Origin of the sequence: Labrys sp. WJW, from assembly GCF_001676615.1 — a bacterium.
Taxonomy (GTDB): domain Bacteria; phylum Pseudomonadota; class Alphaproteobacteria; order Rhizobiales; family Labraceae; genus Labrys; species Labrys sedimenti.
The window spans coordinates 1-54,745 of the sequence record NZ_LYXZ01000021.1 but is presented as its reverse complement, the minus strand read 5'-3'; the positions used below and the strand labels follow the sequence as shown (position 1 = coordinate 54,745).

The window sequence follows — 54,745 nt, the reverse complement described above, 5'->3', positions numbered from 1 at the left end:
GATCGGCGGGCAGTTCCGGACTGCGCCGGCCATCGAGATAGCCGGGCGCCCCGACGATGGCAAAGCGCAGCGGGCCGCCGAGCGGCACGGCGATCATGTCCTGCTGCAGGCTTTCGCCGAACCGTATGCCGGCGTCGAAACCCGACGCCACAATATCGGTGAAGGCATCCTGGGCCAGGATTTCCACGCTCACCGCGGGATATCGGCGCATGAAGCGCAGGGCCAGCGGCAGCAGCACATGCTGCACGGCCGTGCGTGGCGCGCTGAAGCGCAGCCTCCCGGCGATGTCCGCCTGCGAAGCGCTCGCCTGTTCGAGCGCCTCCTCGATCGATGCGAGCGCCGGCTGCAATTGCCCCAGCAAGCGTTCCCCGGCGGCGGTAGGCGCAACGCTTCGTGTCGTGCGGGCCAGCAGCCGCACGCCGAGGCTTTCTTCGAGGCCCGTGATCGCCTGACTGACGGCCGACACCGACATGCCGAGCTTGCGAGCCGCAGCACGAAAGCTGCGCTGCTCTGCGATAGCCGAGATAATGACGAGGCTGGGTAGATCGGTTCGTTTCATTGTTCAGTTATACGAAACAACTCATTTTCGAAAGCATGGATTATCGAACAACTCAATGAAGCGCATGGTGGCCGGCATTACGGAGGACCACACCATGAAGACACGCCAACTCGGCACCGCGCTCACCGTTTCCGCCATCGGCCTTGGCTGCATGGGCATGAGCTTTGCCTATGGCGGCCAGGCCGAGGCGGATGCCATCCGCACGCTGCATCGCGCCGTCGATCTCGGCATCACCCTCTTCGACACGGCCGAAGTCTATGGGCCCTTCACCAATGAAGAGCTCGTCGGCAAGGCGTTGAAGGAGCTCAGGAGCAAGGTGGTCATCGCCACCAAGTTCGGTTTCCGCATCGCGCCGGAAGGCCAGGACAGGGATCGCATCATCGGCGTCGACAGCCGTCCCGAACATGTGCGTGCCGTCGCCGAAGCCTCGCTTCGCCGTCTCGGCGTCGAGACCATCGACCTGTTCTACCAGCATCGTGTCGATCCCGCCGTGCCCATCGAGGACACGGTCGGGGCCATGGCGGAGCTGGTGAGAGAGGGCAAGGTCAAGGCCCTCGGCCTGTCGGAAGCCGGCGCGACGACCATCCGACGCGCCCATGCCGTCCATCCGATTGCCGCGGTCCAGACGGAATATTCACTGTGGAGCCGCGATGTCGAGGCGGATGTGCTGCCGGTCTGCCGGGAACTCGGCATCGGCTTCGTGCCCTACAGTCCGCTGGGCCGCGGCCTGCTCACCGGCACGATCCGGGATCACAGCACGCTCGCCGCCGACGACTGGCGCAAATCCCTGCCCCGTTTCCAGGAAAGCAACATGGCGGCGAACCAGCGCCTGCTGGCGAAATTTGCCAGCATTGCCGAGGACAAGGGGGTAACGCCTGCCCAGCTCGCACTGGCCTGGGTGCTGCACCGGGGCGACCATATCGTGCCTATTCCCGGGGCCCGGCGATTGTCCCATCTGGAAGACAATGCGGCGGCGGCCGCAATCGCCCTCAGCGCGGCCGATCTTGCTGCCATCGACGAAGCCATGCCGCCGGCTAGCGTCAGCGGCGAGCGCTACATGCCGGAAGCCATGGCGCTGGTCGATGCTACGTGAACGGGCGGGAAGCGAAGGGCATATCGGCCCGCTGGGCCGGGCTGGACCGGTGCTTCAGCATCGGCCCAGGATCCGGGATACGCGCAGGCTCGCCCCTTCCACGCTGCCGCGAACGATCATGCATGTGCGCCGCTGCCAAGCGCGCCGGATCACGGCCGCGTCGGCAGGCCGGGCCTGAAGCCTGGGCAACGGCCCGCGATAGAGCGGATGCGGCGTGTCCGAGGCGTCGACCGGCCTGATTGCCATCTCGCCCCAGGGGCATGGGGCACGAATGCACATGATCTGAAGCGGAGCCAGGCGCAGCGCCTGCAATCGGGCCTGTGCGTCGGCGCCGTCCGGCACACAGGCGCCGGCGAACACCAGGGCCGCGACCATGCCCAAGGCCCGGTATCCAGAAGCCTCCATTACTCGCCTCCCTATGGAAATTGCCTCTCCATCCATTCCAGCATGACGTCGAGGCCTGGGCTGTTGCCATGGCGACAGCTCAGGCCCCTTTCGAGCCTGTGGCGCCAAAATACAAAAAGGCAGGCCACCGGGCCTGCCCTTTCCATATCTCCCGACGCCCCCGAAGGATCAGGCCGCAGCCGACTGGCTTTCCGGGCGCACCGCCCGATTGAAGTCCTCGATCAGCGTGCGAGTGATGGCACCCGGCGTATAGCGATGCTCGAGGATTTCGGCGACAGGCGTGATCTCCGCCGCCGTACCCGTCAGGAAGCACTCGCTGAAGCTGCCGAGTTCTTCCGGCATGATGCGCCGTTCGATCACGTCCAGACCACGGGCCTTGGCGAGATCGATCGCCGTGCGGCGGGTGATACCGTCGAGGAAGCAGTCGGCAATCGGCGTGTGGATCTTGCCGTCCTGGATGAAGAAGACATTGGCGCCGGTGCATTCGGCCACGCGGCCCTGCCAGTCATACATCAGCGCATCGGCATAACCGCGACGCTCGGCGCGATGCTTGGAGATGGTGCAGATCATGTAGAGGCCCGCGGCCTTCGACAGGGAGGGTGCCGTCTTCGGATCGGGCCGGCGATATTCGGCCACGTCGAGGCGGATGCCCTTCATCTTGGTGGCCATGTCGAACATGCTCGGCCATTCCCATACCGCGATCGCGGTGTGGATGGTGGCATGCTGGGCGGCCACCGCCATCATTTCCGAGCCGCGCCAGGCGACCGGCCTGACATAGGCATCCTTCAGGCCGTTCTTGTCGAGCACGGCCTGCTTGGCGGCATCGAGTTCCTCGACCGAATAGGGAATGGCGAAATCGAGAATCTCGGCAGAACGCTTGAAGCGTGCGGAATGCTCGGAGGACTTGAAGATCTTGCCGCCATAGGAGCGCTCGCCCTCGAAGACGGCACCGCCATAATGCAGCCCATGCGACAGAACATGAAGCTTGGCATCGCCCCAGGCCAGCATCTGGCCGTCCAGCCAGATAAAGCCATCGCGTTGATCGAAGGGCAACATCGACATGACACATCCTCCAGCGCTTCGCGCTTCCTCGAGCAAAACGCGTCTTGGCGAAAACGCTTGTTTGCTCTCACTCTTCCGTTCGACGCGTCATTGCGGTTCCTGGCGATTCCGCCAAGCCGCAAAACGCTTTGGAGCAACGCGCGTTCATACCTGAGCGCTCTTGCTCCCACTCCTGTTTCGAGGCCCTGCGCCCGCCAGTGGCTCCGGCAGATCGCAAAACACTCTGGTAACCGCAATGTTATAGCCATTGGCGGGCAGTTGCGGAAACTGTTCCGTTCGCCGCGAGCGTCTTTTTCCGCTCGGGACGTGGCTGGATAATGGCAACCGTCGCTTTTGCGTCGGGGGGCAAATCCCCTTATGTTTCGTGCCGGAAACGGCACCGCGCTTGGCGCGTTGAGATATCCACCCGTTCCTGAGCAAAGCGCGTTTAGACGGAAACGCTATTTTGCTCTAACTCTTTGGTTCGATGCGTCTTTGCGATTCTTGGCAATTCTGCCAAATCGCAAAACGCTCCGGCGGAACATCCTTTCGCGCTGAGCCCGGTTTGCGTAACGATCTGACGAAAATATGTCAATATGGCTGACGTAAATTTCTCGTTCTCCCCTGCCTCCACGCCACGCCCGGAAAACGAGCAGGGCGAGCCCCCGCTTTATGAGCTGATCGAACTCTTCTTCTTCGCCTATCGCGACTTCGTTGCCGACCCCGACCATGCCCTCGAAGCCTATGGTTTCGGGCGGGCCCATCATCGCGTGCTGCACTTCGTCGACCGCAATCCCGATCTTACTGTCGCCGAATTGCTGGATATTCTGAAAATCACCAAGCAGTCGCTGGCCCGGGTATTGAAGGACCTGGTCGATCAGGGCTTCATCCTGCAGCGCGAAGGCAGGGAAGATCGTCGGCAGCGTTTGCTGACCACCACGGTGAAAGGCAAGCAACTGGCCGTCGAACTGGCAACGACGCAATCCCAGCGCATCGCGCGAGCGCTCGCCGAAGCCGGCCTGACCGGTCCCGAGCTGGCACAACGCTTCCTGTTCGCCATGGTCGATCCGGACGGGCGGGCAGAAGTCGCCCGGCTCATCCGCGACAACATCACCAAAAGCGACAAGACCCGGGGTGAAAAACGATGAACAAGGTTGCCGTCCTTCCCGACGACGCCCCCCATATCCTGCTGGTCGACGACGACAACCGCATCCGCACCCTGCTCTCGCGCTATCTCGGCGAGCACGGCTACCGTGTGACCACGGCCGAACATGCGGCCAGCGCCCGCCAGCGCATCGAGGCGATCACCTTCGACCTGATGATCGTCGATGTGATGATGCCGGGCGAGAACGGTTTCGACCTGACCCGCTGGATCCGGACCGGCTCGAGCGTGCCGATCCTGATGCTCACCGCGCGCGGCGATCCGGACGATCGCATCAAGGGCCTGGAGATCGGCGCCGACGACTATTTGCCCAAGCCGTTCGAGCCGCGCGAATTGCTGCTGCGCCTCAACAACATCCTGAAGCGGGCGGTTGCTCCGACACCGGCAGAACCGGTGCGCGACATCGTCACCTTTGGCGACTTCGCCTTCCACGTCTCGCGCGGAGAACTCCAACAAGGCGGCGAGACGGTTCGCATCACCGAGCGCGAGCGCGACATGCTGCGCCTGCTGGTCGAAATCCCGCGCGAGACGGTCGACCGGCTGGCGCTTGCCGGTTCGGCCGCCGACATCGCCAATGAGCGCACCGTCGACGTGCAGGTGAACCGCCTGCGCCGCAAGATCGAAAAGGATCCGGGCAATCCGGTCTATCTGCAGACGGTGCGCGGCACGGGATATCGCCTGATGGTCGACATGTGATGGAGCCGCGTCCACCGGCCCTCCAATCCGCCGGGGCGCTGCTCCGCAAAGGCCTGTCGCGGGCTTCCGAGGCCGCCCGCATTGCGTTGCCCAGGATGCGCGAACTCGCGGCGGGCCCCGGCCGCGTGCTGTCGGCGCTGGGCGACCGCATGCCCAAGGGCCTTTATGCCCGCTCGCTGCTGATCATCATCACGCCGATGGTGCTGCTGCAGGCCATCGTCACCTACATGTTCATGGAGAAATACTGGCAGGGCGTGACTTCGCGGCTGTCGGCCGCCACCACCAAAGACATCGCGGCGATCGTCGAGCTCTACCAGCAAATGCCGCATGACAAGGGCACGACGGACCTGCTCCAGCTGGTGGCCCAGAAACAGCTCGCGCTCGGCATCGAGTTCCGCCCCCTCGAGGACCTGCCGCCGCGCGGCGCCCGACCCTTCTTCGACATTCTCGACCAGGCGCTTTCGGACGAGATCCGCATGCGCATCGGCCTGCCTTTCTGGATCGATACGGTCGGCCGCTCGGATTTCGTCGAGATCCGGGTCAAGCTCGACGATGCCGTGCTGCGCGTCTTCGCCCGCCGCAGCCAGACCTTCGCCTCCAACTCCTACATCTACCTGCTCTGGATGCTCGGCTCCTCGCTGATCCTGATCACGGTGGCGATCCTGTTCCTGCGCAACCAGATCCGGCCGATCCAGCAGCTCGCCAATGCGGCGCAGGATTTCGGCAAGGGGCGCGACGTCCAGAACTTCCGCCCGCGCGGCGCGCGCGAAGTGCGCCAGGCCGCCAGCGCCTTCATCGAGATGCGCCGACGCGTCGAGCGTGCCTTCGAGCAGCGCACCGCCATGCTGAACGGCGTCTCTCACGATATGCGCACCATCCTGACACGCTTCAAACTGTCCCTGGCGCTGCTCGACGAAAGCAGCCCCGAATATGAGGACCTGCAGAAGGACGTCGACGAGATGAGCCGCATGCTGGAGGCCTATCTCGCCTTCGCGCGCGGCGATGCGGCGGAGCAGGCCGAAGCCACCGACATCGCCGCCCTGCTGGAGGAGTTGCGTGCCAATGCCATACGCCAGGGCCAGGATGCCCGGGTCAGTTTCCAGGGCGATCCCATCGTGGTGGTGCGCCCGGACGCCTTCCGGCGCTGCCTGACAAACCTGGTATCGAACGCCCAGCGTTTCGCCCGGACCATCGTCATCACCGGGGTGCGGGAGCAACGCTATCTCGTCGTCACCGTCGACGACGACGGGCCCGGCGTGCCCGAAGAAAGCCGCGAGGACGTGTTCAAGCCTTTCTTCCGGCTGGACGAGGCTCGCAACCAGGATCATGGCGGCACCGGCCTCGGCCTCGCCATCGCCCGCGACATCGCCCGCTTCCACGGCGGCGACATCACCCTTGCCACCAGCCCGCTGGGCGGACTGCGGGCGAATGTACGCATCCCGGTCTGATGCGATCTCGACCTGCCAGGACCATGCCCCATGCCCGATGACATCCTAGCCGATCCCGTCGATATCGTGCTGATCACCGGTCCGGCTGGAATCGGAAAATCGACGCTGACCTGGGAGGTTGGGGCGCTATTGGCCGCGGCCGGCATCGCCCATGCCATCGTCGAGACGGACGAACTCGACAGGGTGTATCCGCTCCCCAGCCGGACAGAGCTCGACGGCCTGCGGCCGGGCACGCTTGATGTCAGCACCCTCAATCTGGCGGCCATCTGGGCGACCTATCGGGCCCTCGGCCACCGCCGCCTGATCATGTCGGGCGTGATGGTGCATCTCGATTCCGACCGGCGCTGGATTCTGGCTGCCATTCCGGAGGCACGCATCACCGTGGTGCGCCTCGAGGCCGGTGAGAGCACATTGCTCGAACGCCTTCGCCAGCGTGAAATCGGCGCCGGCCTCGAAGCGCAGTTCCAGCGCACCCTCGTCCAGGCGCAGCGGATGGCCGGCGAAGGCGAGAACGGGGCAATCAGGCTGACGACTGACGGGCGTTCGCCCCAGCTGCTTGCCCGCCTCCTGCTGGACGAGCTCGGCTGGGTGCCGTGATGCCGGATGCCGTGATGAGGAAAAGAGCATCCGGCTCCGTGCAGCCCCTCACCCTTACCCTCACCCGGGTCGGGAGAGGGTAAGGGTGAGGGATCCAGCGGTCATTCAACCTGCCTCTTGCACACCTCCCTCTTCACGACGCGCCAGCTTCAGAGCCGCCTCGATGCCGTTCTCCAAGATCGCGTCGGATTGGGCGGGGTCTGGGACGACGCGCGCGAGCTGCAGCGTTCCCGCCAGCAGGGCCATGATGGCGATGGCGGTGCTGCGGCGCGTTTCGGCATCGCCTTCGGGCAGGTTATCCGCAATCACGCCGATGCTGCCGAAGAGCTCTTCGGTAAAGGCGGTCCGTGTCATCTCGGATTGGCGCGCAATCTCGCCGGAGAGCGCAGCGATGGCGCAGCCCTTTTCCGGCGTATCCCGGTGGATGGGGCGCAGATAATAGCGGATCAGCCCTTCGATCGGGTCGTCGGCGCGCTCGGCGGAGCGGCGCAGCTTGCCGCGTCGCTGCGTCAGCGTATGAGCGACGGCTTCGCGAACCAGGGCGTCCTTCGAGGCGAAATGGCTGTAGAAACCGCCATGGGTCAGGCCCGCTTCGGCCATCAACGGCGCGATGCCGGTGCCGTCTATGCCGTCCCGCAGCAGGCGCAATGCGGCAGTTTCGAGAATGTGCCGGTGCGTCGCATCCTTGTGGCCCTTGTCATAGCGCATGGCCGCCTCGTCTCCCGTCAAGAAAGCACCGCCAGAAAATCCACGGCCTGACCGATCACGCCGGCATCGCTAAGGATACGGCCATGACCAAGTCCGTCCAGCTCGATCAATCGTGATCCGCGCCAATATCTGGCGATTTCGCGCGCTTCGCCAATGGCGACGACGCGATCATCCCTGGAATGAAGGAGAAGAGCCGGTTGCGTCAACCGTTCGGCGAAACTGGGCAGGTCCATGATCGGCAATTCGGTACCCAGGCGAATGAGTTCATCGGCCATATGGGCGAGATCCCGGGCGTCGACCACCCCCGACGCCATCGCCGCCGCCCGCATCTGGCGGCCATAATTGGCAGGCGAGGCGATGAGGACGACACGCTCCGCATCCAGCCCTCCGGCCAGTGCGACGGTCAGAACCGGCCCGCCGACGGAATGGCCGATCACACCATGCAGGTGCCCGCAGGCCTCGCCGACGGCGGTTACCGCCCTGGCCATCTGCGGGATAGTCGCCGAGATGCCCTCGGAAGCGCCATGGGCCGGCAAATCGACGGCGATCACGCCAAGGCCACGTGCGAGCAGCGGCTCTACGAAAGCAAGCATGTCGACATGGGTTGCTTCCCAGCCATGCACCAGGAGCACCGGTTCGCCATGGCCCCAGCGCCAGCCGGCGATCGAGCCGCCATCATGCGCTACGGAGAAGGGGATCGCACCTTCGGGAACTAGCGCAGCGCGCGGGGGAAGCCGCCGGGGCGTGATCATCTGCAAAGCCAGTTTGCGTGGGTCGACGCATTCCGAAAGATCCATGGCCACTCTCCTCTTTAAATTATGATCATAATATAATATGTCATCCATCATGCAATAGTGTCCCGCAATGCCAGTGAGGATCGAGCCATGTCCAGCAGCGACCCCGTCGTCATCGTCTCCGCCGTACGCACCCCATTGGGACGTTTCCAGGGTGACCTCTCGAGCCTGCCCTCTCCTGCGCTCGGCGCCCATGTCGTGAAAGAGGCCCTGACTCGCGCGAACCTTGCCGGCGATCGCGTGGACGAGGTCCTGCTGGGCTGCGTGCTCCCGGCCGGCCTTGGCCAGGCCCCGGCCCGTCAGGCCGCCCGTCATGCGGGACTGCCCGACGCCACGGGAGCGACGACCGTCAACAAGGTCTGCGGTTCCGGCATGAAGGCGACCATGCTCGGCCACGATCTCCTTCGCGCCGGCTCTGCCGACATCGTGGTGACGGGTGGCATGGAATCGATGTCGAACGCGCCCTATCTGCTGGCCAAGGCACGCAGCGGCTACCGCATGGGCCATGACCGCCTTCTCGACCACATGATGCTCGACGGCCTGGAGGATGCCTATGAAGGCGGCCGCCCGATGGGCGATTTCGGCGAAGCGACGGCTGAGGCCTATCAGTTCAGCCGCGACGACCAGGATGCCTATGCCGTGGAAACCCTGACCCGTGCCCGCAAGGCGGTCGAAAACGGTGCTTTCGCCGCCGAGATCGTGCCGGTGGAGGTGCCGGGCAAGGGCGGGACCCGGCTGGTTGCCGACGACGAGAACCCGCTCAAGGTCTCACCCGACAAGATACCGCAGCTCAGGCCGGCCTTCCGCAAGGGCGGCACCATCACCGCCGCCAGTTCCTCGGCCAATGCCGACGGCGCGGCCGCGCTCGTCCTGACCCGCCGCTCCATTGCCAAGCGCGACGGGCTACCCGTGCTTGCCGAGATCAAGGGACATGCGACGCACAGCCAGGACCCGGCCTGGTTCACCACGGCGCCGATCCCGGCCATGCGAAAGCTGCTCGAACGCACGGGCTGGCGCGTAGGAGATGTCGACCTGTTCGAAATCAACGAGGCCTTCGCCGCAGTCGCGATGGCGGCGCGCCATGACCTCGACATCCCGGCCGACCGCCTCAACATCCATGGCGGGGCCTGCGCTCTCGGCCATCCCATCGGCGCGACCGGCGCGCGCATCATCGTCACCCTGCTGCATGCCCTGGCACGCAACGACCTCAAGCGCGGCATTGCCTCGCTCTGCATCGGCGGCGGCGAAGCGACGGCGATCGCGGTCGAGAGGATCGCGTAGGGACAGGCATAGTGGAACCCCATCCTTACGCGGAGAGGTCACCGCCGCCTCTGCTCTCAGAACCACCCTCTTCAAGGTGTTGATGTGTGAAATCCGGGTCGAGCGGTCCCCCCCTCATCCGCCTGACGGCACCTTCTCCCGCAAGGGGAGAAGGGAATCATTTTCGGGAGGCTCAATGCTGCTCGATCGCCTTCTCCCCTTGCGGGAGAAGGTGCCATAGCGTGGTCCGTTCAAGACCACGCGTTCAGGTAAAGAACCTTGGGGGCGGATGAGGGGTCGCGTTGCCCCATCCCAGTCTTTTTCGGGTTCGTTCCAAACATCTTGAAAGGGGCGCCTCAGAACAATCGCGAGCCGTTCGGAGCTTGGCGTTCCGGCGTCGCCAGCACGACGGCGCCATCGGCGCCGGGGAAGCCCAGCGTCAGCACTTGCGACATGAACTTGCCGATCTGGCGCGGCGGAAAATTGACCACCGCCATCACCTGGCGGCCGACCAACTCATCGGCCCTGTAGAGCGCGGTGAGCTGGGCGGAGGAGGCCTTGACGCCGATCTCGTCACCGAAGTCGATCCGCATGCGATAGGCCGGTTTGCGCGCCCCTTCCAGGGGTACCGCCTCCAGCACCGTGCCGATGCGAATATCGACCTTGATGAAATCATCGAAGCCGATCTCCGCTGCCGGCTGCCCGTTACTGGTACTCACACTGCCTCCGCATCATCGCGATCATCCCTGCCCCGCCGGCGCGACTCGGCGAAATCGTGAAAACGCTCGCGCAGCCTCTCGCGCATGCGGGCACGGCGCTCATGAGAGCGTTCGGCGATGCGGCGGAACGGTGCGAAGATCTGGCAAAGATCGTCGGCCCGTTCCATCCAGCGCTCGCCCGAACGAAGCTGCCTGTCGACCTCCTTCATCGTCGTGGCCAGGCCTTCGTCCTCGTCCTTCAGCCAGACCTTGACGATGCGGGCCCAGGCCAGCGCCAGCCCCTGCGCCTGCACGGCCCCCATCGGGCCATCGGCGTCGATATCGGCCGCCGTCAGCATCCACTGCATCGAATTGGTGACAACGCGGTTCCAGGCCGCCATGGCGAGCGGATCGAGCGCGAAAGCCCTGGAAATATTGGCGATGGCAACCTTGTGCGGCGAGAGAACATCGATGCGGCGCATCAGAATGTCGAACAGCCTCTCGCGCGCCGGCTCGCCAGCCATGCCCTCGTCGATGCCATCGAGCACCTTCTGGTCGACCTGGCGGGAATAGGCGGCGAGGATGGCTCCCTTGGAGGGGTAGAGGCCGCGCAATTGCGACAGGGACAGTCCCGCCTTGTCGGCAATGTCGGCCAAGCCGATCTCACCCCAGGGATTGTCGGCGCAAAGCGCCAGCAAGGCCTCTATCGCGGCCTGACGCGGATCGACGGCATTATCGGCTTTCGGCTTGGCAACCATGGCTCGAACCTCGTTTTTCGGTGTGCCCCGTCCGATAAAGATAGGCCGATTGCAGTCCGGATCAATGCGGCGCATTGGCAGGCAAGGCCACGCCGGTCCTCAGGAAGCGAGTTCGCCCGCGCGGCGGCGCGCCGCCTCGACCGCCCGCTTCATCAACGGCGTCAAGCCATTTTCGGCCATCAGCACGTCCAGCGCTGCAGCAGTGGTACCGCCCGGACTGGTGACGTTCTGGCGCAGCGTGGCCGCCGGCAGTTCGGATTGGTGCAGCAACTCGCCCGCTCCCGCCACGGTGGCGCGCGCCAGCCGCATGGCGAGATCGGCGGGAAGTCCCGCCGCGGCTCCGGCCTCGGCCATGGCTTCGACGAGATGGAAGACATAGGCCGGCCCCGAGCCGGAAACCGCCGTCACCGCATCGATGAGGCTTTCATCCGCGACCCACTCCACGGCGCCGGTCGCCCGCAACAGGGCGTCGGCCGCCCGTTCCTGATCGGCGGTCACGAAGGCATTCGGCACGGCGGCCGTGATACCGCGGCCGACGGCAGCCGGCGTGTTCGGCATGGCGCGCACGATGGCGGTGTCGGCCGGCAGCAATGCCGCGATACTGGCAATGGTCTTGCCCGCCATGATGGAGACGGCCAGCGTATCCGATCCGAACAGGGGCGCGACGGAGGCCATGGCGACATCCATCATTTGCGGCTTGATTGCCAGCAGAACCACCGCCGGCGTGCCGAAGGAGGCCAGCATCGGGTTGACCGCGACACCTTTCGCGGCGAGGTCGCTGGCAATCTCCGGCGGCAAATGCGGATCGATCACGCCCACTTCGGCGGGATCGAGGCCGAGCTTCAACCAGCCTTCCAACATGGCCCCGCCCATCTTGCCGGCGCCCAGCAGCAACAGCTTGCCGCCAATGTCCAATGTTTCAGCCATGTGAAGAACTCCTGCGAAAGGGGAATGTCGACCGACCGGCTGGAGTGTCAGCCTCCGGCTGACATCTTGAAAACCCGGCGCTTGCCGGCGGGCAGAATGTCCGCCGGAGGCTGACACTCCGTGTTTCCTTCGCTCCGTCAGACAAGCGCAATTGTCGTGTCAGGCTTCGCCCACGGTTTCGAACAGCACAGCCTCGAGCGCTTCCTTGGGCGTCTTGCCGGCCCAGATCACGAACTGGAAGGCCTGGAAGTAGCGCTCGCAGGTCTCCACCGCGATCTCGATCAGGGCCTCGCATTGGCGCGGCGTGGCTTCGGCACCGCCGGCCAGGAACAGGGCATGGCGATACATGATGACCTGGTCGGCATTCCAGACGTCGAAATGACCGATCCAGAGCTGTTCGTTGACGAGCGCGATCGTCTGCAGGAGATCGGCGTGGCGGCGCTTGGGAATCTTGGCGTCGAAGGAGCAGGCCAGGTGCAGCGACTCGATATCGTCCATCCAGGTGAAGGATACCGCGTAGTCGCAGCCATGCCCCTTCACCACGATGGAGATCTCGTCTTCGCCGAGCCTGTCGAAGGCCCAGTCATGAAGACTCGCCAGATGTTCGACGAGATCAACCGGATGACCGGCCCGCTCGCTCTGGAGCTCGATTACCGACATTGCAACTCCCGGCGCCTCCGAGGAGGCGCATTGGCGCTGCGAATACCGATCGATACGCAGCCTGTGAGGGGAGAGTTCAGGCATTCAGGCTGAATCGGCAAGGATTCGTTCCCGCCGTCCACAAGGAGGCCTCTCATTCCTCGCCGGTCTTATTGTCGCATGACCAGGCCGGTTTGCACTCAACGCGCAGCAAGCTTGGCTTCGAGCTCGGCGATACGAGCCGCCAGGCGTTCGTTTTCGTCACGCGCCTTGATCGCCATCTCGCGCACGGCGTCGAATTCGTCGCGGCGGACATAATCGAGATCGCGCATGATGCGCTCGGCCTGGCTGCGCACGACGCTGTCGACTTCCCGTCGCACGCCCTGGGCGACGCCGGCGGCGTCGGTCATCAATTTGGCGAACTCGTCATAGATACGGCCGGATTGCTGTGGCATCACGAAACTCCTTTGCGGCGTCGATAGCACGGGCCGGACTTCGATAGAAGCTTCCGCCTTGACGCTGCCCTCACCAGTCACCAAAAGGCACCCATGCCTGAACAATATTTCATCGTTCCCGCTTTCGACCCGGTGCTGATCCATCTCGGCCCGCTTGCCATCCGCTGGTATGCGCTGGCCTATATTTTCGGCCTGCTCGGCGGCTGGTGGTATGGGCGTCACCTGATCGGCAATGCCAAGCTCTGGCCGGTTCAGCCGGGCACCAAGCTGCAATTCGACGACCTCCTGATCTGGGTCACGCTCGGCGTGGTGATCGGCGGGCGGCTCGGCATGCTGCTTTACGAACCCGACTATTATCTCGCCAATCCGATCGAGATCTTCAAGGTCTGGGAAGGCGGCATGGCCTTCCATGGTGGTTTCCTGGGGGCTGCGCTCGCGGTGATCCTGTTCGCCTGGCTCAACAAGATCCCGATCCTGTCCTATCTCGACATTGCCGCCTGCGTCGCACCGATCGGCCTGTTCCTCGGCCGCATCGCCAATTTCATCAATGACGAATTATGGGGGCGTCCGGCCTGGGGCTCGTCCTGGGGCATGATCTCGCCATCGAGTCCGTTCTCGGTGTTTCCGCAGGGGCCGACGCCGCGCTATCCGAGCCAGTTGATCGAGGCTGCCCTGGAGGGCTTCGCGCTGTTCGTGCTGTTTGCCATCATGACGCGCTTCGGTGCCTTGAAACGGCCGGGCTTGATCGCCGGCCTGTTCGGCATCGGCTATGCCGGCGCGCGCTCCTTCAGCGAACTCTATCGCGAGCCGGACGGCTGGTGGATCCAGGACGTGCTGACCATTGGACAAGCCTATTCGCTGCCCATGGTCGTGGCTGGCCTTGGCCTGGTGGTGTACGCCCTGGCGCGCCGCCCCGAGGCGCCCAAGGCTTCCGACGCATCGAAATCGGCATGAGCGAGACCCCCCTCGCCCGCGAGATCAAGGATCTCATCCGCCAGGAGGGGCCGATCGACGTGGCGCGCTACATGACGCTCGCGCTCGGCCACCCCCGTCACGGCTATTACATCACGCGCGACCCGCTCGGCACCGCCGGGGATTTCACCACCGCTCCGGAAATCAGCCAGATGTTCGGCGAGATCATCGGCCTGTGGGCGGCCCATCGCTGGATGATCCTGGGTTCGCCTGGCCGGATCAACCTGGTCGAGCTGGGCCCCGGACGCGGCACGTTGATGGCGGACGCCCTGCGGGCGATCGGCAAGGTCGTGCCTGATCTCGCCGACGCCATCGCGCTCCATCTGGTGGAGACGAGCCCGGTCTTGCGCAAGGCCCAGGCCGCTACCTTGGCCGACAGCCTCGGGGGACGCCGCCCGACCTGGCATGACGACATCGCCGACCTGCCCGACGGGCCGTCGATCATCATCGCCAACGAGTTCTTCGATGCCCTGCCCGTGCACCAGCTGGTGCATCAGGGCGGGCGCTGGCACGAACGATTGGTCGGCCTGGTCGATGACGAACTCGCCTTCGGCCTCGCCCCGGAGCCCGTACCGGCCAATCAGGCGCCTCCCCTTTCCGATGGCGCGCTCGACGGCACGATCGTCGAATATCCGGAAGCCGGTTCAAGGGTGATGGCGACCCTCTCTGCGCGCCTTGGCCGCTTCGGCGGCGCCGCCCTGATCATCGACTACGGCCATCTCGAATTCGGCGTCGGCGACACGCTGCAGGCCATGGCTGGCCATGCCTTCGTCGAACCGCTGGCCCGGCCCGGCGAGGCCGACCTCACCACCCATGTTTGTTTCGAGACGCTGGCACGCATTGCCGCCGGCAAGCGCCTGTCGATCGACATTCTCACCACGCAGGCACAGTTTCTCAACGAACTCGGCATTCGCCCGATGGCCGCCAATCTCAGCCGCCACGCCACGCCCGAACAGGCCGAGGCGATCGCCAAGGCGCTCGAACGGCTCACCGACGACGCCCCGCGCGCCATGGGTTCGCTGTTCAAGGTGCTGGCCGTCTCGGCGCCAGGGATCGAGCGAGGCTGAGCAAAGCACCGCCATTGTCATGCCCGGGCTCGTCCCGGGCATCCAGGATACCGCCACGTGTCCCGGATCACCGGGACCAGCCCGATGATCACAAGAAATCGAGGTTCTCTCGGTTTTCGGTCAGCTCTTCAGGAATCTCAGACCCTGCAGCGGCAGCTCTTGCGATGCTTCTTCACCTTGTGGTGATGACGATGCACCTTGTGGCGCGGGCGGTAAGCCCGCTCGGTCTGGATGATCACCGGCGCCGCGACCGGGCGGATATGCAGGCTGCCGATGCCGGCCGATGCGTTGAGGCCGGTCTGCCCCTGCACCGAGATCGGCTGCAGCGTCACGCCGCCATTGCCGCCGCCGAGCAGGACATTGGCCCCGACACCCACCGCAGCGCTGGCCTCGGCCGACACGCCGGCATAGTTGCCGCCCAGGGGCGCGTGACGGTTGGAAGGCTCGAAGACCGCCCAGACCATGCGGCCGCCGAAGGTAAAGCCGACATCCACGCCGACCTTGGTGATGGTGCCGTCATAGAGTTCGCTGTAGCCGTTGAAGTTGGAGAACCGGCAGGATACCGGCTTGCGCGAACCCAGCACCACGCCGATGCCGCCGCCGATGTCGCAGGTGAGCGTTCCCGTCCTGACGGCGGCCTCGGCCGAACCGGCCACCGCGGGCGCCAGCAAGGCGGCCAAAGCGAAGGCAGGCAGGATTTTCGTGATCTTCATGGGGCACCTATTCAACAAATCTTCTCCGGCCATGGCCGGATACCGGGGCACTTTGAACCAACGGCTTGAAAACGCAACGGTTCCCGCCGCGAAATCGCCGGTATCACAACCCTGACTGGTTCGGGTTCCCTTTAGGGCGCCCGTTTGACATCCCTCCACTTCCTCCCGATCCTGCCGCCATGACCGATTCGCCCGCCATCGCACTCCAGCACGCCGCCCTCGACCTGCCCGGCATCCGCCACGGCTTCTTCACGCGCCAGGGAGGCGTGTCGAACGGCATCTATGCCTCGCTCAACGGCGGTTCGGGCTCCGATGACGATCAAGAGCGTGTCCGCGAGAACCGGGGCCGCATGGCTGACAGCCTCGGCGTGCCGCGTGATCGCTTCATCACCTGCTACCAGGTGCACTCCCCCAACGTCGTCACCGTCACCGCGCCCTGGGCCCGCGAACATGCCCCCAAGGTCGACGCCATGGTGACGCGCGAACGCAATCTCGCTTTGGCCGTCGCCACCGCCGATTGCGGCCCCGTCCTGTTCGCCGACGCCAAGGCCGGCGTGATCGGCGCGGCCCATGCCGGCTGGAAGGGCGCCTTCACCGGCGTGCTCGAAACCACGCTCGACGCCATGGTGGGCCTCGGTGCCATCAGGAGCGACATCGTCGCGGTACTCGGCCCGATGATCTCGCGCGCGGCCTATGAGGTCGGGCCGGAGTTCAAGGCCCGCTTCCTGGAGGTCGACGTGGCCAATGAGCGTTTCTTCGGTCCGAGCCCTAATGCCGGTCATGCCATGTTCGATCTGCCGGCCTATATCACCATGCGCCTCACGGCGGCCGGCGTCGGCCGTTTCGAGAACATGGCGCTGTGCACCTATCAGGATGAGGATCGCTTCTTCTCCTATCGGCGGGTGACCCATCGCAAGGAGCCCGATTATGGCCGCCTGCTGCATGCGATCGCGCTGGTGGATCACTAGAGCAAAGCGCGTTCAGGCGTGAACGCTTGTTTGCTCTAACTCTTTGATTCGACGCGTCTTTGCGATTCTTGGTGAAACGACCAAATCGCAAAACGCTTTGGGAACAAGGTTCGAGGCAGGACCTGCCATGCTGCATTTTTCGACGGATGAATTCGCCACTCGCCTGAAACGCCTGCAGGCGGAGATGGCCACGCAAAAGCTCGATGCCATGCTGCTCTTCGCCCAGGAGAGCATGTACTGGCTGACCGGCTACGACACTTTCGGCTTCTGCTTCTTCCAATCGCTGCTGGTGCGCGCCGACGGCACGATGGCGCTGCTCACGCGTACGGCCGACCTGCGCCAGGCCCAGCATACCTCCATCCTCGCCGATATCCGCATCTGGACCGATCGCAAGGATGCCACGCCAGCCCAGCAACTGCTCGACATGGTCCGCGATCTCGGCGTGACAGGCGGGCGCATTGGCGTCGAGTTCGATTCCTACGGCCTCACCCATGCCAATGGCCGCAAGCTCGAGGCAGCTTTTGCCGGCGATTTCGAACTGGTCGACGCTTCCGATGTCGTCGCCCATCTCAGGGCCGTCAAGTCGGCCGCAGAGATCGCCTATGTGCGCGAAGCCGCACGCCTCTCCGACGCGGCCGATGCAGCCGGCATCGCCGCCGTGTTTCCCGGCGCCGACGAGGGCGACATCCTCGCCGCCCAGCACAATGCCATCTTCTCGGCCGGCGGCGACTATCCCGCCAACGAGTTCATCATCGGCTCGGGGCGCGACGCCCTGCTCTGCCGCTATAAGAGCGGCCGCCGCAAGCTCGCCGAACGCGACCAGATCACGCTGGAATTCGCCGGCGTCTATCGCCACTACCATGCGGCGCTGATGCGCACGATCACGATTGGGGACGTCTCGCCCCGTCACAGCGAGCTCTATACCGCCGCCCACGAGGCCTTGCTCGCCTGCGAGGCGGAGATCCGGCCGGGACGCACGGCCGGTGACGTCTTCGCTGCCCACGCAAGGGTGATGGATTCGCACGGGCTGGAAGAGCACCGGCTCGCCGCCTGCGGCTATTCGCTCGGCGCCAAGTTCACGCCCTCCTGGATGGACAAGCCAATGTTCTATGCGGGCAATGACTGGGTGCTGGAGCCGGGCATGGTGATGTTCGCCCATATGATCCTGATGGATTCCGACAGCGGCACCGCCATGTGCCTGGGGCGTACCAGCCTGACCACCGAGAACGGCAGCGAAGTGCTGAACGGGGCCGACGCCGGATTGCAGATGCGCTGAGCCGGTCGGGCATCGGAACAGCGGCAAATCATCCCAATCTGCACGCATTCCAGCCATGCAAGTGTGAACTCCTTGTGACGCCCCCATTGTATGCGAGCCGGTCAGTTGCTAAGAGCCGGGTGCATTTTTCTCAAAGTGGGAGCCGGCTTCATGGCGGCAGGTGACAGGGGCCACGGTTCGGGCGAGATCAAGCTCGTCGCCGGCAATTCGAATCGTGCACTGGCCGAATCGATTGCGACCTATCTGAAGACCCCCCTGACGAAGTGCTCGGTGCGGCGGTTCGCCGACATGGAGATCTTCGTCGAGATTCAGGAAAATGTCCGCGGTGCGGATGTCTTCGTCATCCAGTCGACCTCCTTCCCCACCAATGACCATCTGATGGAGTTGCTGATCATCACCGATGCCCTGCGCCGCTCCTCGGCCCGACGCATCACGGCGGTGATCCCCTATTTCGGCTATGCCCGGCAGGATCGCCGCGCTTCCGGCCGTACGCCGATCTCGGCCAAGCTGGTCGCCAACCTGATCACCCATGCCGGCGCCGACCGCGTGCTGACCCTCGATTTGCATGCCGGGCAGATCCAGGGCTTCTTCGACATTCCCACCGACAACCTCTTCGCCGCCCCGGTGATGGAGCGCGACATCAAGGCCCGCATGGAGCTCGACAAGCTCATGGTGGTCTCGCCCGACGTCGGCGGCGTGGTACGTGCCCGTGCGCTTGCCAAGCGCATCGATGCGCCCCTTGCCATCGTCGACAAGCGCCGTGAGCGCGCCGGCGAGAGCGAGGTCATGAACGTGATCGGCGACGTCAAGGGCCGCACCTGCATCCTGATCGACGACATCATCGATTCCGGCGGCACGCTGGTGAATGCCGCTGAAGCCCTGCTGGAACGCGGAGCCAAGGATGTGCTGGCCTACATCACCCATGGCGTGCTCTCAGGCGGTGCGGTGGCCCGTATCGCTTCCTCCAAGCTGCGCGAACTGGTGATCACCGACTCGATCATGCCGACCGAGGCGGTACGCGTGGCCCAGAACATCCGCGTCATCTCGATCGCGCCGCTGATCGGCGAGGCCATCGGCCGCACCGCCTCCGAAGAGAGCGTCTCCAGCCTGTTCAACTGAGCCGGCCCGTTCTCATCAGTTCGAATTACCGTCCCGGAACCGCCGTGCGAATGTCACCATTCGCGCGGCGGTTTGGTTTTGCCTGGCCCCGGCATGGCGCCACATCCTGGCCCGTCACACGCGGCCAGGTTGTGCAGGGCTTATCCCCATAATTCAGCCGGACCTTCGCCCCATCAGTCTTCGCAATGCAAGGGGCATAAAGCGCAGTCGGTTATGGCGAATATTGCGTCGCATCCCAGCCATCCGTAATTTTCAGACGATCACTATACCCTTCGACATACTATCCCCCTGCACGTGGACCGAGCAGCTCTACCCTTCCTCTCCCCGTCGAAAATCGCGGGTTGCCGTAGCGAATGCGAAGGCCTTTACTGCCGCCCTTCAACCAATAGCCGGAACAACTGGCTTCAGAGGGGACATCAGGATGACAGCAGCCTTGAAAACGCGTTTGCTCGGCGCCCTGCTCGCCGTGGGCTTGCTCAGCGGCACGGCCTTGTCGGCTTCCGCCGAAACCGTGCTGAACAAGGGCCTGGGCGGCGAACCCCAATCGCTCGATCCCATCCATACGACCACCAATATCGAGCAGTTCATCATCGACGACCTCTACGAAGGTCTCACCGCCTATGACGGCGCCGGCAAGGTGGGTCCCGCCGTCGCCGAAAGCTGGACGGTTTCGCCGGACGGGCTGGTCTACACCTTCAAATTGCGGCCCAGCGCCAAGTGGTCGAACGGCGACCCGGTCACGGCCGAGGATTTCGTCTACAGCTTCCGGCGCAATCTCGATCCCAAGGAAGCCGGCGAATATGCCAGCCTGTCCTACCCGATCAAGAACGCTCAGGCGATTAATACGGGCAAGGCAGCGGTGGATACGCTCGGCGTCAAGGCCATCGATGCTGGCACGCTGGAAATCACCCTCGAAAGCCCCGTTCCCTTCTTCCCCGAACTCCTGGCTCATCAAAGCGTCGTGCCGGTGAACAAGGCCAATGTCGAGAAATATGGCCGCGATTTCGCCAAGGCGGGCAAGCTGGTGTCGAACGGCGCCTATACGGTGACCGAGCAGATCCCCGGCGATCACCTCACCTTCGTGAAGAACCCCAATTACTGGGGTGCGGCGAATGTGAAGATCGACCGCGTGGTTGCCTATCCGAGCGAGGACCAGGCCGCCATCCAGCGCCGCTTCCTGGCCGGAGAACTCGACCTCGCCTATCAATTCCAGGCCGATCAGCGCAAGTTCCTGCAGGAGAAGGTCGGCGACGAGGTCCACGTCTCGCCATCGACGTCGAGCGAATATTACGCCTTCGACACCCGCAAGCCGCCTTTTGACGACATCCGGGTCCGACGGGCCTTCGCCATGGCGATCGACCGCGACTTCCTGGCCAATGACGTGCTGAACGGCGTCTATCAGCCGCTCTATAGCTGGATCCCGGAGGGTATCGCCAACTATACGCCAGCCAAGGCCGATTTCGCCGACACGCCGCAGCTCGACCGCGAGGACAAGGCCAAGGAACTCCTGAAGGAAGCCGGCTACGGCCCGGGCGGCAAGCCGCTCAAGGTCGAGATTCGCTACAACACCAACGAGAACTGGAAGAAGGTCGCCACGGCGATCGCCGATATGTGGAAGGGCCTCGGCGCCGAGGTCACCATGCTCAATTCCGATCTCAAGTCCCACTATTCCTATCTGCAGCAGGGCAATAGTTTCGACGTCACGCGGGCGGGCTGGGTCGCCGACTATGCCGATCCCGAGAACTTCCTGACCCTGGGTGTCTCCACCAACAAGGTCTTCAACTACGGCCACTACAACAATCCCGAATTCGATGCCTTGATGGCCAAGTCCTTCACCGAGCGGGACGTGGCCAAGCGCATGCAGATCCTGCACGACGCCGAAGCCATGCTGCTGCGCGATGCGTCGGTCACACCCCTGCTGGTCTATAACGACCCCTGGCTGGTCTCCAAGAAGGTCAAGGGCTGGCACGACAACCTTGCCAACCACCACGGCACGCGTTTCCTCACCAAGGAATGAGCTGCTGCGTGTGAGACGGCAGGAGGCCATCCTCCTGTCTCTCATCCGCGGCTGGAGAAGCGTGCTTGCCTCGCCGATGACGGGCCTGAACGCTTCGCAGACAGCCAATCCGAGGCGATGTCATGCTTTCATTCGTGCTGAAGCGTCTGGCGAGCGCGATTCCGACCCTGTTCGTGATCGTCACGCTTTCTTTTTTCCTGATGCGCCAGGTACCGGGCGGACCCTTCAATCTCGCCCGGCCGCTGCCGCCGCAGATCATGGACAACCTGAACCGCGTCTATCATCTCGACGACCCGGTATGGAAACAGTATCTAAATTATATCTGGAACGTATTGCGCGGCGATTTTGGCCCCAGTTACGTCTATCGCGACTATACGGTCTCTGAAATCATCCTGCAGAAACTGCCATACTCCCTGCAACTGGGCAGCATGGCCCTGCTCCTGGCTGTCGTCGGCGGCATTCTGATCGGAACAATCGCTGCACTGCGCCAGAATTCGATCGTGGATGTTGCCGTAACCGCGATCGGCAATATCGGCATCACCATCCCCAACTTCGTCATCGGGCCGGTCCTCGCGCTCCTCTTCGGACAAACCCTGCATTGGCTGCCGACCGGCAGCTGGGGCGACGGCTCGTTTCGCTATTTGCTCCTGCCGATGATCACCCTGGCCCTGCCGGAACTGGCGACCTTTGCCCGCCTGATGCGTGGCTCCATGCTGGAGGCCCTGCATGCCGACCACATCCGCACGGCGAAAGCCTATGGCCTGCCCGCCAAGCTGACCATCGTCGCCCATGCCATGCGCGCCGGCATCCTGCCGATCGTCACTTATCTTGCTCCCGCCGCCGCCTCGCTGCTGACGGGCTCGGTGGTGGTCGAGAAGGTGTTCGGCATTCCCGGCGTCGGCAAGGATTTCGTCGAGGGTGCCCTCAACCGCGACTACACGCTGGTGATGGCGACCGTGGTGCTGGTTTCGGTCTTCATCATCATCTTCAACCTGATCGTCGACCTGCTCTATGCCTGGCTCGATCCGAGGGTGCGTCATGACTGAAACAAGCCTGGCACCCGCCACACTCCCGCGCAGCCGCAGCCTGCTCGAACTCGCCTGGCTGCGCCTCCGCCGCAACAAGGCCGCCATGGTCAGCCTGTTCGTGTTTGCGGCCATCGTGATCTTTTCCATACTGGGGCCGTTCTTTTCGCCCCACGGCTACGACCAGGTCTATGGGTCCTACGTCAAGGTTCCGCCCAGCCTCTCGCCCTATCCCAAGCATGCGACGCTCGAGGAGGCCATGAAGCGCGCGGCTTCCCAGGCCCGTCTGCAGGTCCAATCCTTCGAGACATCGGGCACCCAGTTCACGGCGACATTGACGTCGAGCCGGGCGATCGATCCGCGCGCCACCCGCTATGTCGATCGCATAGACGAATTCCGCAACACCAAGGTCACCGAGACCCGGGACGACGGCCGCACGGTCGTCATGCAGGGTGACATCAATGGCCAGTATTTCCTGCTCGGCACCGATGGCAATGGCCGCGATCTCATGACGCGTATCATGATCGGCGGCCAGGTCTCGCTGCTCGTCGGCCTGCTCGCCAGCCTGGTCAGCTTGGTCATCGGCGTCACCTACGGCGCCGTGTCGGGCTATATTGGCGGGCGTACCGACAATCTGATGATGCGTTTCGTCGAGATCCTCTACTCGCTCCCGTTCATGTTCTTCGTCATCCTGCTGGTGGCCTCCTTCGGGCGTGACTTCTGGCTGATCTTCGTCGCCATCGGCGCCATCGAGTGGCTCGACATGGCCCGCATCGTGCGCGGCCAGACCTTGTCGCTGAAGCGGCGCGACTTCATCTCGGCGGCCCACGCCCTGGGGCTCAGCGAGGGGGCGGTGATCCGACGCCACATCATTCCCAACACGCTGAGCCCGGTGCTGGTATTCCTGACGGTGCGCATTCCCCGCATCATCCTGCTCGAAAGCTTCCTCTCCTTCCTCGGGCTCGGCGTGCAGGCACCACTCACCAGTTGGGGCGCGTTGATCAAGGAAGGCGCCGATTCCATGGAGGCGGCCCCCTACCTGCTGATCTGCCCGGCCATCTTCCTGGTCACCACCCTGTTCTGCCTCAATTTCATCGGCGACGGCCTGCGCGACGCCTTCGACCCCAAAGATCGCTAGAGCGTTTTTCTTTCAGACGGAGGCGCTTTGAACCGCAAAATGCTGCCGATATCAACACGTTAAAAAAACGCGGGGACGGTTCGGCCTAGCCGCATTTTGCTCAAGGGAAGACCGATGCAACAGACACCTGCGGATCAGGATACGAAAGACATCCTCCTCGACGTCAGCGGCCTCGAGGTCGACTTCAGCACCCCCGATGGTACGGTCAGGGCGGTCAAGGGCATCGACCTCAAGGTCAACAGAGGCGAGACCGTCGCCATCGTGGGCGAATCCGGCTCGGGCAAGAGCCAGACCATGATGGCCTTGATGGGCCTGCTGGCCGGCAATGGCCAGGTCCGGGGATCGGCCAGATATCGCGGCAGGGAATTGCTCGGCCTGCCGGCGAAGGAACTCAACAAGGTACGCGGCGACAAGATCACCATGATCTTTCAAGAGCCTATGACCTCGCTCGACCCGCTTTACAAGGTCGGGCGCCAGGTGGCCGAGCCGATCGTCCACCATCGCGGCGGCAGCTACAAGCAAGCCCGCAAGAAGGCGGTGGACCTGTTCAAGCTCGTGGGCATTCCCCATCCCGAACGGCGGGTGGATGCCTATCCCCATGAGATGTCGGGCGGCCAGCGCCAGCGCGTGATGATCGCCATGGCGCTCGCCAACGATCCTGATCTGCTGATCGCCGACGAGCCGACCACCGCGCTCGACGTCACCGTGCAGGCGCAGATCCTGTCCCTCCTCGCCGATCTCAGGCAACGCCTGGGCATGTCCATCGTCTTCATCAGCCACGACCTCAACATCGTCCGGCGTTTTGCCGATCGCGTCTATGTCATGCGCCGTGGCGAAGTGGTGGAGACCGGCTCCACGCAGCAGGTCTTCGACAATCCCCGGCACGATTACACCAAGATGCTGCTGGCGGCAGAACCGTCGGGCCACAAGGATCCGCCGCGCCCCGATGCCCCCGTGCTGCTCGAGGGCCGCAACATCCGCGTCACCTATCATCTCGCCGGCAGCCTGTTCGGCGGCCACAAGGCCATGGATCTGAAGGCGGTGGACGATGTTTCCCTGCGCCTGCAGCAGGGGCAGACCATCGGTATCGTGGGTGAATCGGGATCAGGCAAGTCGACCCTGGGTCGCGCCTTGCTGCGGCTGAATACCGGCGAAGGCGACATCCGCTTCGACGGCCGGGACATCTCACGGGCAAGCGTGCTCGATATGCGTCCGCTGCGGCGCGCCCTGCAATTGGTGTTCCAGGACCCCTACGGTTCGCTTTCTCCCCGCATGTCGGTGGGGTCCATCATCACCGAAGGCCTGAGAGTGCATGAGCCCAGCCTGTCGGCTGCCGAACGGGACAAGCGGGCCGTCCAGGCCCTGACGGAGGTCGGCCTCGATCCCACCGCCCGCAACCGCTATCCGCACGAATTCTCGGGCGGCCAGCGCCAGCGCATCGCCATTGCGCGCGCCATGATCCTCAAGCCCAAGGTGGTGGTGCTCGACGAGCCGACCTCGGCGCTCGATCGCTCGGTGCAGAAACAGATCGTCGAACTGCTGCGCGACCTGCAGGCCACCTACGGCCTGTCCTATCTGTTCATCAGCCATGATCTGTCGGTGGTACGCGCGCTGTCCGACTATGTCGTCGTGATGAAGGAGGGACGCATCGTCGAGGAGGGCTCCACCGCCCAGATCTTCGACGCACCGCGCGAAACCTATACCCGCACGCTTATGGCCGCAGCACTCGGCAAGGAACGCGTGGAGGCGGCAGGTACGGCCTGAGGACCTGTCGCCTGCGCGTCGCTTTGGCGGCCCCTTGTCATCCCCCCGTCATCGCTTGGTCTTATCCGCGAATCCCATCGCGCAACCCGGATTCGGCGAAGGAGCGGATGGGCATGACGGATGTGAACAGCATCGGGACACAGGCGCCGGCCAAGGGCCAGGGCCATGTCAAGCAGGCCGTGGAACATCACCGGCTATTGTCGCTGCGCGGCATGCAGGACCGGCTCTTCACCCTGGCTTTCAGTGGCCTCGTCTACGCCCAGATCTGGGAAGATCCCGAGATCGACATGGAGGCGCTGGCTCTCAAATCCGACGACCGGCTGGTTGCCATCGCCTCCGGCGGCTGCAATGTGATGAGCTATCTCAAGGCTGGCCCGGCCGCGATCACCGCGGTCGACCTCAACCGCCACCATATCGCGCTCAACCGGCTGAAGATCGCGGCGGCCCGGCACCTGCCCGACCATGCCGCCTTCTACGATTTCTTCGCGCGCGCCCACCAGCGCCGCAATGTTTCGATCTACGAGACGGCACTGCGCTCCCATCTCGACGCCGAGACACGCGCCTATTGGGACGGGCGTGACCTGCTCGGCCGCCGCCGCATCGGCTATTTCGGCAAGAACCTCTATCGGTACGGCCTGCTCGGCCGTTTCATCGGCCTGGGACATCTGATCGGACGGCTGCATCGCATCGATCCGGCCGACCTCCTGGCCGCTCGCGATCTCGCCGAGCAGCGCCGGGTCTTCGACGAGCGCATCGCGCCCCTGTTCGATCGCCCCCATATCAAATGGCTCACGCGCCGGCGGGCCTCGCTCTATGGCCTGGGCATTCCGCCCGAGCAGTATGACGCCCTGGCCGGGGCGGCAGCCGACGGGGAAGGCATTGCCGACGTGCTTCGCGAGCGGCTGGAACGCCTCGCCTGCGATTTCGACCTCAAGGACAATTATTTCGCCTGGCAGGCCTTCGGCCGCGGCTACAAACCCGATGGCGACGGGCCGGTGCCGCCCTATCTCCAGCCGGCGGCCTACGAGGCCGTGCGCGACCGCGCCGACCGCATCGAGGTCCGCCATGTCAATTTGATCGACCATCTCAAGGCCCAGCCGGCGGCCAGCCTCGACGCCTATGTGCTGCTCGATGCCCAGGACTGGATGACCGATGTCATCCTCACCAAGCTGTGGAGCGAGATCACCCGCACGGCCCGCCCCGGCGCCCGCGTGATCTTCCGCACCGCCGCCGAGGAAAGCCTGCTGCCGGGGCGTATTCCCGCCGATTTGCTGGCGCGCTGGTCCTATGATCGCGAGCGCTGCCGGGCCTGGACTGCGCGCGACCGCTCCGCCATCTATGGCGGCTTCCATCTCTACGAGCTGCGAGCCCTCCATTGAGCATCGAGATCCAGACGGGCGATGCCGCGGCGGCGATGAACCGGATCTATCGCCACCAGCGCTACATCTATGATCTCACGCGCAAATATTACCTGCTCGGCCGGGATCACCTGATCGCATCGCTGCGGCCGGCCGCTGGTGATGCCATTCTCGAAATCGGTTGCGGCACCGGCCGCAACCTCATTGCCGTGGCCAAGCACTACCCCGCCACGCCGCTCTCCGGCTTCGACATTTCGACGGCGATGCTCGAAACGGCACGGCACTCGCTGGACCGCAATCGCCTGGCCCGCGTCACCGTGGCCCAGGCCGACGCCACCCGTTTCTCACCCGAGCAATTCGGGCGCAAGGGTTTCGAGCGCATCTATATCTCCTACACGCTGTCGATGATCCCCGGCTGGCAGGCTGTGCTGGAGCGGGCCGCTGCAGCCCTCGAGCCGGGCGGTCGGCTCCTCATCGTGGATTTCGGCCAGCAGGAGGGCCTGCCGAGCTGGTTCAAGCGGCTGCTCTTTGCCTGGCTGGCGCGCTTCCACGTCCATCCGATCGCCGCATTGCCCGCGGCTCTGGCGGATCTCGCCAGCCGCGAGCACCTGCAGCTCCGGATCAAGGACCTCTACCGCGGCTACGCGTTCTATGCGGAGTTGGAGCGGCCTCACAGTTCGGCCCGGCTTTCGCCATTGCCCAGAAGTAACTGAAACACCGGCTTTGTCATGCCCGGGCTTGCCCCGGGCATCCAGCCGCCTCTTCCTCGCCGTTTGGACGGAGGAACTGGATTGCCGGGTCAAGCCCGGCAATGACAAAGGCCGAGCCATTTCGACCCGTTGGTTTATGGGTGAGCTCTACCCCCGCCTTTCCCAGAAGACGGTGCCCTCGAAGCGAAAGGCCTGTTCGCCTTGCTGGTTGAGCGCCGAGCTGAGCATGGAGACGATACCCCATTCGGGCCGGGAGGCGCTCTCCTTCTTGCCCGTGACCTCCACGCTGTAGCGCAGCGTATCGCCGGCGCGCACCGGCCTAGCCCAGACCATGTTGCGAAAGCCCGGTGACGGGCCGAGCTTGACCACCGGCTTGCCGAGCTGGTGTGCCCTGGCGATCTCGACCTCCTGATGCGCCACCAGGAGCTTCATCCACACGGCCGCAACCTGCCAGCCCGACGCCACCAGGCCGCCGAAATGGCTAGCCTCAGCCGCGGCCTCGTCGACATGGAAGGGCTGGGGATCGTAGAGGGTCGCAAAGCGCTTGATGTTCTCGGCTGAAAAGGTGAAAGCGCCGATCTCGTCGGTATCCCCGATGGCAAGATCCTCGAAATATTTCATGCCGCCTGCCTCCGGCCGAACATGATGGAGCCGGTCTGGGTGGTCACCACCGTCTTCTCGTCTGCGACCAATTCGAACAGGAACTTCACCAGGCCCATGTCCGGGCGGCTCCTGGAGGCACGAGCGTCCAGCGTCGTGCGGCGAACGCTCAGCGTGACATCCGGCCGGAGCGGCGCCAGCCACTTGACCTCATCGATGCCCGGCGCCCCCATCGAGGTGGAGTTGAGCATGAAGCCGTCGCAATTGAGCCGCATCAAAATACAGCAGGCGTGCCAGCCGGAAGCCGCAAGTCCGCCCAGCATGGTGTTCCTTGCCGCTTCCTCATCGAGATGAAACGGCTGGGGATCATATTCCCTGGCGAAGGCGAGGATGGCCTCGCGCGTCAGCCGGTACGACCCGTATGTCGCAATCTCGCCGACCGGGAAATCTTCAAAATGGAGCAGTGCATCAGTCATGCCCTCAGGATGGACCGATTAGCCCCTCAACGGCAAGAGTCTCATACTTGTCGAGGAAGGCCTCGATCCGGAGATTGCGGAAATCCGGAAGGGCCATGCGCAGCGTCTCATGTGACCAGTTCCACCAAGCCAGGGCTTGCAGGCGATCGGCAATCGCGTCCTCGAAGCGGCGGCGGATCGGCCGCGCCGGATTGCCGACGACGATGGTATACGCCTCGACGTCGCGGGTGACCACGGCGCCGGCTCCCACCACGGCGCCGCTGCCGATCCGACGCCCCGCCAGCACGATCGCCCCATGGCCGATCCAGACATCATGGCCGATATGGACGTCATGCCGTCGGCGCCAGGCAAAAAAATCCGCTTCGTCGCTCTCGCCTTCGAAATAGGCCGAGGCGCGATAGCTGAAATGGCTCTGGCTTGCCCGGTCCATCGGGTGATTGCCCGGATTGATGCGGGTATGGGCCGCGATCGAGACGAAACGGCCGACATGGCTGTAGGCGATGTCCGCATCGTTGACGACATAGGAATAGTCGCCGAGCTCGACCTCGTTCAGGTTGGTCCGCGGACCCACCTCGGTGTAACGCCCGAGCCGGCTCGCTGAAACCGAAGCCGTCGGGTCGATGAAAGGCATGTGGCTGAGTTTGGGCAAGGCAATTCACCGGTGATGGAAAGCCTCCTGCTTCCCATCCTCCTGCGACAATGCCATGACAAGAAACGATCCGAGCGCCCGGCCTGTCGCAATTGCCGGCGACATCCGCGGGGGATCGTCACTGAAACATCATTGAACTGCCATCCCTCTGTAATCGCCCGGCGTTACCGACTCCGGAAACCTGCACGAGAAGGGATCTGTTCATGCTGGCGATCAAAGGAGTTTCCAGGCGCTTTGGCGGCAAGACGGCTGTCGCCGATGTGAATCTGGAAATTGCGCCCGGCGCCTTCATCGGCGTGATCGGGCGCTCGGGGGCCGGCAAGTCGACCTTGCTGCGCATGCTGAATCGCCTCGTCGACCCGAGCGAGGGGACGATCTCCTTCGACGGCGTCGACGTCACGGCCTTGCGTGGACAGGCCTTGCGGGACTGGCGCGCGCGCTGCGCCATGATCTTCCAGCAGTTCAACCTGATCGGCCGCCTCGACGTGCTCACCAATGTGCTGATGGGCCGCCTCAACAAGGTCTCGACGGCCAGCGCCGTGCTGCAGCTTTGGGGCCTCGAAGACAAGGCCATGGCACTCGCCGCGCTGGAGCAGTTCGACATCGCCAATCTCGCCGGCCAGCGCGCCGACAGCCTGTCCGGCGGTCAGCAGCAACGCGTGGCGATCGCCCGCGCCTTGGTGCAGGAACCCTCGATCATCCTGGCGGACGAGCCGATCGCCTCGCTCGACCCGCGCAACACCAAGGTCGTGATGGATGCCCTGCTGCGCATCAACAAGCATTTCGGCATCACCGTCATCTGCAACCTCCATTCGCTCGATCTCGCTCGCGGCTATTGCGACCGCCTGATCGGCATGTCCGCAGGCCGTGTGGTCTTCGACGGCGTTCCCGCAGCGCTGACGGCAGACGCGGCCCGCGACCTCTACGGCCTGGAGGCCGGCGAGGTGATGGACGCCGATGCCGACACCAAATGGGCAGGTCAGGCTCGCCCCGCCAGCGTCGCCGCCTGACAGGCCGGCCGCGCATCTTCAAGAGCCACAAGAACACGATATTTCCGACAGGAGAGACCTATGCTTTCGCGCCGCACGCTGCTCGGCCTTGCCGCAGCAGCCATGAGCTTTGCCGCCGGTACTGCCCAGGCCGAGGACTGGAAAGCCCAGTATCCCGAATTGACGCTCGCCGTCATTCCGGCTGAAAACGCCTCCACCACCAATGATCGCTACCAGCCGCTGGCCGACTACATCGCCAAGCAGGTCGGCGTGCCGGTCAAGCTCAACATCGCCAACGACTACGCCGCCGTGATCGAAGCCCAGCGCGCCGGCTTTGCCCAGATCGCCTGGTATGGCCCGGCCTCCTACGCCCGCGCCATCATCACCGGCGTCGCCACCGAGCCGGTCGCCGTTCCCCGCCACAACAACGGCCTTACCGGCTACTACTCCGTGATCTATGTGAAGGCCGACAGCCCCTACAAGACCATCGAGGACCTCAAGGGCAAGAAGCTCGCCCTCGTCGACCCCAACTCGACCTCCGGCAACAATGCGCCGCGCTTCGGCCTGCACAGCCAGGGCATCGACGTCGACAAGTTCTTCTCCTCCGTCGTCTTCGCCGGCAGCCATGACAACGCCGTGCTGGCCCTTGCCCAGGGTACCGCCGACGCCGCGGCCAACAGCTGGAACTCGGAAGACGATTCCAACCTGACCCGCATGCTCAGCCGCGGCATCCTCAAGAAGGATGACGGCACTCCGATGACCAAGGCCGACTTCCGCGTCATCTACAAGACGCCCTTCCTGCCGGAAGGTCCCTATACGGTGCTCGCCTCGCTGCCCGACGATTTGAAGAAGAAGATCGGCACGGCCCTGATCGACTATGCCAAGAACGACAAGGCCAATTTCGACAAGCTTTCCGACGGCAAGGATCTCGAACTCACGGCGATCAGCGCCAAGGAGTATCAGCCGATCGTCGACATGGTGAAGTTCAACGACACGCTCCGCAAGACCCAGTAAGGCCAGGCATGACCGCAAGAGAGGGCGCGCACCGCGAGGTGCGCGCCCTTTGCACAGGCGGATTTCGCAGTGGGCCACGGCCGCTCGACCAGGCAGGAGGATATAACATTGCCGGCTATCAATAGCCTGCCGGAAGCGCAGGCCCGAGCCTTGCTGAAAGCCTACCAGGCAACCATTGCCGCCAAGAAGCGGCGGATCTGGCTCGCCGTCGCTGTCGGCATCGCCCTCTACGCGCTGTCGGCGCATGTGGCGTCGGTCCGGCCAGGCTTCCTGTGGACGCATATCGGCAACTTTACGTCCTTCTTCAGCCGCATCGCCCCTCCCCTAACTCTCGGCAACTTCGTCGGCGATATCAGGGAGTGGTATTGGGGCTTCGGCAAGTGGCTGGTGCTGCTCGGCGACACGCTGCTTGTCGCCTATCTCGGCACGCTGCTCGGCGTTCTCGGTGCCTTCGCCCTGTGTTTCATGGCCGCGGCAAATCTGACGCGTAGCCGGCTTCTGCGTGCCGTGGTCCGCCGCTGGCTCGAATTCTGCCGCACGGTTCCCACCATCGTCTTTGCCATGATCTTCCTGATCGCCTTCAAGTCGGGACCGATGGCCGGCGCCCTGGCACTCGCCATCCACACCATGGGCGCGCTCGGCAAGCTGTTTGCCGAAGTGGTCGAGAATGTCGACATGAAGCCGGTCGAGGGGACTGTCGCGACGGGCGGCTCCTGGCTGGAAAGCATACGCTTTGCCGTGTTGCCCCAGACCCTGCCGAACTTTGCCTCCTATTCCCTGCTCCGCTTCGAGATCAATGTGAGGGAAGCCGGCGTCATGGGTTTCATCGGCGTCGGCGGCATCGGCCAGGAACTCCTGGTGGCGATCCGCACCTTCGCCTATGCTGATGTCAGCGCCATTCTTCTGATGATCATCGTCACCGTCTTCATCATCGATTTCGCCACCGAGAAGCTGCGCCACCGCCTGATCGGTCAGGAGGCGACGCCATGAACAACCGCATCAACGGCCCGGCACCGCGTCCGGCAGGCCCTCTCGCCCCGCTCGGCCCTGAAAAACTCGCCTCCGTGGCGGCTCGCCATCGCGCCCATTTCGAGACCTCCTGGCGGACGCGTTTCCTGGCGGGCGGCGTGATCGCCGTCCTGCTCGCCCTTGCCGTCGTCGCCATGATCCGGCTCGAGGTCACGCCGGATCGGTTCTTCAGCGGTCTTTCGCGGCTCGGCACCTTCGTGGTGCAGATGTTCCCGCCCAATGACGAGGGCAAATTCTGGTTCTTCGTCGAGGCGCTCGCCGAAACGCTCGCCATCGCCTTCGCGGGAACGCTCACCGCGGCCGTGCTGGCCGCGCCCGTAGCCTTCCTGGCAGCCCGCAACGTCATTCCCAATGTCTTCGTCCGGTTTGCCGTGCGCCGCGGCCTCGACGTGATCCGCTCGGTCGATGCGCTGATCTGGGCGCTGGTCTGGGTCGGCGTGGTTGGCCTCGGTCCCTTCGCCGGCGTGCTCGCCATCATCTGCGTGGACTTCGGCGCCTTCGGCAAGCTGTTCTCCGAAGCGATCGAGACCACCGACAACAAGGCGAGCGAGGGCGTGCTTTCCACCGGCGGCAATCGCATCCATCGCATCCGTTTCGCCCTGATCCCGCAGGTTCTGCCGGTGATGGCCAGCCAGGTGCTCTATTTCTTCGAATCCAACGTGCGCTCGGCCACCATCATCGGCATCGTCGGCGCCGGCGGTGTCGGCCAATATCTGGCCGAATTGCTGCGGGTGCTCGACCTGCCGCCCCTCGGCGTGCTGATCTTCATGATCCTGGTCACCGTCGCCGTCATCGACGTGATCTCGTCGCGCCTGCGCCTCGCGATCATCGGCCAGCCGCAACGGCCCTGATCCTATCCCGCCAGGCCGAACGCCGCATCGAAAGCCTTTGCGCCGGCCGGTGTGAAGGCGATCACGCGCCCCTCCCTGCGCCGAGCCCAATCACGCTCGATCACCCAGTCGAGCAGCCTCGCACCAAGGGCTCCGCCGAGATGGCTGCGGCGCTCGCTCCAGTCGAGACAGCGCCGGCAGAGCGGGCGCCGGCTTTTGGCCATGGCCGGCACGTCGAGCCCCAGCCCGACGAAGAATTGCTGCCCGGTGGCCGTGACCACGGGATCGTCATCACCGCTGATAAAGCCCTGACAGACGAAGCCGTCCAGCAGGGCGACGCCGCGCGCTCCGGCGAGGTGGTCGTAGCAGATCCTGGCTGTCCGCATGGCTTCGTCGCGCGGGCCGGTTCGCACCCTGACGGCGCCGGTGCGCTGGGCCAGCCCCATCAGCGCTTCCAGCGCCTGCGCGACATCGTGGCCGGACAGGCGAAAATAGCGGTGCCGTCCCTGTTTCTCAGCTGAGAGCAGGCCGGCCGCATCGAGCTTGGCAAGGTGGCCGCTGGCCGTCTGCAGGGTGATGCCCCCGGCCTCGGCCAGTTCGCTCACGGTGAGGGCCCGCCCATCCATCAGCGCCGTGAGCATGTTGGCGCGGGCGGGGTCGCCGATCAGGGCGGCGACAGAGGCGATCATCGGTCCGTCTTTCATACTACGATCATAGCCGAAGCATTGACGTCGCTCAATCGCCTAGCCTGTCCCGGTCAGCCAACCAAGGAGACAGCCATGATCACCTGCTTCATCCGCTATGACATCGATCCCTTCAAGCTCGAAGCCTATGAGGAATATGCCCGCAATTGGGGCCAGCTCATCCCGGCCTGCGGGGCCGACCTCATCGGTTACTACGCGCCGCATGAGGGATCGGCCACGACGGCCTACGGGATCTACAATATCGAGGACCTCGCCGCCTATGAGGCCTATCGAGCCCGGTTGCGCAACAGCGCCGGCGGCCGCGCCAACTACGATCTCGCCAAGCGCGAAGCCTTCATCCGGCGGGAAGATCGCCTTTTCCTGCGGCAGGTTTCGGCGCCGCATGCTCCTCTTGTGAAGGCATGAGAATGCGGCGCCTGATGGATCTTAGCCGCCGACGGCGTCAGCCGTGCACTTCTTGACGAAGCTCGTCTTGGCCGCTCCGTTCAGTTTCTTGGTAGCGGCCTGCGCATCGCAGGCGCCGGCGGCATCCTTGGCGCATTTGTTGGTGAAGGCCGTCAAGGCGGCCCCCGCCAACTTCTTGTCGGTTGCCTGGGCCTTGCAGGTGGAACCTGCGGCCATGGCACTGGTGACGAGGCAAGACGAAACGAGAGCAACACCGAGCAAACGGATCATGCTGATTCTCCCAGGACAGCCCCCGGCGAAGCATGCATGGCCCGCAGGGTACGGTCGAGACGATTCTTGCCTTTCGTCTTCCGAAAGGCGGCCCAAAGGTTTATGAGCAGGGCCAGATTTTTGAAACCCTGCAGGATTTCCGGGACAGGACCGAAACGGGCCTCCCGGAACAGACGATCACATGAACAAGCATTCCAGTCTCAGGAGCGCTTCCGATCTGGAGGCCGCCGGCCTTGTCTCGCCGCTCGAACGCCTCGACATCGAGGAGGTCGCGCGACGTTTCTCCGTTGCCATCACCCCGGCGATGTCGGACCTGATCGAGGGGCCCCCCGATCAGGATCCAATCGCCGCCCAGTTCGTACCGACCGGACATGAACTCACATGGAGCCCGGACGAACTCTCGGACCCGATCGGGGACGACGCCTTCTCGCCGGTGAAGGGCATCGTTCATCGCTACCCCGACCGCGTCCTGCTCAAGCCACTGCATGTGTGCCCGGTCTATTGCCGCTTCTGCTTCCGGCGGGAGATGGTGGGGCCGGAGGGCGACATGCTCGGCAGTGGCGAGCTCGATGCCGCCCTGGCCTATATCGCCGGCAATCGAGCGATCTTCGAGGTCATCATCACCGGCGGCGATCCCTTCGCGCTGTCGCCGCGGCGCATCGGCCGGATCGTGAGAGCGCTGTCGGCCATCGATCATCTCGGCGTGATCCGCTTTCATACGCGCGTGCCGGTGGTGGCGCCCGAACGGGTCACGGACGAGCTCATCGAAAGCCTCGACAGCCCGAAGGGCGTGTTCGTCGCCCTGCACGCCAATCATGTGCGCGAACTCACGCCCGCCGCGCGAGTTGCCTGTACGCGGCTGGTCAAGGCGGGGATCGCCATGGTCAGCCAGACCGTGCTGCTCAAGGGTGTCAACGCCACGGCCGAGGAACTGTCAGCCCTGTTCCGGGCTCTGCTCGGCCTGCGCATCAAGCCCTATTATCTGCACCATGGCGACCTCGCCAAGGGTACGGGCCATTTCCGCACCACCATCGCCGAAGGCCAGGCGGTGATGCGGGATCTTCGCGGCACCCTCACCGGCCTCGGCCAGCCCACCTATGTGCTCGACATTCCCGGCGGACACGGCAAGGTGCCGATCGGGCCTGGTTATCTCGACGATGGCGAGAACGGCCCTGTCGTGACGGATCCGCGCGGCATCCGGCACGATTATCGCGGCTAGGGATCTTGGAGTGTCGACCACGCTCCATCGATTGATGGAGCTGAGAGGCCGGCACTCCGCGCCCGTCAGCTCTGCACCACGATCTCGGTACGGTCCGCGGCAAACAAGCTGAAGATCGCCTGGATCGGCACGCCGTCGGCATCGATATTGACACCCTCCACCGTCAGGACGGGGCGGCCGACCGCAATATCGAGCCTGACCGCTTCGTCGGGTGAGGCAAAGCGCGCTCCGACACGGGTCGATACCCGCTTGTAATCATCGACGCCGCAGGCCGCCAAGGCCGGCGTCACGGCCCCGAAGCGCCGATAGGCATCGGCAAAACCGGCAAAGCGCGGCAGCGGCAGGAAGGAATTGCCGAAGGCGATCGGCACCCCGTCGGCCGAACGCATTGTCAGCAGCTTCAGCACCGGACTGCCCGGCGCAATGGCCAGCAATCCGGCAAGGCGCGGATCGGCCTCGATTTCGACGGCCTCCAGCACGATGCCCCCGGCCTCGCGCCCTTCCTGCGCCATGTTCTGGCTGAAACGCGTGCGCTCGCCGATCGGATAGGCAAGCCGGGAAAGCTCGACGAAGGTCCCCCTGCCCTGCGCGGTGCGCACCAGGCCCTTGCCGGCCAGTTCGCCGAGCGCCCGGCGCACCGTATGCCGGTTGACGCCGAAGCGGGCGGCCAGTGCGGCCTCCGTCGGCAATTGCGTCCCGGGGGCCAGCATGCCGCCAATGATCTCCGCCTCGACGAGATCCACGATCTTGCGCCAGGCGGCTATACCATCGCCGCGAAAGACGACACCATCAGCGGCGATACCATCGCCACGGGAAACGCCATCTTCCGCAGCGGCAAAATCGCCTGTTGCCATCTGCGACGAAAAATTCTTGGGCGGGACTGGTTTTGTCATGGAAGCGTTGCAAGGTTCCTCATATAGTTGTCTATATCACTAGACAACATGCTTCGCCAGCCTGTTGTGATCCAAGGCAGAGCAATGGTTCCGACATGAATGAGTCCTCCCCAGATCGTCATCGCCAGATGGCGGCCGAGCCGGCTGCCGGACTGAAGGCACGCCAGGCCGTCATGCGCCTTTGCGCCCACGCAACCGGCAGCGAACTCGACCAGGCCCTCTCGACCCTGGCTCCGTTGCCGGCCCATACCGCGCTGCGGCCCGCCGCAACCGGCCTCGTCATGCTGCAGGGCCGGGTCGGCGGCGACGGCGCCGCCTTCAACCTAGGCGAGGCGAGCACGTCGCGCGCCACCGTCCGGCTCGAAAACGGGCCTGTCGGCTTTGCCTATCATCTCGGCCGTAACAGCGCCAAGGCCAGCGCCGCCGCCCTGCTCGACGCGCTCTGGCAGGACGAAGCCCGTCGCGAGGCGGTCGAACGGGCACTGCGGCCGGTGGCTACCCGGTTGAATGCGGAAGCCGGCGTTTCAGCCCGGCAGACCGCAGCGACCAAGGTCAATTTTTTCACCATGGTACGGGGAGAGGACTGATGATCAGCCTTGCACAGGACCAATTTGCACAGGATCTGGCGCCCGGCTTTGCCGATGCGGCACTCGAATCCCAGGCGGTCTTCCGCGCCTGCATGAATGCGCTGGCCCGGCCTGCCCGTCCCCAGCCCCTTTTGACGGGGCTGGTGCCACCGGCACCACTGACGCCGGAACTGGCCGCCCTTGCCCTCGCTCTGGCCGATCACGAGTCCCCGCTCTGGCTCGATGCCAGGCTGCGGACAGCGGAGGTACGAGCCTATCTCACCTTCCATACCGGAGCCCGCCTGACGGAAGACCCGCAAGAGGCAGCCTTTGCCCTTGTCGCAGATGCCGCCGCCTGTCCTGACCTCGCCAGTTTCGCCCAGGGCAGTGACGAATATCCCGATCGCTCGACCACGCTGCTGATCGCACTGGAGCGGCTCGAAGCCGGCCATGATCTCGCCTTTACCGGGCCCGGCATCAAGGCCGACGCAGGTTTGGCGCTCGCGCCGCTTCCCGACGACTTCCGCCGGCAGCTCAGCGCCAACCATGCCGCCTTTCCATGCGGCGTCGATATCGTCTTCACGGCACCGGGCAGGATCGCCGGCCTGCCGCGCTCGTCCCAAATTCTTGGAGTAGCCTGATGTATGTCGCCGTCAAGGGTGGCGAGGAAGCCATCGACAACGCCCATCGCCTGCTCGCTCATGTCCGGCGCGGCGACAAGGCGGTTCCCGATCTCGCCACCGATCAGATCCGCGAACAGCTCACCCTCGGCGTCGACCGCGTGATGGCCGAGGGCTCGCTTTACGACCGCGATCTGGCCGCCCTCGCCATCAAGCAGGCCCGGGGCGACCTGATCGAAGCGATCTTCCTGGTACGTGCCTATCGCACCACCTTGCCGCGTTTCGGCACCAGCACGCCTGTAGATACCGACGACATGGCCATTCGTCGTCGCATCTCGGCGACCTTCAAGGACCTGCCGGGCGGCCAGGTGCTCGGCCCGACCTTCGACTACACCCATCGCCTGCTCGACTTCATGCTGGCCGCCGGCACCGAGGTCGAGCCCCCCAAGGAAAAGCCCGCCACCGGGGAGAAGACGCCGCGCGTCAGCGACCTGCTCGGCGGCGAGGACCTGATCGAGCGCAACGCTGCTCCCGACCCCGAACGCCCGGTGGGCGACCTCACCCGCGAACCCCTGGCCTTCCCAGCCGACCGCGACCTCAGGCTGCAGGCGCTCGCCCGGGGCGATGAAGGCTTCCTCCTGGCACTCGCCTATTCCAGCCAGCGCGGCTTTGGCCGCACCCACCCCTTCGTCGGCGAGATCCGGCTCGGCGAAGTGGAGGTGGAATTCGTGCCGGAGGAGCTCGGCTTTGCCGTGCCGATGGGCTCGATCACCGTCACCGAATGCCAGATGGTCAACCAGTTCGCAGGCTCTGCCGAAGCCGCGCCGCAATTCACACGCGGCTATGGCCTGGTCTTCGGGCAGGCTGAGCGCAAGGCGATGTCCATGGCAATGGTCGACCGCTCGCTGCGGGCGCGCGAGTTCGGCGAAGAGAGGACTGCGCCCGCCCAGGACGAGGAGTTCGTGATGTCCCATTGCGACAACGTGCAGGCGACGGGCTTCGTCGAGCATCTGAAACTGCCCCATTATGTCGACTTCCAGGCCGAGCTCGACCTCGTCAGGCGCCTGAGGGCCGAGCATGCCGAGCGGCGAGAGACGGCGCTGGCCGAAACCCGGCAGGAGGACGCAGCATGACCGAGGCAGCAAGTCATCCCGGCCGGAGCGAAGCGGAGAGCCGGGACCGCAAGCAGGAAGAGGCTCACTCTTCGAACGGTCCCGTGTCTGCGGGGCATCGCTCCGCGCTGCACCGCGCACGGGATGACAATCCCAGCGGCTACAATTTCGCCTATCTGGACGAACAGACCAAGCGCATGATCCGCCGGGCGATCCTCAAGGCCATCGCCATCCCCGGCTACCAGGTGCCCTTCGCCTCGCGCGAGATGCCGATGCCCTATGGCTGGGGCACCGGCGGCGTGCAGGTAACAGCGGCGGTGATCGGCCCCGACGACGTGCTGAAGGTGATCGACCAGGGCGCCGACGACACCACCAACGCCGTCTCGATCCGCCGCTTCTTCGCCAAGACGGCCGGCGTCGCCACCACCACCGCCACGCAGGACGCCACCATCATCCAGACACGCCACCGCGTGCCGGAAGCGCCCCTCAAGCCTGACCAGATCCTGGTTTATCAGGTGCCAATCCCCGAGCCGCTGCGCTTCCTCGAACCGCGCGAGACCGAGACGCGCAAGCTGCACGCTCTCGCCGATTACGGCCTGATGCATGTGAAGCTCTATGAGGACATCGCCCGCCACGGCCATATCGCCACAACCTACGCCTATCCGGTGGAAGTCGCCGGGCGCTATGTCATGGATCCCTCGCCGACGCCGAAATTCGACAATCCCAAGATCGACGATTGCGAGGCGCTGCAGCTCTTCGGCGCCGGGCGCGAGAAGCGCATCTATGCGGTGCCGCCACATACGCGGGTGAAGAGCCTCGACTTCGAAGATCATCCGTTCAGTGTGCAGCGTTTCAGTCAGCCCTGCGCCCTCTGCGCCGCGCGGGACGTCTATCTCGACGAGGTCGTCCTCGACGATCGCGGCGGCCGCATGTTCGTCTGCTCGGACACCGACCATTGCGAAACGAGGCGGGCCGCGGGGCACAGGGGCGAGATGCTGGGCTCGTCGCCCCTGGAAGCACGGACGTCCTCACCCGCTCCAGCCTTGTCGTCGAGTGCATCGTTTTCACGAGCGGACGAGGACGTCCGCGCTCCCAGGAAGGATGAGCCATGACTTTCGACAGCTCCCCCCTGCTCCAGGCTCGCGGGCTCACCAAGCATTACGGCACACGCCTGGGCTGCGCCGATGTTTCCTTCGATCTCTATGAGGGCGAGGTCCTTGCCGTGGTCGGCGAGTCCGGATCGGGCAAGTCGACCCTGCTCGGGCTGCTCTCCAGCGAGGTCGAGCCCACCGCCGGATCCGTGCATTATCGCATGCGTGACGGGGCCGTCCGCGACCTCTTCGCGCTGAGCGAGGCCGAACGCCGCTTCCTCCTGCGCACCGACTGGGGCTTCGTGCGCCAGGATGCGCGCGACGGCCTGCGCATGGGCGTCTCGGCCGGCGCCAATGTCGGCGAGCGCCTGATGGCGGTCGGCGCGCGGCACTATGGGCGCATTCGCGAATCGGCACTGGACTGGCTCGGGCGGGTGGAGATCGAGGCTGACCGCATCGACGATACCCCTGCCAGCTTCTCCGGCGGCATGCGCCAGCGCCTGCAGATCGCCCGCAACCTCGTCACCCGCCCCCGCCTCGTCTTCATGGACGAGCCGACCTCCGGCCTCGATGTTTCGGTACAGGCGCGCCTGCTCGACCTCCTGCGCGGCCTCGTCACCGATCTCGGCATCGCGGTCGTCATCGTCACGCACGACCTCGCTGTCGCACGGCTGTTATCGCATCGCATCATGGTGATGCGGCAGGGCCGGGTGATCGAGACGGGCCTGACCGACCAGGTCCTCGACGATCCGCACGAGGCTTATACCCAACTTCTGGTTTCTTCGGTGCTGGCAGCATGACCTCCCCAATCCTCACCCTCGAAGGCGTTTCCAAGAGCTTCACCCTGCATCTCCAGGGCGGCCAGAGCATCGGCGTGATGCAGGATGTTCGCTTTGCCGTCGCTCCCGGCGAATGCGTCGTGCTGGGCGGGCCGTCCGGGGCCGGCAAATCCTCGATCCTCAAGATGATCTACGGCAATTATCGCTGCGACAGCGGCGCGATCCTGCTGCGCGAAGGTGGGGAGGTCGTCGATATCGCTACCGCCGAACCCCGGCGCATCCTGGCGCTGCGCCGGCGTACGATGGGCTATGTCAGCCAGTTCCTGCGCGTCATCCCGCGCGTCTCCGCCCTCGCCATCGTGGCGGAAGCGGCACGCGAAACCAGCCTGGCCGAGGACGCCGCCACCAAGCGCGCCCAGGATCTGCTTCACCGGCTCAACGTGCCGGAGCGGCTCTGGCGCCTGCCGCCCGCCACCTTCTCGGGCGGCGAGCAACAGCGCGTCAACATTGCGCGCGGCCTCGCCGCCGACCGGCCGCTCCTGCTCCTCGACGAGCCGACCGCTTCGCTCGACGCCGCCAACCGGGCGGTCGTCGTCGACCTCGTCACCGCCAAGAAACAAAATGGCGTCGCAATTGTCGGCATCTTTCATGACGAGGATGTGCGCGAACGAGTCGCGGACCGCGTCGTCGACGTCACCCGGTTTTCCGTAACTTCACTTGCCGCCTGAACGGACATTTCAACCATGCCTGATCTTGAGCAATTTGTTCTCTCAAATGCCCGCCTCGTCCTGGCCGACCGCGTGATCGCCAAGGGCTGGATTGCCGTCGACAAGGGCCGCATCGCCGAGATGGGCGAGGGCGAGGCGCCGGAAAAAGGTTTGGACATGGCAGGGGATCATATCCTGCCCGGCCTGGTGGAACTCCATACCGACCATCTGGAAGCCCACTACTCGCCGCGCCCTTCGGTGCGCTGGCATGCCCTCAGCGCCGTGATGGCCTATGACGCCCAGATCGCGGCTGCCGGCATCACCACCGTGTTCGATTCCATCCGTCTCGGATCCGAGACGGAAGAAGGCACCATCTCCAAGGAGGGCACGGCGCTGGCCGGAGCCCTGGAAGAAGCACGCCAGCACGGCCATCTGCGCGTGGAGCACCGCACCCATATTCGCTGCGAGCTTGCCACACCCGACGTCCTCACGGCTTTCCAGGCCTTCCGGGAACTCTACCCCGTTCATCTGGCGTCGCTGATGGATCATACCCCCGGCCAGCGCCAGTTCCGCGATCTCAACACCTGGATGAATTTCTATTTTCCACGCCGGGTGCGGGGCGAAACCGATGTCGAGACCTACATCAAGGACAAGCTCGACAGGCATGCCCGCTTCGCATTGCACAGCCGTACCAGCCTGGTGGCACTGGCGCGCGAACATGGCATCGTGCTCGCCAGCCATGACGATGCCACCGCCGGGCATGTGGAAGAAGCGGTGGCCGACGGTGTCGCCATCGCCGAATTCCCCACTACGCTCGAAGCGGCCCTCGCCTCCCACGCAGCCGGCATCAGCGTGATGATGGGTGCGCCCAACGTCGTGCGCGGCGGCTCCCATTCCGGCAATATCGCGGCGTCGGACCTCGCCGGAGAGGGCGTACTCGACATTCTCTCCTCTGATTACGTACCGGCCAGCCTCCTGCTTGCCGCCTTCCAGCTGCCCGAGCGTGTGCCCTCGATCGACCTGCCGGCGGCGGTGCGCATGGTCAGCGATACGCCGGCCCGTGCCACCGGCCTTCATGATCGTGGCCGACTGGAACAGGGACGCCGCGCGGATCTGGTGCGGGTGACTCAGGTTGCCTCGGGTGCCGGCACCACGCCGATCATCCGCCGTGTCTGGAGTGAGGGCAAGATCGCGGCATGAGCGACGAACCCGCCTTGATCCAGCCCAAACCGCGCCTCGGCAAGCTGATCGCCATCGTCGGACCGAGCGGCGCGGGCAAGGACACGCTGATCGATGCCGCCCGCCTGCGTTTCGCCGACCATCCCGGCCTGATCTTCCCGCGCCGCATCATCACGCGTGAAAGCAACAGCTCGGAAGATCACGATACGCTGTCCGAGGAGCGCTTTGCCGAGTTGGAAGCGCAAGGAGGCTTTTCGCTGTCCTGGCGCGCGCATGGCCTGAGCTATGCCCTGCCCCTCGAGGTGCGACTGGCGACCGAGGAAGGTCGCCATGCCGTCTGCAACCTCTCGCGCTCCAGCCTGCCGGAAGCACGCCAGCGCTTCGCCGGCCTCAGCGTCGTGCTGGTGACCGCGCCGGCCGAGATCATCGCCCAGCGCCTGGCGGCCCGCGGTCGCGAAAGCGAAGAGATGATCCGGGCGCGCCTGGCCCGCAAGATCGACCGCGAGGACAGTCTCGCCCCCGACCTCATCATCAGCAATGACGGCCCGGTGGAAGCGGCAACCGACAGGCTGATCGCCCATCTGCAGGCCGAACTCTCCGGACAGGCACAGGCGATGGAATAGGCCGGAACGGCGGATCGTAGGATCAGGCGCGCGGACCGGCGACCGATCCCCGCAAATCGAGCTCGCAGGCCACCTCGACCGTCCGGGGCGCCTCGCCGGGTTCGGCCAGGCGCTGCATGAGCTGGGCCCAGGCGACTTCGGCAATCGCCTGCACCGGCTGTATCACCGCGGCAATCGGCGGGTGCGTCACCTGCATCCATTCGATGTCGTCGAACCCGACGACCGACAGATCCCGAGGCATCACGAGGCCGCGTCTCTCCACCTCCCGCAACGCTGCAAGCGTGGCGGGACTGTACAGCGTGAAGATGGCCGTCGGCAGCCTTCCCTTGTCGAAGCGTGATGCCATCGCCGTCATGGCCGACGCGACATCGGGGCCGCATAGCAGGACTTCAACATCGTCGGCGATGCCGGCCTGTTGCGCTGCAGCCATCGCGCCATTGACGCGATCACGCATATTGGTGAGATCGAGCGAGGAAGGGCCGAGCAGGATACGCCGATGCCCCCGTGCCACCAGCTCGCGGATGACGGCAGCGCTGGCCTCGACATTGTTGACGCTGACGCGATCGAAGCCCGTCTCGTCGGGAACGCGGTCGAGCAGGATCGTGGCAACCTTCTGATCGAGCAAAGAAGCTTCGGCGGCCGGACGCCCATCCGTCGGCACGACGATCATGCCGGCGACCCGCCAGTCGAGCAGTGCCTCGGTCTGGGCAGCCTCCCGCTCGGTCTTCTCAGCGCTGGAAACGGTCACCAGCCGATAGCCGCTCCCCTCCGCCAGGCGCTCGAAATGGGCGACCATCGAACCGAAGAAGGGGTTGCGGAAGTCCGGAACGATGAGCCCGACGATCGAGCGGCGCGAGCGGCGCAGATTGGCTGCCAGCGGGTCGACCCGGAAACCAAGCTCCCGCACGGCGGCATGGATACGCGCCACGCTCTCGGCCTTCACGGCGCCGAGGCCGCGAAGCACTTTGGAAACGGTGGCGGGCGAAACATTGGCAAGCCGGGCAACGTCATGAATGGTCGCCCGCTCGCCCGGCGTCTTGCGTGGCGGCTCGTTGGATTGCATGGCCCCCGCCCCTGTCACGAACGAACACTCACGCCATCATAGCACAGATAAATCGATTTCCTTCCGCCAATCGGCAGCATTCCACCAGGAGCCGCCAATTGGCACATCACAATGTTAAATTACGCCGAACCGGCAGGCAAACAAAGACCTTTCAAGATCTTCAAATCGAGCGCTTTTTATTTGCACTCAAGTCGCAAAGCGGAAATGCAGGACATCGCCGTCAGCGACCACATAGTCCTTGCCTTCCAGACGGAACTTGCCGGCTTCCTTGGCACCCGCTTCGCCGCTGAGAGCGACATAGTCGGCATAAGCAATGGTTTCGGAGCGGATGAAGCCCTTCTCGAAATCGGAATGGATCACACCGGCGGCCTGCGGCGCGCGCATGCCCTTGGTGATGGTCCAGGCCCGGGCTTCCTTCGGCCCCACCGTGAAATAGGTGACGAGATCGAGCAGCTCATAGCCGGTGCGGATGACGCGGTTGAGGCCAGGCTCGTTCAGGCCGATGGCATCGAGATAGTCTTTCTGCTCCTCGGGCGGCAGGATGGCGATCTCACTCTCGATCTTGGCGGAGACCACCACCGCCTTGGCGCCTTCCTCGGCGGCGCGGGCCTTCACCCTGTCGGACAGGCCATTGCCTTTGTCGGCGGAGGCTTCCTCGACATTGCAGACATAGAGGACCGGCTTGGCGGTAAGGAGCTGCAGCATGTCGAAGGCCCGGTGCTCCTCCGGCTTGACCTCGACCAGACGGGCAGGCTTGCCCTCGCGCAGCAGCACCAGGGCCCGGTTGATCAAATCGAGGCTTTCCTTGGCTTCCTTGTCGCCACCCCGCGCCTTCTTCTCCAGCGCCACTACGCGGCGCTCCAGGCTGTCGAGATCGGCGATCATCAGCTCGGTCTCGATGGTCTCGATATCGGCCACCGGGTCGATCTTGCCCTCGACATGGGTAACGTCGCCATCCTCGAAGCAGCGCACCACATGGGCGATCGCGTCGCATTCACGAATGTTACCCAGGAACTGGTTGCCGAGGCCCTCGCCCTTGGAGGCCCCCCGCACCAGGCCGGCGATGTCGACGAAGGTCAGGCGGGTGGGAATGATGGTGCCGGACTTGGCAATGGCAGCGAGCTTCTCCAGGCGCTCGTCGGGCACCGCCACATCGCCGACATTGGGCTCGATGGTGCAGAAGGGATAGTTGGCCGCCTGCGCCGCCGCGGTCTGCGTCAGCGCATTGAACAGGGTCGACTTGCCGACATTGGGCAGGCCGACGATTCCGCATTTGAAACCCATGGTGATCGCTCGTTCATCTTGTAGCCGGCGCGCTCCTGCCGCCGACGAAATCCGTTAGGATGCTGGGTAGATAGGAAGCAGCGCAACGTCAATGCTTCCCTGGGAGCACGGACGTCCTCCTCCGCATCGTCCCATCCTGTGATCGTGACGCTTCCAAGAGCGGACGAGGACGTCCGCGCTTCCAGAAAACCCCTTACGCTCCCGCCAGCTTGGCAGCACCGTGCCCCCTCGCCTCCATGAACAAATGCACCTTGTTCTGGAAGCTCGCATCCTCTCCATCAGCCAGCAGTGGCGCTGCATCGGCACAGGCCGTGCACAGATCCTCGACCCAAGGCCATTCCGCCTTGGCAAAGTCGCTCAGCACGAAATGATGCACCAGCGCCTTGTCACCGGGATGACCGATGCCGAGCCGGGCGCGGCGATAGTCGTTGCCGCAATGGGCCGTGATCGACCGGAGGCCGTTATGCCCGGCATTGCCGCCGCCGACCTTCACGCGCAGCTTGGCGGGCGCCAGGTCGAGCTCGTCGTGGAAGACCGTGAGATCGGCCAGGCCGATCTTGTAAAAGCGCATGGCCTCGCCGACCGATTGCCCGCTTTCGTTCATATAGGTCTGAGGCTTGAGCAGCATGACCCGTTCGGCGCCGACGCTGCCCTCGCTGACCTGGCCCTGGAAACGCGAGCGCCAGGGTGCGAAGCGATGGCGCCGCGCGATCTCGTCGATGGCAAGGAAACCGATATTGTGCCGGTTGGCAGCATATTTGGCCCCTGGATTGCCGAGGCCGACGAACAGACGCATGATGGTCTCTGGAGCAAAGCGCGCTTAAGCGAAAACGCTGTTTTGCTCCAGCTCCTCGTTCGAACGCGTCTTTGCGATTCTTGGTGACTCCATCAAATCGCCAAACGCTATGAAAGCACGAATGGCCGGGACGAGCCCGGCCATCGCAGCAATGGATATGCAGCCGGATTACTTCTTGGCGGCGTCGGCGGGCTCGGCAGCCGCCTCGGCGGCGGGAGCAGCCTCTTCACCAACCGGCGGCACGATCGAGACCAGCGTCGCATCGTCCTGCCCGGCGTAGGAAACGCCTTCCGGCAGCTTGATCTGCGAGACGTGGACCGAATCGTTGATATCGAGAGCGGCGACGTCGACATCGATCGAATCGGGGATCTTGTCGGCGGGAGCCAGAACCGAGAGGGAGTGCGTCACGATGTTGACGGCACCGCCGCGCTTCACGCCCACGGAGGTCGCGGCGTTGACGGCATGCACGGGAATATCGACGCGCAGACGCGAGCCGGCATCGACACGCAGGAAGTCGACATGCTCGACGGTGTCCTTGACCGGGTCGAGAGCATAGTCGCGCGGAATGGCGCGGGTCTTGCTGCCATCAACCTCGATCTCGAATACGGTGGTGAGGAAGTGGCCGGCATAAACCAGCTTGTTGGCTTCCTTGGCGTCGAGAGCGATGGAAACGGGGGGCTTGCCGGCACCGTAGATCACGGCCGGCACCTTGCCTTCACGACGAACGGCACGCGCGGCCCCCTTGCCCACTTGCGTGCGAGCCGTGGCGGAAATCTGCTTCACGGACATTGTATGTTCCTAGGGTTGTTCAAAGAAAAAGGCCGCTGGCGCGGCCGGTTCGGTCGTTCCGCATTGCCTCCAGGGGTGTCTGGTCGCGGAACGGCGTTCTCATAGACGCATCCCGGGCGAAAAGCAAGCAGCACCGGGGTGTCTTCAGAGCCGTGCCTTCCAAAGTCTTTCGAACAAATAGGGAAAAGCTGAGATAGAGCGGCGCAACCCCTCATCCGCCTGCCGGCACCTTCTCCCACAAGGGGAGAAGGAGTTATTTGCATAGCGCGTTGCTCGCCGTTCGCCTTCTCCCCTTGCGGGTGTCGTCAACTCTCTTGAGTTGACTAGAGGTGCCCCGAAGGGGCGGATGAGGGGTTGGGCCACCCAATCCGGACTTCTCGTCTCAACACCTTGAAAGAGGCGGCTCCGAAGAGCTGCCCCCGAAACCTCAATGGCCTTCGAAGGACACCAACGTATGCACGGGCACGCCCAGCGCCCGGATCTTGTCGGCCCCTTTCAGCTCGGGCAGGTCGATGATGAAGACCGCAGCCAGCACGTCGGCGCCGATCTCGCGCAACAGCTTGACAGCTGCTTCCGCCGTACCGCCGGTGGCGATGAGGTCGTCGACCAGGATGACCCGCTCGCCCGGCTTCACCGCATCCTTGTGGACTTCCATTTCGTCGAGGCCATATTCCAGCGAATAGGCGATGCGCACGGTCTCGTGCGGCAGCTTGCCCTTCTTGCGCACAGGCACGAAACCGGAGGAGAGCTGGTGGGCGAGTGCGCCCCCCAGGATGAAGCCGCGCGCCTCGATCCCAGCCACCTTGTCGATCTTGGCACCCGCCCAGGGCTGCACCAATTCGTCGATCGCCCGTCGGAAGGCCCAGGCATCGCCCAACAAGGTGGTGATGTCGCGGAACGCCACTCCCGGCTTGGGATAGTCGGGAATGGTGCGGATCGCGTCCTTGAGGAAGCGGGCTGTGGAGCCCGAGAGTTCTATCTTGGCGGTCATGATCTGCCTTCCGGGGATTCGTTGCCGAAAAAGACCACGCTCGCACGCAAGAGTCGAGGCCGGACCAGCCAGCCGGCTTCCCACCGGTCGAGCCAATAAATCGATCGAGAGGAAACTGCAGGGCCTGAAACAGCAAAGCCGGGGATCGGCGATCCCCGGCTTTGCTCAATCAAGCGTTGGTCGAAGCCCTCAATGGGCGTCGGCCCAGATCTTCTTCTTGGTGTAATAGAGCAGCCCGGACAGCACGATCAGGAAGATGATCACCACGAAGCCGGTCTGCTTGCGCTTCTCCAGCGAGGGATCGGCCGCCCATGCCAGGAAGGCAGCGACGTCACGTGTGTACTGGTCAACCGTCTGCGGCGCACCGTCGGTATATTCCACCTGCCCATCGGCCAGCGGCTTGGCCATGCCGATCGAAGCGCCGAAGATCTTGTTGTAGTGGCCGTTCGGCGGAACGGTGACGCCCTCCGGCGGCTTCTCGTCATCCTTCAGATAGCCATCGGTGATCAGGGCATGGATATAGTCCGGCCCCTGCTCCTGGTACTGGGTGAAGATGTCGAAGACGAAGCCGGGGAAGCCCGACTTCACGCCGCGCGCCTTGGCGAGCAGGGACATGTCCGGCGGAATGGCACCATTGTTGGCGACGGCGGCAGCCTGATCGTTGGGATAGACCAGCGGGAAATAATCCGCGGGGCGACCCTTGCGCTCCAGCACCTCGCCCTTGTCGTTGGGCACGTCCATGACGGTGTATTCGGCCGCGAGGGCCTTGACCTGGCCTTCGGTGAAACCGGGGCCACCGGGATCGGCCAGGGTGCGGAAGGCAACGCGGTGCAGGCTGTGGCAGGCCGAGCAGACCTCGCGATAGACCTTGAAGCCGCGCTGCAGCTGGCCCTGGTCATAGCGCCCGAACGGACCTGCAAAGCTCCATTGCTGGCGGGTCGGCTGCTCGCCCCCCTCCGCCCAGGCGGGCTGGGAGAGGCCGGCAGCGCCGAACAGGGTGGCAAGGGCGACAGCCAGGCCGGCCACGCGTGACGGTTTGAACATCTCAATCATCTCGTTCGCCCCTCAGCCCTTGCTTTGCGATTCGGCGGTGTTTGCAGCCGGCAGGGGGATGCCGCTCGACTTCGCCAGAATGGCATCGGCGATGGAAGCGGGTACCGGCTTGGTCTGCTCAAACAACCCCAGCAGCGGCAGGGCGATGAGGAAGTAGGCGAAGTACAGCGCGGTCAGGATCTGGCCGATCAGCACCTTCGAGCCTTCCGGTGGCTGAGAGCCGATCCAGCCGAGGCCGATGCAGATCGCCACGAAGATGAAGAACACCCAGCGGAACACCGGACGATAGACCGCCGAACGCACCTTCGAGGTGTCGAGCCAGGGCAGCAGTGCCAGCATGACGATGGCAGCGAACATCATGATGACGCCCAGCAGCTTGTCCGGGATCGAGCGCAGGATCGCGTAGAAAGGCAGGAAGTACCATTCGGGCACGATATGCGCAGGCGTCTTGCCGGGATCGAAGGTGATGTAGTTCTCCGGATCACCCAGATAATCCGGCATGTAGAACACGAAATACATAAAGAAGACGAGGAAGCAGGCGATGCCGAAGGCGTCCTTCAGCGTCGCATACGGCGTGAAGGGCACCGAATCCTTGTCCGACTTGATATCGACGCCGGCCGGATTGTTCTGGCCGACCACGTGCAGCGCCCAGATATGCAGCACCACGACGCCGGCGATCATGAACGGCAGGAGGTAGTGCAGCGAGAAGAAGCGGTTCAGGGTCGGGTTGCCAACCGCATAGCCGCCCCACAGCCACGTCACGATCGACTTGCCGAACACGGGAATGGCGGAGAACAGGTTGGTGATGACGGTAGCGCCCCAGCCCGACATCTGGCCCCAGGGCAGCACATAGCCCATGAAGCCGGTTGCCATCATCAGCAGGAAGATGACGACGCCAAGCAGCCACAGCACCTCGCGGGGGCCCTTATAAGAGCCGTAATACATGCCGCGGGCGATGTGGAGATAAACGGCGATGAAGAACATCGAGGCGCCGTTGGCGTGTAGCTTCTGGATCAGCCAGCCCCAGTTCACGTCGCGGCGGATCAGATCCACCGAGGTGAAAGCCAGGCTCGAATCGGAGACGTAATGCATCGCCAGCACCACGCCCGTGAGGATCTGCGCCCCCAGCATGAAGGAGAGGATGGCGCCGAAGGTCCACATATAGTTGAGGTTGCGCGGCGTGGGATAGGCGATGAACGAGGAGTGGACGAGCCCACCGATCGGCAGGCGGCTCTCGAACCACCGTCCAAGGCTGGATTTCGGGGTCCAGGTCGAGGTTCCGCTCATGAAATGTGACCTTAAGCTTGTGCGTTCGATTCGGCGCCGATCATGATCTTGGTCGGGCTCTCGAAATTATAGGGCGGAACTTCCAGGTTGAGCGGAGCCGGACCCTGACGGATGCGTCCCGAGGTATCGTAGACCGAACCATGGCAGGGGCAGAACCAGCCATGATAGGCGCCTTCGTTGACCAGCGGGATGCAACCCAGATGCGTGCAGATACCGACCACGACCAACCATTGCGCCTGGTCTTTCTTGACCCGGTCAGCATCGGCCTGGGGGTCCTTCAGGTCGGTCAGCTTGACGTCCTCGGCCGCTGCGATTTCGGCTTTGGTGCGGTGACGAATGAAGATCGGCTTGCCGCGCCAGAAGATCTTCACCGACTGTCCCTCGGGAATCGGCGTCAGGTCGACCTCGACCGGCACGCCCGCCGCGATGGTCGCCTTGTCCGGATTCATCTGGCTGATGAAAGGCCAAGCTGCGCCAGCGACACCCACAGCACCGACCGCGCCGGTGGCAATGTAAATGAAATCGCGACGAGTGGGCTCTGCGGCGTGTTCGTTCGTGACTGCCACGGATCGATCCTTCTCATACGTCGCATCCCGGCCGCCGCCGGGATGATGGAGGAACCGGACGCGACCGTCCCGTACCATCCATACTCTGCCAAATCTCGGCCACCCCAGCCGCGCCGAACCGGATCGCGGCGAAACTGGGGCAAACCTTATCAAGGGGCTCATGCCACTCTGTTGCGAAGTTGTCTAGATCGTGCAGCCCGCAAATGGCGCTATGTCGCATGACATCAACGCCATAAATGCAAATTCTCTATCCCCGATGCCGGAAGTGTCCCCTATGAAGAACATCTCCGCTCCTGCCCCGCCGATGCCCCAATGCCGCTCACTCTCGCCCTGTTTCAGCCCGACATCCCCCAGAACGCCGGCACGATGCTGCGCCTGTGCGCCTGCCTTGGCGTGAGGGCGGCCATCGTCGAGCCCGCGGCCTTTCCCGTTTCGGACCGGGCGTTCCGCCGCGCCGGCATGGATTATCTCGACCGCCTCGCCATCGACCGCCATATTTCCTTCCCGGCCTTCGAGGCGTGGCGAGCCGCGAGCAGGCAGCGACTGGTGCTGCTGACCACCAAGGGCGCGGTGCCCCATACCGGCCACGTCTTCCGGCCGGACGACATCCTCATGGTCGGCAGAGAATCAGCCGGCGTGCCCGATGCGGTCCATGCCGCGGCCGACGCACGGGTATTCGTACCGATGCGGCCGGGACTGCGCTCGCTCAACGTAGCCGTGGCCGCGGCCATGGTGCTGGGCGAGGCCCTGCGCCAGACCGACGGCTTTCCCTCCCAGGCAGAGTCCCCCTGACCTGGCACGGCCGCCTTTCGGCCGTCATTGATCCTGCGCAATTGCCTGCTAGCGGAAACGGACTATAGAGGCAGCATGACAAAGCCCGGTTCCGCCCCTCTTTCTTCCGAGATCGCCCCCCGCCAGGCCGAGGCCCGTGCCTGGTTCGAGGCTTTGCGCGATCAGATCTGCGTCGCCTTCGAAACCCTCGAGGACACGCTGCCCCAGGCCCGAGCCCCTGCCGGTACGGCCGCAGGCCGCTTCAAGCGCACACCCTGGCAGCGCACCGACCACACCGGTCGCCCGGGCGGCGGCGGCGTGATGGCGATGATGCACGGCAGGGTTTTCGAAAAGGTGGGCGTGCATTGTTCGACCGTCCACGGGGAATTCTCACCCGAATTTCGTACCGACATCCCCGGCGCCGCCGAGGATCCGCGCTTCTGGGCCTCGGGCATCTCCCTGATCGCCCATCCCTGGAACCCCCATGTGCCCACCGTGCACATGAACACCCGATTCGTGGTGACAACCAAGGCCTGGTTCGGCGGCGGTGCGGACCTTACGCCGATGCTCGACGGGCGCCGTACGCAGGAAGACCCGGACAGCCTCGATTTTCACGCCGCCATGCGTCGGGCCTGCGAGGCTCACGCGGTGGCCGACTATGCCCGCTACAAGAAATGGTGCGACGACTATTTCTTCCTCAAGCATCGCAACGAGTCGCGCGGTATCGGCGGCATTTTCTATGACGGGCTCGCCAGCGGCGACTGGCAGGCCGATTTCGCTTTCACCCAGACGGTCGGCACGGCCTTCGCCGCCATCTATCCCGAGATCGTGACGCGCAATTTCGAAAAACCTTGGACGGACGCCGAGCGCGACGAACAGTTGGTGCGCCGCGGACGTTATGTCGAATTCAACCTGCTCTATGACCGTGGCACGCTGTTCGGCCTCAGGACAGGGGGCAATGTGTCCTCGATCCTGTCGTCGATGCCGCCCACGGTGAAATGGCCCTGACCCGCCAGCGCCCGCCCTCTCCCTGCCGTCAGGCCGCAGCCGGATAGGTCCGCAGCCCGCTTTCGGACCAACGCATTTTGCGATTTGACGGAATCACGTCAAATCACACTTTGTCCCCAGGGGCGGCGCGGCCTGTTGCTGCCATCGACAAGATCGGGCCACAATGTCTCTGACAGATGCGCGTCGACTCCGGAGACCCTGCTGCATGCACCGTCCGACGACCGCCCTGGTGGCCCTTGCCGCCGCCGTCTTCTCGACGATACCGGCCGGAGGAGGCAGTGCCCTGGCCCAGCCATCGGAAGCCGCCGTCGCCAGCGCCTGCACGCTGCTGGCCGACGTGGCAACCGGTAAGCTGCTCAAGCGGGAAGGAAGCTGCGACAGACCGATCACGCCCGCCTCGACCTTCAAGATCGCCATCAGCCTGATGGGCTATGATTCGGGCCTGCTGAAGAACGAGCATGTGCCCGCCCTGCCCTTTCGCGAAGGCTATGCCGACTGGGTGCCGGAATGGCGCACCAGCACAGATCCGGCAAGCTGGATGAAGAATTCGGTGGTCTGGTACTCGCAGCAGATCACCCGGAGTCTCGGCAAGCTGCGCTTCAAACGCTACGTCGCCGAATTCGACTACGGCAATCAGGACGTCTCGGGCGATCCGGGCAAGCAGAACGGGCTCACCCAGGCCTGGCTGAGCTCGTCCCTCAAGATCACGCCGCTCCAGCAGCTCGACTTCCTCGAGCGGATGGTGCGACACCAATTGCCGGTCTCGAGCCGCGCCTACGACATGACAGCCCGCATCCTCGTGCTGGCACCCCTGTCCAATGGCTGGGAAATTCACGGCAAGACCGGCTCCGGTGCGCCCCGGCGCTCCGACGGCAGGCTCGATTTCGATCATGCCTATGGCTGGTTCGTCGGCTGGGCCAACAGGGACGGCCGCAACGTGGCCTTCGTTCATCAGGTGCAGATGGCCGGCAAGGGCAATCTCCGGGCCGGGCTGCAGGCGCGCGATGCCTTCCTGGCGGAGCTGCCCGACCTGCTGGACGGGCTGTAATCCGGTCCGGTCCGCGCGAGAACCGCCCTTCTCAATCGGCCGTCGGCAAATGGCGCATGGTGACGAAGATCTGCCCATCCGGCAGTTCTTCCCAGTATTCGATCTCGGTCATATAGGCCGCCTTGGGGTAGCGGGTAAACAGATCGCGCGCCTTGGCACGTGCTTCCTCGCGCGGCAAAGTAAAACTCTCGCGCCGAAATCCAAGCGACGTCTGGGATCGTCGGTCTGCATGGCGTTTGGCCAACGTTCCTGGCCGGATCTCGTCGCTACGCATTCTCGCATCCTTGGCCTATTCCGTTGAGGCAAGCCCGATCGGAAACCTACAGCTCCAATTTAGGGCCTCACGGCTCAAGAGTCGAATCGCAAGGGTAATACTCGGGCTCCCCCTCATCCCCCTGCCGGGACCTTCTCCCGCAACGGGAGAAGGGACTCGACCGGGAAAGACTTGTGCGGCCCGGTCGCTGTCCAACAGGTGCTACGCTATAAAGTTAACCTCCTTCTCCCCCTTGCGGGTGCCGCCAACTCCTTTGGAGTTGGCTAGAGGTCCCGGCAGGGGGATGAGGGGTCAGGGGACCATTCGCGAAAATCACATTCCGCTTCAGGAAGTTACCGGCCCTCGCGGGCCCAGAGCAGGGTGACGCCGCCCAGCAGCAAGGCAAGGCCCAGCAGGCCCGCGAAGAGCGGGATGGTGTCGATGCCCTGTACCACCGACGCTTCGCTACGCTTGAGGCCGATCCAGCCGCTGCCGCCATAAGCGGAACCGGCGCCGACCGCGCGAACCGCCGGTATCGACAGGCCGGACGCGGTGGCGAGGCGCTCCACGCTGCCGCCGGTCTCGCCAGCGATGCCCTTCAGCCGATCGGGCGTGGAGAGCAGGTCCTGGAATTCGCGTGGATTGGCGGGGCCGACATTGGTGATCGCCTGCAAGGCCCCGTCCTCTGCCCGCCACAGTCCCATCACATCGGTG

At 64.4% G+C, this 54,745-nt stretch carries 58 protein-coding genes and 2 pseudogenes (1 of these 60 cut by a window edge); 34 read left to right on the top strand and 26 right to left on the bottom strand.

The window, feature by feature from the left end; translation table 11 throughout:
- Positions 1-559, bottom strand: the 5' portion of a protein-coding gene (locus tag BA190_RS14755) for a LysR family transcriptional regulator (protein WP_068288510.1). Its footprint begins 332 nt before the window's first position; the window shows 559 of its 891 coding nt (coding positions 1-559); its start codon is at positions 557-559; its stop codon lies beyond the left edge, outside the window.
- Between the two features lie 94 nt (positions 560-653).
- On the opposite strand from BA190_RS14755, the gene BA190_RS14750 reads away from it, so the two are divergent.
- Positions 654-1,652, top strand: a complete 999-nt coding sequence (locus tag BA190_RS14750) for an aldo/keto reductase (RefSeq protein WP_068288857.1) — start codon at positions 654-656, stop codon at positions 1,650-1,652.
- A gap of 54 nt (positions 1,653-1,706) precedes the next feature.
- Here the strand turns inward: BA190_RS14750 and BA190_RS14745 are convergent, their stop codons facing one another.
- Positions 1,707-2,057, bottom strand: a complete 351-nt coding sequence (locus BA190_RS14745) for a hypothetical protein (protein WP_156771522.1) — start codon at positions 2,055-2,057, stop codon at positions 1,707-1,709.
- 168 nt (positions 2,058-2,225) lie between these two features.
- On the bottom strand, positions 2,226-3,119 hold the full coding sequence (locus tag BA190_RS14740) for a branched-chain amino acid aminotransferase (protein WP_068288506.1): 894 nt from the start codon (positions 3,117-3,119) through the stop codon (positions 2,226-2,228).
- A 575-nt stretch (positions 3,120-3,694) separates the two neighbouring features.
- Here BA190_RS14740 and BA190_RS14735 point away from each other — a divergent pair.
- The 4 genes from BA190_RS14735 (at position 3,695) to BA190_RS14720 (ending at position 7,001) form a co-directional block, all read left to right on the top strand.
- Positions 3,695-4,246 carry a MarR family winged helix-turn-helix transcriptional regulator gene (locus tag BA190_RS14735; RefSeq protein WP_068288503.1) on the top strand — a complete coding sequence of 184 codons (552 nt, stop codon included), beginning with the start codon at positions 3,695-3,697 and terminating at the stop codon, positions 4,244-4,246.
- Complete coding sequence (locus BA190_RS14730; protein ID WP_068288500.1) at positions 4,243-4,956, top strand: response regulator; 714 nt, start codon at positions 4,243-4,245, stop codon at positions 4,954-4,956. The genes BA190_RS14735 and BA190_RS14730 overlap by 4 nt, the downstream gene beginning before the upstream one ends.
- Before the next feature lie 95 nt (positions 4,957-5,051).
- Positions 5,052-6,404, top strand: coding sequence for an ATP-binding protein (locus tag BA190_RS14725; protein ID WP_068288855.1), 1,353 nt, complete (start codon positions 5,052-5,054; stop codon positions 6,402-6,404).
- A gap of 30 nt (positions 6,405-6,434) precedes the next feature.
- Positions 6,435-7,001, top strand: a complete 567-nt coding sequence (locus tag BA190_RS14720) for an AAA family ATPase (RefSeq protein WP_068288497.1) — start codon at positions 6,435-6,437, stop codon at positions 6,999-7,001.
- A 105-nt stretch (positions 7,002-7,106) separates the two neighbouring features.
- Here BA190_RS14720 and BA190_RS14715 read toward each other — a convergent pair whose 3' ends face one another.
- A complete protein-coding gene (locus tag BA190_RS14715) occupies positions 7,107-7,709 on the bottom strand; it encodes a TetR/AcrR family transcriptional regulator (protein ID WP_068288495.1) in 603 nt (200 codons plus the stop codon).
- A 17-nt stretch (positions 7,710-7,726) separates the two neighbouring features.
- Entirely contained in the window at positions 7,727-8,506 is a 780-nt protein-coding gene (locus BA190_RS14710; protein ID WP_068288492.1) for an alpha/beta fold hydrolase, read from the bottom strand.
- 87 nt (positions 8,507-8,593) lie between these two features.
- Between BA190_RS14710 and BA190_RS14705 the strand changes: the two genes are divergently transcribed.
- Positions 8,594-9,784: an acetyl-CoA C-acyltransferase gene (locus BA190_RS14705; protein ID WP_068288489.1), complete on the top strand. Its 1,191-nt coding sequence runs from the start codon at positions 8,594-8,596 to the stop codon at positions 9,782-9,784.
- 335 nt (positions 9,785-10,119) lie between these two features.
- Here the strand turns inward: BA190_RS14705 and BA190_RS14700 are convergent, their stop codons facing one another.
- The 5 genes from BA190_RS14700 to BA190_RS14680 all read right to left on the bottom strand — a co-directional run bounded on the left by BA190_RS14700 (position 10,120) and on the right by BA190_RS14680 (position 13,240).
- Positions 10,120-10,482, bottom strand: coding sequence for a tRNA-binding protein (locus BA190_RS14700; RefSeq protein WP_068288486.1), 363 nt, complete (start codon positions 10,480-10,482; stop codon positions 10,120-10,122).
- Complete coding sequence (locus tag BA190_RS14695) at positions 10,479-11,219, bottom strand: TetR/AcrR family transcriptional regulator (RefSeq protein WP_068288484.1); 741 nt, start codon at positions 11,217-11,219, stop codon at positions 10,479-10,481. The genes BA190_RS14700 and BA190_RS14695 overlap by 4 nt, the downstream gene beginning before the upstream one ends.
- A gap of 99 nt (positions 11,220-11,318) precedes the next feature.
- Entirely contained in the window at positions 11,319-12,146 is an 828-nt protein-coding gene (gene proC, locus BA190_RS14690; RefSeq protein WP_068288482.1) for a pyrroline-5-carboxylate reductase, read from the bottom strand.
- A 159-nt stretch (positions 12,147-12,305) separates the two neighbouring features.
- Complete coding sequence (locus tag BA190_RS14685; protein ID WP_068288472.1) at positions 12,306-12,806, bottom strand: YbjN domain-containing protein; 501 nt, start codon at positions 12,804-12,806, stop codon at positions 12,306-12,308.
- 179 nt (positions 12,807-12,985) lie between these two features.
- Positions 12,986-13,240 carry an accessory factor UbiK family protein gene (locus tag BA190_RS14680; RefSeq protein ID WP_068288466.1) on the bottom strand — a complete coding sequence of 85 codons (255 nt, stop codon included), beginning with the start codon at positions 13,238-13,240 and terminating at the stop codon, positions 12,986-12,988.
- Positions 13,241-13,333: 93 nt separating this feature from the next.
- Here BA190_RS14680 and lgt point away from each other — a divergent pair, with 93 nt between their 5' ends.
- Both lgt and BA190_RS14670 read left to right on the top strand, forming a co-directional pair.
- Entirely contained in the window at positions 13,334-14,194 is an 861-nt protein-coding gene (gene lgt, locus BA190_RS14675) for a prolipoprotein diacylglyceryl transferase (RefSeq protein ID WP_068288463.1), read from the top strand.
- The gene (locus BA190_RS14670; RefSeq protein ID WP_068288457.1) at positions 14,191-15,279 is read left to right on the top strand and encodes a class I SAM-dependent methyltransferase; all 1,089 of its coding nucleotides are present in this window, start codon (positions 14,191-14,193) and stop codon (positions 15,277-15,279) included. Before lgt ends, BA190_RS14670 begins: the two co-directional genes overlap by 4 nt.
- Before the next feature lie 137 nt (positions 15,280-15,416).
- Here BA190_RS14670 and BA190_RS14665 read toward each other — a convergent pair whose 3' ends face one another.
- The gene (locus BA190_RS14665) at positions 15,417-15,992 is read right to left on the bottom strand and encodes a DUF992 domain-containing protein (protein WP_068288454.1); all 576 of its coding nucleotides are present in this window, start codon (positions 15,990-15,992) and stop codon (positions 15,417-15,419) included.
- A 179-nt stretch (positions 15,993-16,171) separates the two neighbouring features.
- On the opposite strand from BA190_RS14665, the gene pgeF reads away from it, so the two are divergent.
- The 9 genes from pgeF (at position 16,172) to BA190_RS14620 (ending at position 27,370) form a co-directional block, all read left to right on the top strand.
- Complete coding sequence (pgeF, locus tag BA190_RS14660) at positions 16,172-16,960, top strand: peptidoglycan editing factor PgeF (RefSeq protein WP_082979744.1); 789 nt, start codon at positions 16,172-16,174, stop codon at positions 16,958-16,960.
- 127 nt (positions 16,961-17,087) lie between these two features.
- On the top strand, positions 17,088-18,236 hold the full coding sequence (locus tag BA190_RS14655) for a Xaa-Pro peptidase family protein (RefSeq protein ID WP_068288451.1): 1,149 nt from the start codon (positions 17,088-17,090) through the stop codon (positions 18,234-18,236).
- Between the two features lie 150 nt (positions 18,237-18,386).
- Positions 18,387-19,355 carry a ribose-phosphate pyrophosphokinase gene (locus tag BA190_RS14650; RefSeq protein ID WP_068288448.1) on the top strand — a complete coding sequence of 323 codons (969 nt, stop codon included), beginning with the start codon at positions 18,387-18,389 and terminating at the stop codon, positions 19,353-19,355.
- Between the two features lie 421 nt (positions 19,356-19,776).
- Positions 19,777-21,372 carry a peptide ABC transporter substrate-binding protein gene (locus BA190_RS14645; protein ID WP_068288445.1) on the top strand — a complete coding sequence of 532 codons (1,596 nt, stop codon included), beginning with the start codon at positions 19,777-19,779 and terminating at the stop codon, positions 21,370-21,372.
- A 122-nt stretch (positions 21,373-21,494) separates the two neighbouring features.
- A complete protein-coding gene (locus tag BA190_RS14640) occupies positions 21,495-22,418 on the top strand; it encodes an ABC transporter permease subunit (RefSeq protein ID WP_068288442.1) in 924 nt (307 codons plus the stop codon).
- Complete coding sequence (locus tag BA190_RS14635; protein WP_068288439.1) at positions 22,411-23,535, top strand: ABC transporter permease; 1,125 nt, start codon at positions 22,411-22,413, stop codon at positions 23,533-23,535. The genes BA190_RS14640 and BA190_RS14635 overlap by 8 nt, the downstream gene beginning before the upstream one ends.
- A gap of 114 nt (positions 23,536-23,649) precedes the next feature.
- Positions 23,650-25,299 (top strand): ABC transporter ATP-binding protein, encoded by a 1,650-nt coding sequence (locus tag BA190_RS14630; RefSeq protein WP_068288436.1) that lies wholly within the window; start codon positions 23,650-23,652, stop codon positions 25,297-25,299.
- 113 nt (positions 25,300-25,412) lie between these two features.
- Positions 25,413-26,678 carry a DUF3419 family protein gene (locus BA190_RS14625; RefSeq protein ID WP_082979758.1) on the top strand — a complete coding sequence of 422 codons (1,266 nt, stop codon included), beginning with the start codon at positions 25,413-25,415 and terminating at the stop codon, positions 26,676-26,678.
- The gene (locus BA190_RS14620) at positions 26,675-27,370 is read left to right on the top strand and encodes a class I SAM-dependent methyltransferase (protein ID WP_245314732.1); all 696 of its coding nucleotides are present in this window, start codon (positions 26,675-26,677) and stop codon (positions 27,368-27,370) included. The genes BA190_RS14625 and BA190_RS14620 overlap by 4 nt, the downstream gene beginning before the upstream one ends.
- A gap of 144 nt (positions 27,371-27,514) precedes the next feature.
- Here the strand turns inward: BA190_RS14620 and BA190_RS14615 are convergent, their stop codons facing one another.
- Genes BA190_RS14615 through BA190_RS14605 form a run of 3 tightly spaced genes read right to left on the bottom strand, consistent with a single transcriptional unit; the run spans position 27,515 to position 29,098 of the window.
- Positions 27,515-27,988, bottom strand: a complete 474-nt coding sequence (locus tag BA190_RS14615) for a MaoC family dehydratase (protein ID WP_068288433.1) — start codon at positions 27,986-27,988, stop codon at positions 27,515-27,517.
- Positions 27,985-28,443, bottom strand: a complete 459-nt coding sequence (locus BA190_RS14610; RefSeq protein WP_202908470.1) for a MaoC family dehydratase — start codon at positions 28,441-28,443, stop codon at positions 27,985-27,987. The genes BA190_RS14615 and BA190_RS14610 overlap by 4 nt, the downstream gene beginning before the upstream one ends.
- Before the next feature lie 4 nt (positions 28,444-28,447).
- A complete protein-coding gene (locus BA190_RS14605; RefSeq protein WP_068288430.1) occupies positions 28,448-29,098 on the bottom strand; it encodes a chloramphenicol acetyltransferase in 651 nt (216 codons plus the stop codon).
- 197 nt (positions 29,099-29,295) lie between these two features.
- On the opposite strand from BA190_RS14605, the gene phnC reads away from it, so the two are divergent.
- From phnC to phnE (BA190_RS14585), 4 genes are all read left to right on the top strand, one after another.
- Complete coding sequence (gene phnC / locus BA190_RS14600; protein ID WP_068288427.1) at positions 29,296-30,102, top strand: phosphonate ABC transporter ATP-binding protein; 807 nt, start codon at positions 29,296-29,298, stop codon at positions 30,100-30,102.
- A gap of 60 nt (positions 30,103-30,162) precedes the next feature.
- Positions 30,163-31,095: a phosphonate ABC transporter substrate-binding protein gene (gene phnD, locus BA190_RS14595; protein WP_068288424.1), complete on the top strand. Its 933-nt coding sequence runs from the start codon at positions 30,163-30,165 to the stop codon at positions 31,093-31,095.
- 108 nt (positions 31,096-31,203) lie between these two features.
- The gene (gene phnE / locus BA190_RS14590; RefSeq protein WP_068288421.1) at positions 31,204-32,085 is read left to right on the top strand and encodes a phosphonate ABC transporter, permease protein PhnE; all 882 of its coding nucleotides are present in this window, start codon (positions 31,204-31,206) and stop codon (positions 32,083-32,085) included.
- On the top strand, positions 32,082-32,975 hold the full coding sequence (gene phnE, locus BA190_RS14585; RefSeq protein WP_082979743.1) for a phosphonate ABC transporter, permease protein PhnE: 894 nt from the start codon (positions 32,082-32,084) through the stop codon (positions 32,973-32,975). Before phnE (BA190_RS14590) ends, phnE (BA190_RS14585) begins: the two co-directional genes overlap by 4 nt.
- A 2-nt stretch (positions 32,976-32,977) precedes the next feature.
- Here phnE (BA190_RS14585) and BA190_RS14580 read toward each other — a convergent pair whose 3' ends face one another.
- The gene (locus BA190_RS14580) at positions 32,978-33,658 is read right to left on the bottom strand and encodes a helix-turn-helix transcriptional regulator (protein ID WP_068288418.1); all 681 of its coding nucleotides are present in this window, start codon (positions 33,656-33,658) and stop codon (positions 32,978-32,980) included.
- A gap of 75 nt (positions 33,659-33,733) precedes the next feature.
- Between BA190_RS14580 and BA190_RS14575 the strand changes: the two genes are divergently transcribed.
- Positions 33,734-34,063, top strand: coding sequence for an NIPSNAP family protein (locus tag BA190_RS14575; protein ID WP_068288415.1), 330 nt, complete (start codon positions 33,734-33,736; stop codon positions 34,061-34,063).
- A 21-nt stretch (positions 34,064-34,084) separates the two neighbouring features.
- Here BA190_RS14575 and BA190_RS14570 read toward each other — a convergent pair whose 3' ends face one another.
- On the bottom strand, positions 34,085-34,333 hold the full coding sequence (locus tag BA190_RS14570) for a hypothetical protein (RefSeq protein ID WP_068288412.1): 249 nt from the start codon (positions 34,331-34,333) through the stop codon (positions 34,085-34,087).
- A 181-nt stretch (positions 34,334-34,514) separates the two neighbouring features.
- On the opposite strand from BA190_RS14570, the gene BA190_RS14565 reads away from it, so the two are divergent.
- Complete coding sequence (locus tag BA190_RS14565; protein ID WP_068288409.1) at positions 34,515-35,552, top strand: lysine-2,3-aminomutase-like protein; 1,038 nt, start codon at positions 34,515-34,517, stop codon at positions 35,550-35,552.
- Between the two features lie 65 nt (positions 35,553-35,617).
- Here BA190_RS14565 and phnF read toward each other — a convergent pair whose 3' ends face one another.
- Positions 35,618-36,445 (bottom strand): phosphonate metabolism transcriptional regulator PhnF, encoded by an 828-nt coding sequence (gene phnF, locus BA190_RS14560; protein WP_245314730.1) that lies wholly within the window; start codon positions 36,443-36,445, stop codon positions 35,618-35,620.
- A gap of 95 nt (positions 36,446-36,540) precedes the next feature.
- On the opposite strand from phnF, the gene phnG reads away from it, so the two are divergent.
- From phnG to phnN, 8 genes are read left to right on the top strand one after another with little or no spacing between them, the layout of a single operon-like run.
- Complete coding sequence (gene phnG / locus BA190_RS14555) at positions 36,541-37,032, top strand: phosphonate C-P lyase system protein PhnG (RefSeq protein ID WP_371260324.1); 492 nt, start codon at positions 36,541-36,543, stop codon at positions 37,030-37,032.
- Positions 37,032-37,652 (top strand): phosphonate C-P lyase system protein PhnH, encoded by a 621-nt coding sequence (gene phnH / locus BA190_RS14550; RefSeq protein ID WP_068288407.1) that lies wholly within the window; start codon positions 37,032-37,034, stop codon positions 37,650-37,652. Before phnG ends, phnH begins: the two co-directional genes overlap by 1 nt.
- Positions 37,652-38,764 (top strand): carbon-phosphorus lyase complex subunit PhnI, encoded by a 1,113-nt coding sequence (locus BA190_RS14545; protein ID WP_068288404.1) that lies wholly within the window; start codon positions 37,652-37,654, stop codon positions 38,762-38,764. Before phnH ends, BA190_RS14545 begins: the two co-directional genes overlap by 1 nt.
- Positions 38,761-39,855 carry an alpha-D-ribose 1-methylphosphonate 5-phosphate C-P-lyase PhnJ gene (locus tag BA190_RS14540; protein WP_082979741.1) on the top strand — a complete coding sequence of 365 codons (1,095 nt, stop codon included), beginning with the start codon at positions 38,761-38,763 and terminating at the stop codon, positions 39,853-39,855. The genes BA190_RS14545 and BA190_RS14540 overlap by 4 nt, the downstream gene beginning before the upstream one ends.
- On the top strand, positions 39,852-40,634 hold the full coding sequence (gene phnK, locus BA190_RS14535; RefSeq protein WP_068288401.1) for a phosphonate C-P lyase system protein PhnK: 783 nt from the start codon (positions 39,852-39,854) through the stop codon (positions 40,632-40,634). The genes BA190_RS14540 and phnK overlap by 4 nt, the downstream gene beginning before the upstream one ends.
- Positions 40,631-41,341 carry a phosphonate C-P lyase system protein PhnL gene (gene phnL / locus BA190_RS14530; RefSeq protein WP_068288398.1) on the top strand — a complete coding sequence of 237 codons (711 nt, stop codon included), beginning with the start codon at positions 40,631-40,633 and terminating at the stop codon, positions 41,339-41,341. Before phnK ends, phnL begins: the two co-directional genes overlap by 4 nt.
- 15 nt (positions 41,342-41,356) lie before the next feature.
- Positions 41,357-42,520 carry an alpha-D-ribose 1-methylphosphonate 5-triphosphate diphosphatase gene (locus BA190_RS14525; RefSeq protein ID WP_068288395.1) on the top strand — a complete coding sequence of 388 codons (1,164 nt, stop codon included), beginning with the start codon at positions 41,357-41,359 and terminating at the stop codon, positions 42,518-42,520.
- On the top strand, positions 42,517-43,122 hold the full coding sequence (gene phnN / locus BA190_RS14520) for a phosphonate metabolism protein/1,5-bisphosphokinase (PRPP-forming) PhnN (protein ID WP_068288390.1): 606 nt from the start codon (positions 42,517-42,519) through the stop codon (positions 43,120-43,122). Before BA190_RS14525 ends, phnN begins: the two co-directional genes overlap by 4 nt.
- A gap of 22 nt (positions 43,123-43,144) precedes the next feature.
- Here the strand turns inward: phnN and BA190_RS14515 are convergent, their stop codons facing one another.
- The 7 genes and pseudogenes from BA190_RS14515 to petA form a co-directional block, all read right to left on the bottom strand.
- Positions 43,145-44,185, bottom strand: a complete 1,041-nt coding sequence (locus BA190_RS14515; protein WP_068288388.1) for a LacI family DNA-binding transcriptional regulator — start codon at positions 44,183-44,185, stop codon at positions 43,145-43,147.
- A gap of 186 nt (positions 44,186-44,371) precedes the next feature.
- Positions 44,372-45,469 (bottom strand): redox-regulated ATPase YchF, encoded by a 1,098-nt coding sequence (gene ychF / locus BA190_RS14510; protein ID WP_068288385.1) that lies wholly within the window; start codon positions 45,467-45,469, stop codon positions 44,372-44,374.
- A 193-nt stretch (positions 45,470-45,662) separates the two neighbouring features.
- Positions 45,663-46,265 (bottom strand): aminoacyl-tRNA hydrolase, encoded by a 603-nt coding sequence (gene pth, locus BA190_RS14505; RefSeq protein WP_068288382.1) that lies wholly within the window; start codon positions 46,263-46,265, stop codon positions 45,663-45,665.
- A 168-nt stretch (positions 46,266-46,433) separates the two neighbouring features.
- Positions 46,434-47,054, bottom strand: a complete 621-nt coding sequence (locus BA190_RS14500; RefSeq protein WP_068288379.1) for a 50S ribosomal protein L25/general stress protein Ctc — start codon at positions 47,052-47,054, stop codon at positions 46,434-46,436.
- Between the two features lie 427 nt (positions 47,055-47,481).
- A complete protein-coding gene (locus tag BA190_RS14495) occupies positions 47,482-48,045 on the bottom strand; it encodes an adenine phosphoribosyltransferase (RefSeq protein WP_068288376.1) in 564 nt (187 codons plus the stop codon).
- A gap of 189 nt (positions 48,046-48,234) precedes the next feature.
- A pseudogene (locus BA190_RS37125) lies at positions 48,235-50,385 on the bottom strand (cytochrome c1).
- An 11-nt stretch (positions 50,386-50,396) separates the two neighbouring features.
- Positions 50,397-50,951, bottom strand: coding sequence for a ubiquinol-cytochrome c reductase iron-sulfur subunit (petA, locus tag BA190_RS14480; protein WP_068288832.1), 555 nt, complete (start codon positions 50,949-50,951; stop codon positions 50,397-50,399).
- 312 nt (positions 50,952-51,263) lie between these two features.
- On the opposite strand from petA, the gene BA190_RS14475 reads away from it, so the two are divergent.
- From BA190_RS14475 to blaOXA, 3 genes are all read left to right on the top strand, one after another.
- The gene (locus BA190_RS14475; protein ID WP_068288367.1) at positions 51,264-51,743 is read left to right on the top strand and encodes a tRNA (cytidine(34)-2'-O)-methyltransferase; all 480 of its coding nucleotides are present in this window, start codon (positions 51,264-51,266) and stop codon (positions 51,741-51,743) included.
- 75 nt (positions 51,744-51,818) lie between these two features.
- Positions 51,819-52,730, top strand: a complete 912-nt coding sequence (hemF, locus tag BA190_RS14470; protein ID WP_068288364.1) for an oxygen-dependent coproporphyrinogen oxidase — start codon at positions 51,819-51,821, stop codon at positions 52,728-52,730.
- A 205-nt stretch (positions 52,731-52,935) separates the two neighbouring features.
- Positions 52,936-53,778: a class D beta-lactamase gene (blaOXA, locus tag BA190_RS14465; protein WP_068288361.1), complete on the top strand. Its 843-nt coding sequence runs from the start codon at positions 52,936-52,938 to the stop codon at positions 53,776-53,778.
- Positions 53,779-53,809: 31 nt separating this feature from the next.
- Here the strand turns inward: blaOXA and BA190_RS14460 are convergent, their stop codons facing one another.
- Both BA190_RS14460 and BA190_RS36455 read right to left on the bottom strand, forming a co-directional pair.
- Complete coding sequence (locus BA190_RS14460) at positions 53,810-54,052, bottom strand: hypothetical protein (RefSeq protein ID WP_068288358.1); 243 nt, start codon at positions 54,050-54,052, stop codon at positions 53,810-53,812.
- Positions 54,053-54,384: 332 nt separating this feature from the next.
- Positions 54,385-54,745 (bottom strand): annotated as a pseudogene (locus tag BA190_RS36455) (hypothetical protein); the annotation flags it as partial.

Excerpts from the sequence above, each read along its gene's own strand:
- BA190_RS14475 (WP_068288367.1), top strand. The coding sequence starts at position 51,264 with ATGCCGCTCACTCTCGCCCTGTTTCAGCCCGACATCCCCCAGAACGCC.
- BA190_RS14705 (WP_068288489.1), top strand. The coding sequence starts at position 8,594 with ATGTCCAGCAGCGACCCCGTCGTCATCGTCTCCGCCGTACGCACCCCA.
- BA190_RS14715 (WP_068288495.1), bottom strand. The coding sequence starts at position 7,709 with ATGCGCTATGACAAGGGCCACAAGGATGCGACGCACCGGCACATTCTC.
- pth (WP_068288382.1), bottom strand. The coding sequence starts at position 46,265 with ATGCGTCTGTTCGTCGGCCTCGGCAATCCAGGGGCCAAATATGCTGCC.
- BA190_RS14670 (WP_068288457.1), top strand. The coding sequence starts at position 14,191 with ATGAGCGAGACCCCCCTCGCCCGCGAGATCAAGGATCTCATCCGCCAG.
- BA190_RS14720 (WP_068288497.1), top strand. The coding sequence starts at position 6,435 with ATGCCCGATGACATCCTAGCCGATCCCGTCGATATCGTGCTGATCACC.
- BA190_RS14580 (WP_068288418.1), bottom strand. The coding sequence starts at position 33,658 with ATGAAAGACGGACCGATGATCGCCTCTGTCGCCGCCCTGATCGGCGAC.
- phnH (WP_068288407.1), top strand. The coding sequence starts at position 37,032 with ATGATCAGCCTTGCACAGGACCAATTTGCACAGGATCTGGCGCCCGGC.
- BA190_RS14725 (WP_068288855.1), top strand. The coding sequence starts at position 5,052 with ATGCGCGAACTCGCGGCGGGCCCCGGCCGCGTGCTGTCGGCGCTGGGC.
- BA190_RS14655 (WP_068288451.1), top strand. The coding sequence starts at position 17,088 with ATGCTGCATTTTTCGACGGATGAATTCGCCACTCGCCTGAAACGCCTG.
- BA190_RS14570 (WP_068288412.1), bottom strand. The coding sequence starts at position 34,333 with ATGATCCGTTTGCTCGGTGTTGCTCTCGTTTCGTCTTGCCTCGTCACC.
- BA190_RS14460 (WP_068288358.1), bottom strand. The coding sequence starts at position 54,052 with ATGCGTAGCGACGAGATCCGGCCAGGAACGTTGGCCAAACGCCATGCA.
- BA190_RS14695 (WP_068288484.1), bottom strand. The coding sequence starts at position 11,219 with ATGGTTGCCAAGCCGAAAGCCGATAATGCCGTCGATCCGCGTCAGGCC.
- BA190_RS14730 (WP_068288500.1), top strand. The coding sequence starts at position 4,243 with ATGAACAAGGTTGCCGTCCTTCCCGACGACGCCCCCCATATCCTGCTG.
- phnE (WP_082979743.1), top strand. The coding sequence starts at position 32,082 with ATGAACAACCGCATCAACGGCCCGGCACCGCGTCCGGCAGGCCCTCTC.
- BA190_RS14525 (WP_068288395.1), top strand. The coding sequence starts at position 41,357 with ATGCCTGATCTTGAGCAATTTGTTCTCTCAAATGCCCGCCTCGTCCTG.
- BA190_RS14615 (WP_068288433.1), bottom strand. The coding sequence starts at position 27,988 with ATGAAATATTTCGAGGATCTTGCCATCGGGGATACCGACGAGATCGGC.
- phnD (WP_068288424.1), top strand. The coding sequence starts at position 30,163 with ATGCTTTCGCGCCGCACGCTGCTCGGCCTTGCCGCAGCAGCCATGAGC.
- BA190_RS14625 (WP_082979758.1), top strand. The coding sequence starts at position 25,413 with ATGACGGATGTGAACAGCATCGGGACACAGGCGCCGGCCAAGGGCCAG.
- BA190_RS14515 (WP_068288388.1), bottom strand. The coding sequence starts at position 44,185 with ATGCAATCCAACGAGCCGCCACGCAAGACGCCGGGCGAGCGGGCGACC.
- pgeF (WP_082979744.1), top strand. The coding sequence starts at position 16,172 with ATGACCGATTCGCCCGCCATCGCACTCCAGCACGCCGCCCTCGACCTG.
- BA190_RS14610 (WP_202908470.1), bottom strand. The coding sequence starts at position 28,443 with ATGACTGATGCACTGCTCCATTTTGAAGATTTCCCGGTCGGCGAGATT.
- ychF (WP_068288385.1), bottom strand. The coding sequence starts at position 45,469 with ATGGGTTTCAAATGCGGAATCGTCGGCCTGCCCAATGTCGGCAAGTCG.
- BA190_RS14575 (WP_068288415.1), top strand. The coding sequence starts at position 33,734 with ATGATCACCTGCTTCATCCGCTATGACATCGATCCCTTCAAGCTCGAA.
- BA190_RS14740 (WP_068288506.1), bottom strand. The coding sequence starts at position 3,119 with ATGTCGATGTTGCCCTTCGATCAACGCGATGGCTTTATCTGGCTGGAC.
- BA190_RS14680 (WP_068288466.1), bottom strand. The coding sequence starts at position 13,240 with ATGCCACAGCAATCCGGCCGTATCTATGACGAGTTCGCCAAATTGATG.
- phnC (WP_068288427.1), top strand. The coding sequence starts at position 29,296 with ATGCTGGCGATCAAAGGAGTTTCCAGGCGCTTTGGCGGCAAGACGGCT.
- blaOXA (WP_068288361.1), top strand. The coding sequence starts at position 52,936 with ATGCACCGTCCGACGACCGCCCTGGTGGCCCTTGCCGCCGCCGTCTTC.
- lgt (WP_068288463.1), top strand. The coding sequence starts at position 13,334 with ATGCCTGAACAATATTTCATCGTTCCCGCTTTCGACCCGGTGCTGATC.
- BA190_RS14635 (WP_068288439.1), top strand. The coding sequence starts at position 22,411 with ATGACTGAAACAAGCCTGGCACCCGCCACACTCCCGCGCAGCCGCAGC.
- proC (WP_068288482.1), bottom strand. The coding sequence starts at position 12,146 with ATGGCTGAAACATTGGACATTGGCGGCAAGCTGTTGCTGCTGGGCGCC.
- BA190_RS14750 (WP_068288857.1), top strand. The coding sequence starts at position 654 with ATGAAGACACGCCAACTCGGCACCGCGCTCACCGTTTCCGCCATCGGC.
- hemF (WP_068288364.1), top strand. The coding sequence starts at position 51,819 with ATGACAAAGCCCGGTTCCGCCCCTCTTTCTTCCGAGATCGCCCCCCGC.
- BA190_RS14565 (WP_068288409.1), top strand. The coding sequence starts at position 34,515 with ATGAACAAGCATTCCAGTCTCAGGAGCGCTTCCGATCTGGAGGCCGCC.
- phnG (WP_371260324.1), top strand. The coding sequence starts at position 36,541 with ATGAATGAGTCCTCCCCAGATCGTCATCGCCAGATGGCGGCCGAGCCG.
- phnF (WP_245314730.1), bottom strand. The coding sequence starts at position 36,445 with ATGACAAAACCAGTCCCGCCCAAGAATTTTTCGTCGCAGATGGCAACA.
- BA190_RS14710 (WP_068288492.1), bottom strand. The coding sequence starts at position 8,506 with ATGGATCTTTCGGAATGCGTCGACCCACGCAAACTGGCTTTGCAGATG.
- BA190_RS14640 (WP_068288442.1), top strand. The coding sequence starts at position 21,495 with ATGCTTTCATTCGTGCTGAAGCGTCTGGCGAGCGCGATTCCGACCCTG.
- BA190_RS14495 (WP_068288376.1), bottom strand. The coding sequence starts at position 48,045 with ATGACCGCCAAGATAGAACTCTCGGGCTCCACAGCCCGCTTCCTCAAG.
- BA190_RS14630 (WP_068288436.1), top strand. The coding sequence starts at position 23,650 with ATGCAACAGACACCTGCGGATCAGGATACGAAAGACATCCTCCTCGAC.
- BA190_RS14500 (WP_068288379.1), bottom strand. The coding sequence starts at position 47,054 with ATGTCCGTGAAGCAGATTTCCGCCACGGCTCGCACGCAAGTGGGCAAG.
- BA190_RS14745 (WP_156771522.1), bottom strand. The coding sequence starts at position 2,057 with ATGGAGGCTTCTGGATACCGGGCCTTGGGCATGGTCGCGGCCCTGGTG.
- phnL (WP_068288398.1), top strand. The coding sequence starts at position 40,631 with ATGACCTCCCCAATCCTCACCCTCGAAGGCGTTTCCAAGAGCTTCACC.
- phnK (WP_068288401.1), top strand. The coding sequence starts at position 39,852 with ATGACTTTCGACAGCTCCCCCCTGCTCCAGGCTCGCGGGCTCACCAAG.
- BA190_RS14665 (WP_068288454.1), bottom strand. The coding sequence starts at position 15,992 with ATGAAGATCACGAAAATCCTGCCTGCCTTCGCTTTGGCCGCCTTGCTG.
- BA190_RS14650 (WP_068288448.1), top strand. The coding sequence starts at position 18,387 with ATGGCGGCAGGTGACAGGGGCCACGGTTCGGGCGAGATCAAGCTCGTC.
- BA190_RS14540 (WP_082979741.1), top strand. The coding sequence starts at position 38,761 with ATGACCGAGGCAGCAAGTCATCCCGGCCGGAGCGAAGCGGAGAGCCGG.
- BA190_RS14685 (WP_068288472.1), bottom strand. The coding sequence starts at position 12,806 with ATGTCGGTAATCGAGCTCCAGAGCGAGCGGGCCGGTCATCCGGTTGAT.
- BA190_RS14645 (WP_068288445.1), top strand. The coding sequence starts at position 19,777 with ATGACAGCAGCCTTGAAAACGCGTTTGCTCGGCGCCCTGCTCGCCGTG.
- BA190_RS14545 (WP_068288404.1), top strand. The coding sequence starts at position 37,652 with ATGTATGTCGCCGTCAAGGGTGGCGAGGAAGCCATCGACAACGCCCAT.
- BA190_RS14735 (WP_068288503.1), top strand. The coding sequence starts at position 3,695 with ATGGCTGACGTAAATTTCTCGTTCTCCCCTGCCTCCACGCCACGCCCG.
- phnN (WP_068288390.1), top strand. The coding sequence starts at position 42,517 with ATGAGCGACGAACCCGCCTTGATCCAGCCCAAACCGCGCCTCGGCAAG.